This is a genomic window from Streptomyces scopuliridis (assembly GCF_042790125.1).
Taxonomy (GTDB): domain Bacteria; phylum Actinomycetota; class Actinomycetes; order Streptomycetales; family Streptomycetaceae; genus Streptomyces; species Streptomyces scopuliridis_A.
Window position 1 is genome coordinate 55,999 of record NZ_JBHTZS010000025.1, and the last position, 57,448, is coordinate 113,446.

The 57,448-nt window shown below is 70.4% G+C and carries 45 protein-coding genes, 1 tRNA gene, 1 pseudogene and 1 riboswitch (2 of these 48 running past the window's edge); of the genes and pseudogenes, 17 read left to right on the top strand and 30 right to left on the bottom strand.

Features of this window, described 5'->3' with window-relative positions; all coding sequences use genetic code 11:
- From ACFRKB_RS29455 to ACFRKB_RS29470, 4 genes are all read right to left on the bottom strand, one after another.
- Positions 1-28, bottom strand: partial view of a class I SAM-dependent methyltransferase gene (locus ACFRKB_RS29455; protein WP_383109593.1) — the 5' end (the start) only. Its footprint begins 1,307 nt before the window's first position; only the first 28 of its 1,335 coding nucleotides appear in the window; its start codon is at positions 26-28; its stop codon lies off the left edge, out of view.
- Between the two features lie 279 nt (positions 29-307).
- Positions 308-1,693 (bottom strand): NAD(P)/FAD-dependent oxidoreductase, encoded by a 1,386-nt coding sequence (locus ACFRKB_RS29460; RefSeq protein WP_383109594.1) that lies wholly within the window; start codon positions 1,691-1,693, stop codon positions 308-310.
- Positions 1,694-2,113: 420 nt separating this feature from the next.
- The gene (locus ACFRKB_RS29465; RefSeq protein WP_383109595.1) at positions 2,114-2,341 is read right to left on the bottom strand and encodes a hypothetical protein; all 228 of its coding nucleotides are present in this window, start codon (positions 2,339-2,341) and stop codon (positions 2,114-2,116) included.
- 38 nt (positions 2,342-2,379) lie between these two features.
- A complete protein-coding gene (locus ACFRKB_RS29470; RefSeq protein ID WP_383109652.1) occupies positions 2,380-3,621 on the bottom strand; it encodes an RNA-guided endonuclease InsQ/TnpB family protein in 1,242 nt (413 codons plus the stop codon).
- Positions 3,622-3,779: 158 nt separating this feature from the next.
- Between ACFRKB_RS29470 and tnpA the strand changes: the two genes are divergently transcribed.
- Both tnpA and ACFRKB_RS29480 read left to right on the top strand, forming a co-directional pair.
- On the top strand, positions 3,780-4,091 hold the full coding sequence (tnpA, locus tag ACFRKB_RS29475) for an IS200/IS605 family transposase (protein WP_383109596.1): 312 nt from the start codon (positions 3,780-3,782) through the stop codon (positions 4,089-4,091).
- Positions 4,092-4,252: 161 nt separating this feature from the next.
- The gene (locus ACFRKB_RS29480; protein WP_383109598.1) at positions 4,253-4,663 is read left to right on the top strand and encodes an SRPBCC family protein; all 411 of its coding nucleotides are present in this window, start codon (positions 4,253-4,255) and stop codon (positions 4,661-4,663) included.
- 160 nt (positions 4,664-4,823) lie between these two features.
- Here ACFRKB_RS29480 and ACFRKB_RS29485 read toward each other — a convergent pair whose 3' ends face one another.
- Genes ACFRKB_RS29485 through ACFRKB_RS29495 form a run of 3 tightly spaced genes read right to left on the bottom strand, consistent with a single transcriptional unit; the run spans position 4,824 to position 5,351 of the window.
- Complete coding sequence (locus ACFRKB_RS29485) at positions 4,824-5,015, bottom strand: hypothetical protein (protein WP_383109599.1); 192 nt, start codon at positions 5,013-5,015, stop codon at positions 4,824-4,826.
- On the bottom strand, positions 5,012-5,212 hold the full coding sequence (locus tag ACFRKB_RS29490) for a hypothetical protein (protein ID WP_383109600.1): 201 nt from the start codon (positions 5,210-5,212) through the stop codon (positions 5,012-5,014). The genes ACFRKB_RS29485 and ACFRKB_RS29490 overlap by 4 nt, the downstream gene beginning before the upstream one ends.
- Positions 5,202-5,351, bottom strand: a complete 150-nt coding sequence (locus ACFRKB_RS29495) for a hypothetical protein (RefSeq protein ID WP_383109601.1) — start codon at positions 5,349-5,351, stop codon at positions 5,202-5,204. The genes ACFRKB_RS29490 and ACFRKB_RS29495 overlap by 11 nt, the downstream gene beginning before the upstream one ends.
- Positions 5,352-5,532: 181 nt before the next feature.
- Between ACFRKB_RS29495 and ACFRKB_RS29500 the strand changes: the two genes are divergently transcribed.
- Both ACFRKB_RS29500 and ACFRKB_RS29505 read left to right on the top strand, forming a co-directional pair.
- A complete protein-coding gene (locus ACFRKB_RS29500) occupies positions 5,533-6,366 on the top strand; it encodes a helix-turn-helix domain-containing protein (RefSeq protein ID WP_383109602.1) in 834 nt (277 codons plus the stop codon).
- Positions 6,363-6,593 carry a DUF397 domain-containing protein gene (locus ACFRKB_RS29505; protein ID WP_383109603.1) on the top strand — a complete coding sequence of 77 codons (231 nt, stop codon included), beginning with the start codon at positions 6,363-6,365 and terminating at the stop codon, positions 6,591-6,593. The genes ACFRKB_RS29500 and ACFRKB_RS29505 overlap by 4 nt, the downstream gene beginning before the upstream one ends.
- Here the strand turns inward: ACFRKB_RS29505 and ACFRKB_RS29510 are convergent.
- From ACFRKB_RS29510 to ACFRKB_RS29570, 13 genes are all read right to left on the bottom strand, one after another.
- Positions 6,572-6,958 carry a cupin domain-containing protein gene (locus tag ACFRKB_RS29510; protein ID WP_383109605.1) on the bottom strand — a complete coding sequence of 129 codons (387 nt, stop codon included), beginning with the start codon at positions 6,956-6,958 and terminating at the stop codon, positions 6,572-6,574. The genes ACFRKB_RS29505 and ACFRKB_RS29510 overlap by 22 nt on opposite strands.
- A 220-nt stretch (positions 6,959-7,178) precedes the next feature.
- Complete coding sequence (locus tag ACFRKB_RS29515) at positions 7,179-7,706, bottom strand: DUF6879 family protein (protein ID WP_383109606.1); 528 nt, start codon at positions 7,704-7,706, stop codon at positions 7,179-7,181.
- Between the two features lie 208 nt (positions 7,707-7,914).
- Entirely contained in the window at positions 7,915-8,880 is a 966-nt protein-coding gene (locus ACFRKB_RS29520; protein WP_383109607.1) for a Ppx/GppA phosphatase family protein, read from the bottom strand.
- Positions 8,877-9,467: a DUF501 domain-containing protein gene (locus tag ACFRKB_RS29525; RefSeq protein ID WP_383109608.1), complete on the bottom strand. Its 591-nt coding sequence runs from the start codon at positions 9,465-9,467 to the stop codon at positions 8,877-8,879. The genes ACFRKB_RS29520 and ACFRKB_RS29525 overlap by 4 nt, the downstream gene beginning before the upstream one ends.
- 136 nt (positions 9,468-9,603) lie before the next feature.
- Positions 9,604-10,077, bottom strand: a complete 474-nt coding sequence (locus ACFRKB_RS29530) for an FtsB family cell division protein (RefSeq protein ID WP_383109610.1) — start codon at positions 10,075-10,077, stop codon at positions 9,604-9,606.
- A gap of 146 nt (positions 10,078-10,223) precedes the next feature.
- Positions 10,224-11,513 (bottom strand): phosphopyruvate hydratase, encoded by a 1,290-nt coding sequence (gene eno / locus ACFRKB_RS29535; RefSeq protein WP_365973840.1) that lies wholly within the window; start codon positions 11,511-11,513, stop codon positions 10,224-10,226.
- 290 nt (positions 11,514-11,803) lie between these two features.
- A complete protein-coding gene (locus ACFRKB_RS29540; RefSeq protein ID WP_383109611.1) occupies positions 11,804-12,520 on the bottom strand; it encodes a transglycosylase family protein in 717 nt (238 codons plus the stop codon).
- 3 nt (positions 12,521-12,523) lie between these two features.
- A riboswitch (cyclic di-AMP (ydaO/yuaA leader) is annotated at positions 12,524-12,700 on the bottom strand.
- Between the two features lie 264 nt (positions 12,701-12,964).
- A complete protein-coding gene (locus ACFRKB_RS29545; protein ID WP_383109612.1) occupies positions 12,965-13,879 on the bottom strand; it encodes a transglycosylase family protein in 915 nt (304 codons plus the stop codon).
- A 147-nt stretch (positions 13,880-14,026) separates the two neighbouring features.
- Positions 14,027-15,307, bottom strand: a complete 1,281-nt coding sequence (locus tag ACFRKB_RS29550) for a cytochrome P450 family protein (protein ID WP_383109614.1) — start codon at positions 15,305-15,307, stop codon at positions 14,027-14,029.
- 115 nt (positions 15,308-15,422) lie between these two features.
- The gene (locus ACFRKB_RS29555) at positions 15,423-16,427 is read right to left on the bottom strand and encodes a nucleoside triphosphate pyrophosphohydrolase (RefSeq protein ID WP_383109615.1); all 1,005 of its coding nucleotides are present in this window, start codon (positions 16,425-16,427) and stop codon (positions 15,423-15,425) included.
- A gap of 98 nt (positions 16,428-16,525) precedes the next feature.
- A complete protein-coding gene (locus tag ACFRKB_RS29560) occupies positions 16,526-17,185 on the bottom strand; it encodes a SurA N-terminal domain-containing protein (RefSeq protein ID WP_383109616.1) in 660 nt (219 codons plus the stop codon).
- Between the two features lie 178 nt (positions 17,186-17,363).
- Positions 17,364-17,870, bottom strand: a complete 507-nt coding sequence (locus ACFRKB_RS29565) for a hypothetical protein (RefSeq protein WP_383109617.1) — start codon at positions 17,868-17,870, stop codon at positions 17,364-17,366.
- Positions 17,867-27,661: a LamG-like jellyroll fold domain-containing protein gene (locus ACFRKB_RS29570; RefSeq protein ID WP_383109618.1), complete on the bottom strand. Its 9,795-nt coding sequence runs from the start codon at positions 27,659-27,661 to the stop codon at positions 17,867-17,869. Before ACFRKB_RS29570 ends, ACFRKB_RS29565 begins: the two co-directional genes overlap by 4 nt.
- Positions 27,662-27,863: 202 nt before the next feature.
- Between ACFRKB_RS29570 and ACFRKB_RS29575 the strand changes: the two genes are divergently transcribed.
- The gene (locus tag ACFRKB_RS29575) at positions 27,864-29,867 is read left to right on the top strand and encodes a tachylectin-related carbohydrate-binding protein (RefSeq protein WP_383109619.1); all 2,004 of its coding nucleotides are present in this window, start codon (positions 27,864-27,866) and stop codon (positions 29,865-29,867) included.
- Here ACFRKB_RS29575 and ACFRKB_RS29580 read toward each other — a convergent pair.
- Complete coding sequence (locus ACFRKB_RS29580; RefSeq protein ID WP_383109620.1) at positions 29,830-30,318, bottom strand: GtrA family protein; 489 nt, start codon at positions 30,316-30,318, stop codon at positions 29,830-29,832. The two genes, ACFRKB_RS29575 and ACFRKB_RS29580, sit on opposite strands and share 38 nt — an antisense overlap.
- Positions 30,319-30,492: 174 nt before the next feature.
- Here ACFRKB_RS29580 and ACFRKB_RS29585 point away from each other — a divergent pair, with 174 nt between their 5' ends.
- Both ACFRKB_RS29585 and ACFRKB_RS29590 read left to right on the top strand, forming a co-directional pair.
- Entirely contained in the window at positions 30,493-33,009 is a 2,517-nt protein-coding gene (locus ACFRKB_RS29585; protein WP_383109621.1) for a YfhO family protein, read from the top strand.
- Positions 33,010-33,058: 49 nt separating this feature from the next.
- Positions 33,059-33,973, top strand: coding sequence for a class I SAM-dependent methyltransferase (locus tag ACFRKB_RS29590; protein WP_383109623.1), 915 nt, complete (start codon positions 33,059-33,061; stop codon positions 33,971-33,973).
- Positions 33,974-34,119: 146 nt separating this feature from the next.
- On the opposite strand, the gene ACFRKB_RS29595 is transcribed toward ACFRKB_RS29590, so the two are convergent.
- Both ACFRKB_RS29595 and mfd read right to left on the bottom strand, forming a co-directional pair.
- Positions 34,120-34,854, bottom strand: a complete 735-nt coding sequence (locus ACFRKB_RS29595) for an HNH endonuclease family protein (protein ID WP_383109624.1) — start codon at positions 34,852-34,854, stop codon at positions 34,120-34,122.
- Between the two features lie 123 nt (positions 34,855-34,977).
- Positions 34,978-38,538 (bottom strand): transcription-repair coupling factor, encoded by a 3,561-nt coding sequence (gene mfd, locus ACFRKB_RS29600; protein WP_383109625.1) that lies wholly within the window; start codon positions 38,536-38,538, stop codon positions 34,978-34,980.
- Positions 38,539-38,790: 252 nt separating this feature from the next.
- On the opposite strand from mfd, the gene ACFRKB_RS29605 reads away from it, so the two are divergent.
- Positions 38,791-39,237 (top strand): nitroreductase family deazaflavin-dependent oxidoreductase, encoded by a 447-nt coding sequence (locus ACFRKB_RS29605; RefSeq protein WP_383109626.1) that lies wholly within the window; start codon positions 38,791-38,793, stop codon positions 39,235-39,237.
- Between the two features lie 141 nt (positions 39,238-39,378).
- Here ACFRKB_RS29605 and ACFRKB_RS29610 read toward each other — a convergent pair whose 3' ends face one another.
- The 3 genes from ACFRKB_RS29610 to ACFRKB_RS29620 all read right to left on the bottom strand — a co-directional run bounded on the left by ACFRKB_RS29610 (position 39,379) and on the right by ACFRKB_RS29620 (position 43,323).
- A complete protein-coding gene (locus ACFRKB_RS29610) occupies positions 39,379-39,720 on the bottom strand; it encodes a hypothetical protein (protein WP_383109628.1) in 342 nt (113 codons plus the stop codon).
- A gap of 241 nt (positions 39,721-39,961) precedes the next feature.
- The gene (locus ACFRKB_RS29615; protein WP_383109629.1) at positions 39,962-42,538 is read right to left on the bottom strand and encodes an ABC transporter permease; all 2,577 of its coding nucleotides are present in this window, start codon (positions 42,536-42,538) and stop codon (positions 39,962-39,964) included.
- The gene (locus ACFRKB_RS29620; protein ID WP_365973822.1) at positions 42,535-43,323 is read right to left on the bottom strand and encodes an ABC transporter ATP-binding protein; all 789 of its coding nucleotides are present in this window, start codon (positions 43,321-43,323) and stop codon (positions 42,535-42,537) included. The genes ACFRKB_RS29615 and ACFRKB_RS29620 overlap by 4 nt, the downstream gene beginning before the upstream one ends.
- Positions 43,324-43,822: 499 nt before the next feature.
- Here ACFRKB_RS29620 and ACFRKB_RS29625 point away from each other — a divergent pair, with 499 nt between their 5' ends.
- Positions 43,823-45,367 (top strand): MFS transporter, encoded by a 1,545-nt coding sequence (locus ACFRKB_RS29625; protein ID WP_383109631.1) that lies wholly within the window; start codon positions 43,823-43,825, stop codon positions 45,365-45,367.
- A gap of 119 nt (positions 45,368-45,486) precedes the next feature.
- Here the strand turns inward: ACFRKB_RS29625 and ACFRKB_RS29630 are convergent, their stop codons facing one another.
- From ACFRKB_RS29630 to ACFRKB_RS29640, 3 genes are all read right to left on the bottom strand, one after another.
- Positions 45,487-46,377 (bottom strand): coiled-coil domain-containing protein, encoded by an 891-nt coding sequence (locus ACFRKB_RS29630; RefSeq protein WP_383109632.1) that lies wholly within the window; start codon positions 46,375-46,377, stop codon positions 45,487-45,489.
- 229 nt (positions 46,378-46,606) lie between these two features.
- Entirely contained in the window at positions 46,607-49,174 is a 2,568-nt protein-coding gene (locus tag ACFRKB_RS29635; protein WP_383109653.1) for an SUKH-4 family immunity protein, read from the bottom strand.
- Between the two features lie 5 nt (positions 49,175-49,179).
- A complete protein-coding gene (locus ACFRKB_RS29640) occupies positions 49,180-50,157 on the bottom strand; it encodes an SMI1/KNR4 family protein (protein WP_383109633.1) in 978 nt (325 codons plus the stop codon).
- A gap of 393 nt (positions 50,158-50,550) precedes the next feature.
- Here ACFRKB_RS29640 and ACFRKB_RS29645 point away from each other — a divergent pair, with 393 nt between their 5' ends.
- Both ACFRKB_RS29645 and ACFRKB_RS29650 read left to right on the top strand, forming a co-directional pair.
- The gene (locus tag ACFRKB_RS29645) at positions 50,551-51,051 is read left to right on the top strand and encodes a YwqJ-related putative deaminase (protein ID WP_365973817.1); all 501 of its coding nucleotides are present in this window, start codon (positions 50,551-50,553) and stop codon (positions 51,049-51,051) included.
- 2 nt (positions 51,052-51,053) lie between these two features.
- Positions 51,054-51,542: an SUKH-3 domain-containing protein gene (locus ACFRKB_RS29650; protein ID WP_383109634.1), complete on the top strand. Its 489-nt coding sequence runs from the start codon at positions 51,054-51,056 to the stop codon at positions 51,540-51,542.
- A 111-nt stretch (positions 51,543-51,653) separates the two neighbouring features.
- Here ACFRKB_RS29650 and ACFRKB_RS29655 read toward each other — a convergent pair whose 3' ends face one another.
- Positions 51,654-52,997, bottom strand: a complete 1,344-nt coding sequence (locus ACFRKB_RS29655) for a sensor histidine kinase (RefSeq protein ID WP_383109636.1) — start codon at positions 52,995-52,997, stop codon at positions 51,654-51,656.
- 155 nt (positions 52,998-53,152) lie between these two features.
- Between ACFRKB_RS29655 and ACFRKB_RS29660 the strand changes: the two are divergent.
- The 6 genes and pseudogenes from ACFRKB_RS29660 to pth all read left to right on the top strand — a co-directional run.
- Positions 53,153-53,661: pseudogene (locus ACFRKB_RS29660) on the top strand (hypothetical protein).
- An 11-nt stretch (positions 53,662-53,672) separates the two neighbouring features.
- Positions 53,673-53,743, top strand: a tRNA-Gln gene (locus ACFRKB_RS29665).
- A gap of 163 nt (positions 53,744-53,906) precedes the next feature.
- Positions 53,907-55,349 (top strand): bifunctional UDP-N-acetylglucosamine diphosphorylase/glucosamine-1-phosphate N-acetyltransferase GlmU, encoded by a 1,443-nt coding sequence (gene glmU, locus ACFRKB_RS29670; RefSeq protein ID WP_383109654.1) that lies wholly within the window; start codon positions 53,907-53,909, stop codon positions 55,347-55,349.
- Between the two features lie 109 nt (positions 55,350-55,458).
- A complete protein-coding gene (locus ACFRKB_RS29675) occupies positions 55,459-56,436 on the top strand; it encodes a ribose-phosphate diphosphokinase (protein ID WP_383109637.1) in 978 nt (325 codons plus the stop codon).
- Positions 56,437-56,646: 210 nt separating this feature from the next.
- Positions 56,647-57,237 carry a 50S ribosomal protein L25/general stress protein Ctc gene (locus ACFRKB_RS29680; RefSeq protein WP_383109638.1) on the top strand — a complete coding sequence of 197 codons (591 nt, stop codon included), beginning with the start codon at positions 56,647-56,649 and terminating at the stop codon, positions 57,235-57,237.
- A 139-nt stretch (positions 57,238-57,376) separates the two neighbouring features.
- A protein-coding gene (pth, locus tag ACFRKB_RS29685; RefSeq protein ID WP_383109640.1) for an aminoacyl-tRNA hydrolase crosses the window boundary here: on the top strand, positions 57,377-57,448 show its 5' portion. Its footprint extends 525 nt past the window's final position; only the first 72 of its 597 coding nucleotides appear in the window; the start codon lies at positions 57,377-57,379; the stop codon falls past the right edge of the window.

The following is a 57,448-nucleotide window of genomic DNA, read 5'->3' on the forward strand; positions in this document are numbered from 1 at the left end:
TGGTCAGCCGCAGCGCGGCGTCGGCCATGGCGTACACCTCCGTGATGAGGAATACCGGAAATGCTCAACACCACGTAAACACCGGTCGGGTGAGGATGCAGTCCCGGCGACGCGCAATGGGACGGCAAAATACCTGCATCTACCACGCACTTTAGGGTGGATGTGCGCGCTTTTCTCCCCGCGCCGGGACGCCGCCCGGCCCCGAGAGGGGACGCCGCCCGGCCCCGAGGGGGGAGCGGCGGGCAGACGAAAGGGCCGCCCGCACCACGGATGGCGGGCGGCCCTTTCGGGGTTCAGCGCGGCGGCGTCAGGAGGCCTTCGCCTTCTCCGGCGCGGACGACGCGGCGGCTGCCGCCGGGGCCGGCTTGGCGGCCTCGTAGAACTCCTCGCGCGGCGTCTCCATGGCGCCGAGCGAGACGACCTCGCGCTTGAGGAACATCGCGAGCGTCCAGTCGGCGAAGACGCGGATCTTGCGGTTCCAGGTCGGCATGGCCACGCCGTGGTAGCCACGGTGCATGTACCAGGCCAGCCGGCCCTTGAGCTTGATCTTCATCTTGCCCATGACGATCATCGCGACGCCCTTGTGCATGCCGAGACCGGCGACCGCACCCTTGTTGGCGTGGCTGTACTCCTTCTGCGGGAAGCCCCGCATACCGGAGATCACGTTGTCGCCGAGGACCTTCGCCTGCCGGAGCGCGTGCTGCGCGTTCGGCGGGCACCAGGCGTTCGGGTTGCCGGCCTTGCGGCCGACGACGTCCGGGACCTGGGCGTTGTCGCCGGCGGCCCAGATGTAGTCCGTGCCCTGCACCTGGAGCTTCTCGCTGGTGTCCACATGGCCGCGCGGGCCGAGCGGCAGACCGTAGCGGGCGAGCGCCGGGTTCGGCTTGACGCCGGCCGTCCACACGATGGTGTTGGAGTCGACCTCAAGGCCGTTGTTGAGCACGACGTGGCCGTCCACGCAGGAGTCCATGCCGGTCTTCAGATAGACCTCGACACCACGGCTCTCCAGGTGCTCCTTGCCCCAGGCACCCAGCTTCGGGCCGACCTCGGGAAGGATCTTGTCGGCGACGTCGACGAGGAGGAAGCGCATGTCCTCGCGCTTCACGTTCGTGTAGTACTTCGCCGCGTCGCGCGCCAGGTCCTCGACCTCACCGATGGTCTCCGCACCGGCGAAGCCGCCGCCCACGAAGACGAAGGTCAGCGCCTTGCGGCGGACCTCCTCGTCGGTGGTGGAGTCGGCCTTGTCGAGCTGCTCCAGTACGTGGTTGCGCAGCCCTATGGCCTCCTCGATGCCCTTCATACCGATGCCCTGCTCGGCGAGGCCGGGGATCGGGAAGGTACGGGAGACGGCGCCGAGGGCGACGACGAGGTAGTCGAAGGGCAGCTCATAGGCCTCGCCGACGAGCGGCGCGACCGTGGCGACCTTGCGGTCCTGGTCGATGGTCGTGACCCGGCCGGTGAGCACCTCAGCCTTGGGCAGCACGCGTCGCAGCGGGACGACGACATGCCGAGGCGAAATGCTGCCGGCGGCGGCTTCGGGGAGGAAGGGCTGGTACGTCATGTACGAGCGAGGGTCAACGACCGTGACGGTCGCCTCCCCGTAGCGCATCTTCTTCAGAATGCGACGAGCTGCGTACAGGCCTACGTACCCACCGCCTACAACGAGGATCCTGGGACGCTCCGTGGTGCTCATGCCATCGAGTATCCACCCCTCTCAGGGGGGTGGCTCGTGAGCCCCTTCACAAGGTATGGGCCCCCTAGTGCTACACTGCGCGGCCCGCGTGATCGACGTCATGGTCCACAGGGGGAACCAGGCGACGGGTTTAGTCGTTGCGCACCCCTCGTGAGCTGGCCCTCAGCACCTGACCGGGGGTGAACCACCCCGCCCCATTCATACGCGCGTAACGTGCCCGGAACCGCCCGGTATAAGGGCGCAGGGGCCCCTTGGGCCTAACAGAACGCCCTCCGGATCAACCCCACCACTCCCCAGGGCCGATTTCCTTGTGAAGAAGTTCACGAACTTTCTCGCGGGGCCGTCGCGACCGCTCGCCGACGGGGCTCCGGGGGCCCTGCCGGCCGGGGCTGCTCGCAGGGCCTGCCGGCCGGGCCCTGCCTACGGAAAGTCGGTGCGGGCCTGGTTGATGAGGCGGTTCATGGGCGGACCACCGGCCGCCCAGTTGTCGTCGTCGAAGTTGAGCGTGCCCTCGGCGCTGACCACCGAGACCACGCGGGGGAAGTCCTCGTTGGCCCAGAACGCGAAGAACGCACTGCCGGAGGCACGGTGATCGAGGGCTGCCCGCCCCCCTGCCCTGCCTGCCCCGAACCCCGACTCGGTGTCCATTTGAAGTGTTCTCCTGGCTGAAGCCGGGAGATTCCTGCCTACCTTGCGGTGGCAGGCTTGACGCGACGAGCGCGCCTGACGACTGCCCTCCCGGCAGCCGGGATGAGCGCGAGTCCCATCCGGTACAGGTGCAAGACGTTCCGGGACGCGTTGTGGTCGGCGTTGCCTGACCATCCGCAGTCTTCGTTCTTGCATACGAACACGGCCTGGGACTCCCGACTGCCCGGTGTGATGAAGCCGCACATCGAGCAGCGCTGGGAGGTGCCGGGGGCGGGGACCTTATGCAGGGTGCCGCCCAGGCGGGCGGACTTGTACGTCAGCATCGTCACGGTACGGCCCCATGCCTCCTGGCTGATGGAGCGGTTCAGGCCGGACTTCTGAGCGACGTTCTTCCCGGGTTCCTCAACGGTGCCCCTGGCGCTCTTGGTCATGTTCGTGATGTCCAGTTGTTCCACCACGATCACGCCGTACGTCCGGGCGAGTTCGGTGGTGGTCCGGTGCTGCCAGTCGGTTGCCCTGCGCTTGGCTCTCGCACGAAGGCCTGCGATCTGGTCATAGGTGGCCCGCAACCGGTTCGAGGTCTTCTGTCCCGGCTTGCGGAAGCTCTTGCGGTGCGCGGCCCGCTGCTCCAGGCGGAGCAGCTTCGCCTTGTCGTCGGTGGTCAGCCACTTGTCCCGGTCGGCCTTGCCGTCCTCGGTCCTGGCCGGGCGCCGGTGGTCCTGGTGGTTTTTGTCGGAGAGGGCAAGAGGCACAGTGACGCCGACGTCGATACCGACCTCCGGCCCCTGGTGGGGCTCGGGCTTCGGCTCGAATGTCTGGACACGGAAGGTGACGTGCCAGCCGAGGGCGTCCTTGACCATCCGGGCCCCGGTGACGCGGTTCTCGGCGCTGGCATGCTTGCCGACCGGGAGATCTTTTGTCCAGCGGAAGCGGACGCGGCCGATCTTGGGGATGTTGACCATGCCCCAGCGGCGGTGGACGCGGGTGATGTTCAGGTCCCGGCCCTGCGGGATGTCCACCGACATCACCGATCGGAAGCGGGCCTTGAAGTTCGGCGCGTCGGCACGGCCGTCCCAGCAGTTCTTCCACGCCTGGAAGTACGCTTTCAACACGGCCTGTGACGCCTGAGCCGGGAGCACGCCGAGCCAGTCGATCTCTTTGCGGGCCTCACGTATCGCGGCATCGGCCGCGGCGAGCGAACGCTTCTCCTTGGGGAGCATCGTCCACCAGTCGTGCAGGCAGTTCCACATCGTGCGCGCCGCGTGTGCCTGATCGTCCATGAGCCGGACCTGCGCAGGCGTCAGCGCCAGCCGGGCGCGATGCCCGAACTGCCGCTTCTCATACGAAAGTTCACCGCTCACGCCACCACTGTACCATTTAGTTTATATCGCCACGATAGAACCGAAATCTTGACGTACGCACCGGCCGACACATCGAGATGCTGACACGCCGCGAAGAGATCACGCGAGAGGTCTGCCAGGACTTCCAGGCCGAGCTGAAGCAGTTCAACGGCGAAGAGGATCACGTCCACCTGTTGGTGCACTACCCGCCCAAGGTCCAGCCCTCCAAGCTGGTCAACTTCCTCGAAGGCGTCTCCGCCCGCCTGCTACGCAAGGAGTACGACGCGCATATCCGCCGGCACTTGCGGGGCGGACACTTCCGGTCCGGCTCACACGTCGCCGGAAGCTGCGGCGCGGCACCGCCGACCGTCGCACGCCAGTACATCGAGAATCAACAGCGCCCCGTGTGACCCGGCTGAGGCCAACAGTGCAGATCCACACCCAAAGCCGAGGCCAGAGCCAATTTTGAGATGCGCTTCACGACCACCCTGAAGGGCGGCGCACTGCGCAAGATCGCGGGTGACCGATTCGTTCAAGACCGCGTCGGCGGCGGCTTCGTACGATCGTGGCCATGGAGAGCACCGCTTCGGCCTCACGGCACATCAGCACACATATCGACCGCCCTGTTAGGGAGGTCTACGACTACGCGTCGAACCCGTCCAACCTGCCCGAGTGGGCTCATGGGCTGGGGGGCTCCATCAACAAGATCGACGGGCAGTGGATCGCCAAGTCGTCGCCCATGGGGCGGGTCGTGGTCGCCTTCGTGCCAGAGAACGAGCTTGGTGTACTCGATCACGACGTCACCTTGCCCTCGGGGGAGATCGTCTACAACCCGGTGCGAGTGATCGCCGACGGCGCCGGCTGCGAGGTGGTGTTCACCCTCCGCCGACGACCGGGGATGAGCGACGAGGACTTCCAACGAGACGCGGACGCGGTACGCGCCGACCTCACCATGCTCAGGCGGGTGATGGAGGGCGGGTAATGGTGGGTGGGGGCGCGGGAGTTGAGTGGGGCGGCCCGGCCCCGGCTCGGCCACCCCACTCCACTACCGCGCACCCACGCTCACAGCCGACCCAGCATGGCCGCCACGGCGATTACCCACAGGCTCGCGCCGACCGTTACCGCAATGGCGGTGATGCGCGTCATTCGCGGTCCCTCGTGCCCGGGGGCGGATAGCCGAAGATCCGCTCGTACAGAGCCGCTTCGTCCGGCTCCTGGAGGGCGAACAGCGCTTCCCAGCGCTTGCGTTCCCGGTGGGCACGTCGCCGACGTGGGCTGACCAACCGTACGGGGACGGAGAGTGCGCCTGTCCACCAGCGCCGCGTCCGCTTCATACGCCACCCCTGCTGCTCCGCTTGTTGCGCTCCGCCACCCGCGCACTGAGGTCTTCGGGCGACCCACCGGGGGGCTCGTCGCCGGGCCGACCTTGCCCCGCACCATCGATCGGGTCCTTCCACACAAGGAGCGCGCCGTTCGCGCCGAACGTGGCGATCAGCAGGGACAGCAGCCGTCGTGCGTCGCTAGTCGTCATCGGACAACCGCCGCCGCATCAGTCCGGCCTCAACTTCCCGCATCAGCTCCGGGGTTGCCGTCGCGTATCCGTCGCGCGGCACCCACTCCGGGACGAGTCGCCAGAAGTCCTCGGTCGCGTCTTCGGTCGGATCCACCATGCCTCACCCTTCTTACGATTAGTTACGAACCATGTTCAGAGTGCGACGTACCGCGCTACGTTGGGAAGCGGTTCACCGTCCGACCTGCGCATTGGTCTCACTGGCGCGCCTCCACACGCCTGACCTGCATGGATACGACGAGTGACGTCGAGTCTCAGGTCAGTGGTCAAGGAGGTTTCGCATGACGGAGCGACGCGATGTTGACGAACCGGTGAGGAGTCCCCGGGAGGCGTTCGGCGAGGCGTTGCGCAACGCCCGTGAACTGCGAACGGCCGGCAGGCTGTCGCAGTCGGCCCTGGCGAGGAAGGCGCGTACGTCGAAATCCACCATCAGCCGAATCGAGCGCGGAGTCCCGCCGATCGCCAGCACCTTGCCCGCCGTGTTCGATCAGATCTTTGAGACCGACGGGCAGTTCAAGCGGCTGTACGAGGAGGTGGTATCCCGATCCTTCCCAGCCTTGTACCGGCGTCGCATGAGCCTGGAACGGGAAGCCGTCGCGATCTGGGAGTGGTCCCCCACGATCATCCCCGGACTCTTTCAGACCGCCGAGTACGCCCGCGCCCTGTTCCGGGCCAACAACCCACGGGCCACCGAGGATGAGATCGCAGGATTGATGCGCGCGCGACTCGCTCGGCAGGAGCTTCTACGGGGCGACGCCCCACCGAACGTTCGCGTAGTGCTGTGCGCGTCCGTGATCTCGCGTCGCATTGTGAGTCGCGACGCGATGCGCGAGCAACTGGCGGTGCTCCTGGGCCAGACAGAACGCCAGACCACACGTCTTCAGGTACTGCCACTCGACGCCGAACCGCATCTGCTCATCGATGGGCCGATCACATTCCTGACGGCGCCAAATCATGTGCCAGTAGTCTGTATTGACGCGTTCCGTACAGCGAACATCATCGATGATCCTGAACATGTCCGGACGGCCGTACGCGCCTACGATGATCTGACGGGCGAGGCGCTTTCCGTACGGGCAAGCGCAGCCTTGATTAGAAAGCAGGTGGAGTCACTGTGAAGTCCATCCCCGCCCCCACCGCGTGGGTCAGATCCACCTACAGCAACGGCGACGGCGGCAACTGCGTCGAGTGGTCCCCCACCCATGCCCACGCCCACAACCTCGTCCCCATCCGTGACAGCAAGGCCCCCCACCTCCCCCACCTCACCGTCACCCCCCACGCCTGGACCGACTTCGTGGCCTTCGCCACCACTCACGCCACCGCCTACGCAGACGCCGGCCAGTAGCGGATCTCCAGCATCGTGCAGCCCGTCTCCGTCCGGTACGGACCGTGCGGCATGCCCGGCGGGCGCGACGCGTAGTAACCCGCCGTGAACGTGGCGTCCAGCGTCAGGTCGTGCAGTTCGCCGTCGAGGAGGTAGACCTCTTCGTAGTACTCGTGCCGGATGACCCCCGCCTCGGAGGTGTCCAGGCCCGGGGCCCAGCGGGCGAGACGAGTCAGCTCCCCCGCGTCGCCCGGGGCCGAGCTGAGCACCCGTTCGGTCACGCCCGGGTGTCCGTCAACGTCCTGCCACGGCAGGTCCGCCGCGTTGAGGAACTCATGCATGTCCTTCATCCGGCGGCCTGTGCTCTGATTGTCGGCGTCCCGCATGGTCTTCGTCCTCCCGCACCGGTTCGACGCGCCCTCGGGCGCACGAGGGACAGCTCGTCACCCGCTGAACCACCTGGGCCCCGCTCCGGCGTGTGCCGGGGCGGGGCCATGGTACGTGCGGTGCGCCCAACGCAGCGCGTCGATCGAGACTCGCGTTGAGGGACTGCGCGACGATGCCCGACGCCTGATTCGCCGCGTCACACGCCTGGTTACCGTTGGACTAGTTGATCGTGTAGTTCTCATGGGGCACGGCGCGCTCCCACACCACTTCGAAGGCATCGGCACACAGCTTCGCCGCCGCCGGATCGTCGCTCATCTCCCCGCCCGCCGATGCCCCGTTTCCGGTGAAGTGGTTCCAGCGGATCAGCCGCGCGTCGATGAGCCAGAAGTCGTTGCCGGGCAACGCCACATCAGAGGCTCGACGGCGCGGCAGCCATCGGACCTGTTCGCCTGCCCCCAGGTTGACGGGCGTTCCCGCGTGCTCGTAGCGGATGTAGTCGCTGACCGGTTCGGAGACGATACGGACCCGGCGAACCACGACACCGCGCGTCACCGCGCGCCGGATCAACTCGGTCCACGGGCCCCAGTATGGAGAGCCGGGGTCGATGTCGCGTTGCCCCGTCGCTTTCCAGTGCGCGAAGTCGTCGGCCTCGCTGTCCACCCCGTACGCGTCGCGCATTTCCAGATGACAGGCCGTCTGCTGTGCTCCGTCAAGGAGTTCAGCGAAGCTCGGTACCTTCTGCGACATCACACGCCTTTCTCCAGAGCGATCACGGCACAGCACGTGCGCGAGACGGTCAATGGCTACCCCGCCGAGCACTCTGACGAAGAGGACAGCCTGTCCGCCCTGGTCCGGACGCTCGGCCAGGCCGGCGACACGATCGCCTCACGCGAGGAGTTCTGTGGCCACGTCACGGCCAGCGCCGCGCTGCCCGCCCGCCCCGCCCGCCCGCGCGTCAGTCGTTCTTTCCGGCTGCGTGAACCTCTTCCGCCACGGAGAATGCGATCCCGTCCAGGATGTCGTGTTCGCTGACCACGACCTCCTGGGCGCCGGTCCGTTCCATGATCGCGAGGAGTACGAGGGCGCCCGCGCCGATGACGTCCACGCGGCCCGGGTGCATGACGGGGATCGCGGCGCGTTCCGCGTGTGTGGCGTGGAGCAGGCGGGTGGAGATCTCCTGGACCCGGTCGTGGGGGATCAGGGAGTGGTGAATCGCGGCGGAGTCGTACTCGGACAGGCCGAGCGCGATCGCGGCGACCGTGGTCACGGAGCCGGCCAGTCCGACGAGGGTGCGGGCCTCGCGCAGGGGGACCGTCTGTTCCGCCAGGTCGAGGGCCGCCTCGATGTCGGCGCGGATCGCGGCGATCTCCGTATCGGTGGGCGGGTCGCTGATGACGCCGTCCCGTACGAGGTGGCGCTCGGTCAGCCGTACGCAGCCGATGTCCACGGAGCGCGCGGCGCGTACGTGGTCGTCGCCGACGACGAACTCGGTCGAGCCGCCGCCGATGTCCACGACCAGGTAGCTGTCCCCGTCGACCGGGCCCAGTTCCTTGGTCGCGCCGGTGAAGGAGTAGGCCGCCTCCTGGTCGCCGGTGATCACCTCGGGCTCCACGCCCAGGATGTCCAGGACGCCGCTGACGAACTCGTCGCGGTTCTCCGCGTCGCGCGAGGCGGAGGTGGCGACGAAGCGGACGCGCTCGGCGCCGTGTTCCTTGATGACGGCGGCGTACTCCCGGCAGGCGGCGAAGGTGCGTTCCAGCGCCTCCGGGGCGAGCCGGCCCGTCCTGTCCACGCCCTGGCCGAGGCGGACGATCTTCATCCGGCGGTCGAGGTCGACCAGTTCACCCGTGTCGGGGTGTGCGTCGGCGACGAGCAGGCGGATCGAGTTCGTACCGCAGTCGATGGCCGCGACCCTGGTCATTCCTTGTCCCCCTCAGCACCCGACGCGTCCTCATCGCCGGACGGATCGGATACATCGGATACATCGTCGGATACGCAGGGCGTCACACACGGGCCCTTCGCCCACCACTCCGGCAGCATCGCGATGGCCTCGTCGCCCAGCGGGTTCACCCCGGGCCCGGCCGCCAGGGAGTGGCCGACCAGGACGTGCAGGCACTTCACCCGGTCCGGCATGCCGCCGGCGCTCGGGAAGCCCTCCAGGACCTCGATGGCGTCGCGGCGCGCGATGTAGTCCTCGTGGGCCGCGCGGTACGCGGCGGCCAGCTCGGGGTCGGTCGCGAGGCGCTCGGTCATCTCCTTCATGACGCCGTTCGCCTCCAGCGTGCCGATGGCCGAGGCCGCGCGCGGGCAGGTGAGGTAGTACGTCGTCGGGAAGGGCGTGCCGTCGGGGAGCCGCGGGGCGGTCTCGACCACGTCCGGCTGGCCGCAGGGGCAGCGGTGCGCGATGGCGCGCAGGCCGCGCGGCGGGCGGCCGAGCTGTTCTTTGAATGCCGCGACGTCCGCGTCGGTGGGTTCCGTGCGCTCGGTCTGCGGAGGGGGCGTGTCCATGCCTGCCTAGGTATGTGCGGTTCTCGGGTGTTCTGTGGTGCTCGGTGTTCTGCGGTTCTCGGGTGTTCTGCGGTGCTCGGTGTTCCGTGGTTCTGGGTGCCCTGTGGTTCTCGGGCTGGGTCTCGCCTGTCCCGCCCTATCTGTCCGGGCGGTCCGCGTTGTCCACGCCGTCCAGCACGTTCGAGTACCAGGGGCGGTCCGCCGCCCCCCGCTCCTCGCGGCGCTGCTCGCTCACCTTCGGGTCGATCACGGTGTAGCCGGTCTCCCCCGGCATCACGTAATGCAGATGCTCACGGGCCAGCCGCTGGATATACGCGTCGTCCTGGAGCCGCGCCTTCTCGTCGCGCAGCTCCTCGACCCGCTGCTTCGCCTCGCGGGCCAGCCGCTCCTGGTCGGCGATCTCGTTCCGCTGCGACACGTACTGCCGCATCGGATACGCGAGCGCCACCACCAGTGTGCACACGACCAGAGCGAGGAAGGCGGCCCGGCCGGTGAGCCGGGAGCGGCGGTCCTGCCTGCGGGTCTGCGAGCGGTAGACCCGGGCGGCCGTCTGCTCGCCGAGCAGTCGCAGCCTGGTCGCGGTGGAGAACCGGTCCCGGTTCCCGGCCATGGCTCGCCTCCCCTGTTACGTCCCCTGTTGTACGTACGTCCCCGGACACGGTACGGGACCGCGACCGGGGACGTACGGACGACGGGCGGAGCCGCCCCTCGCCCTCATGTCCGGAGGATCAGGAGGATCAGGAGGAACGCATCCTCTTAACCGTTCGCGGAGCGAAAACGCGGGAACGCGCTGCGGCCCGCGTACACCGCCGCGTCGTCGAGGATCTCCTCGATGCGCAGCAGCTGGTTGTACTTGGCGACGCGCTCGGAGCGGGCCGGGGCGCCGGTCTTGATCTGGCCGCAGTTGGTGGCGACGGCGAGGTCGGCGATGGTGACGTCCTCGGTCTCACCGGAGCGGTGGGACATCATGCACTTGAAGCCGTTGCGCTGGGCCAGCTCGACGGCGTCCAGGGTCTCGGTCAGCGAACCGATCTGGTTGACCTTGACGAGCAGGGCGTTGGCCGAGCCCTCCTCGATACCGCGGGCCAGCCGCTCCGGGTTGGTCACGAACAGGTCGTCGCCGACGATCTGGACCTTGGAGCCGAGCTTGTCCGTGAGGACCTTCCAGCCGGCCCAGTCGTCCTCGAAGAGCGGGTCCTCGATGGAGACGAGCGGGTACGAGGCGACCAGCTCCTCGTAGTACTCGGTCATCTCGGCGGCCGAGCGGGACTTGCCCTCGAACTCGTACGAGCCGTCCTTGTAGAACTCGGACGCGGCGACGTCCAGCGCGAGCGCGATGTCGCGGCCGGGGACGTAACCGGCCTCCTTGATCGCTTCGAGGATGAGGTCGAGCGCGGCGCGGTTGGACTCCAGGTTCGGCGCGAAGCCGCCCTCGTCGCCGAGGCCGGTGGAGAGGCCCTTCTGCTTCAGGACCTTCTTGAGGGTGTGGTAGACCTCGGCGCCCCAGCGCAGGGCCTCGGAGAAGGACTCCGCGCCGATCGGGGCGATCATGAATTCCTGGATGTCCACGTTGGAGTCGGCGTGCGAGCCGCCGTTCAGGATGTTCATCATCGGAACGGGCAGCAGGTGCGCGTTCGGGCCGCCGAGGTAGCGGAAGAGCGGGAGGTCCGAGGCCTCGGAGGCGGCGTGCGCCACGGCGAGGGAGACGCCGAGGATGGCGTTGGCGCCGAGCGAGGACTTGTCCGGGGTGGCGTCCAGGTCGAACATCGCCTGGTCGATCAGGCGCTGCTCGGTGGCGTCGTACCCGACCAGCTCCGGGCCGATCTGCTCGATGACGGCGAGGACGGCCTTCTCGACACCCTTGCCCTGGTAGCGGTTCTGGTCACCGTCGCGGAGCTCAAGGGCCTCGAACGCACCGGTGGAGGCACCGGAGGGGACAGCAGCACGACCCGTGCTGCCGTCGTCGAGGCCGACCTCGACCTCGACCGTGGGGTTGCCTCGGGAGTCGAGGATTTCCCGGGCTACGACGACGTCGATGGACGGCACGAGCATCTCCTTCTGGGATGTGACGCTTGGAGTGCAGGGTCTCATTGGCCTTGCGACACGAGACTATCCGGCGCGGGGTCATCGGTCGGCCGGTGCCCGCCACCTAAGACGAAATGGGGCCCGATTCCCCTACCGGCGGAGCGCACCCGCCGGTGAACGGCCTGTGACCCGCCCGTGAACCGCCTGTGGGGGCCCACAGCCGAAACCCCGGCCCGGCGCGTACGGGGGATGACGCGCCCGGCCGGGGTGGTCTCGGGAAGGGCTCCGGTCCGGATGGAGCCCCGGGTGGGTCAGCTCAGGTGGAGCTGCTGGCCCGGGTAGATCACGTCGGCGTCGCTGACGATGTCCTTGTTCAGGTCGAACAGCTTCTGCCAGCCGCCCTTGACGTCCTCGGCCTCGGCGATCTTGGAGAGGGTGTCGCCGGACTCGACCTTGTACTCGCCGTCACCCTTCTTGATCGTGGCGGGACGGCTCTCACCGCGCGAGGCCGGCTGGGCCGCGTCGCGCGTGGTCTCCCGCTGCTTCGGCTGCGTCTGCTGCTGGGGGGCCTGCTGGGTCTGCCGCTTGGGGGCCTGCTGCTCGGGCTGCGCCTGCTGCTGGGTGTCCTGGGTGGCGGAGCCGCCGTCGTACGCGGCGCTGGACAGGCCCACGCCGCAGTTCGGCCACGCGCCCTTGCCCTGGCCGGCGAGGACCTTCTCGGCGACGGCTATCTGCTGGGACTTGCTGGCCTGGTCGGCGCGGGCGGCGTACTCGGTACCGCCGTAGGCGGCCCAGGTGGACGGCGTGAACTGGAGGCCGCCGTAGAAGCCGTTGCCGGTGTTGATGGACCAGTCGCCCCCGGACTCGCACTGCGCGACCTTGTCCCACTCGGCGGCGGTCGCGGCGGAGGCCGAGGTCGCACCGATCAGCGGGGCGGCGACGGCGGCACCGGTGACCCCGGCGAGCGTGGCGTAGCGGACGGCCTTCGACGGGCGGCGGTGCTTACCCTTGCTGGAACGCAGCAGCATGGAACATCTCCTCACCGACGCCTACGAGGTCAGCTGTCGGGTTCGGGCTGTGAGTTGCCCGGCCAGGTGCTCTGTCGCAGCTGGCTTCACCCCGAGCCGGTCCTCAGCCGTCTCTCGACGACCGGGGCCCGGCGGCGGAACCTTTGGGTCCCCCGCTCCTGCCTACGGCGCATGAAGCGTCGGTTACTCCCCCCGACCGACGGCAGGATTCGGCGTGACGGTCGACGGGGCCCGCGGTGCGAGCGGTTCAGACCGTAATCACAGGTCCGCCCGTTGTTCAAAGACGCACATCAAGGAAAAATCACCCTTACCTCCCCCTGGGACGACCTCATTTGCGCAGGTGAGAGAGGAAACGATCCAACCAGCTGAGCAAAAGACCCCAGTTGCGGCAAAGAGACCCTTGTCTCACTTTTACAGAAGCGGACATAGGGCCCCTAACTTCCCCTACTTCACGCCGAGATCCAGGGTCTGGCCAGGAAGGATCAGGTCGGGGTCGGCGCCGACGGTGTCCTTGTTCGCCTCGTAGAGCGCGGGCCACCCGCCGGGCACCTCGCGCTCGTCGGCGATGAGCCAGAGGCAGTCGCCCGCACGGACGGTGTACTCACCCTCCGCCCCGTCCGTCACGCCGTCCGCATCACGTGTCGATCCGTCACCTCGCGAGGCATGACGACCCGATTCACGCCCTTCGCCTGAATTGCCCGGTGCGGCATCATCCGCCGCGGCGTCGCCGCGGTGCTTGCCCTTGGCGGCTCCGGCGGCGGAGCCGGAGGACTCGCCGGGAGCGGGCGCCGCGTCGTCGGACGCGGTCGCGTCCGGCGCGGGCGAGGACGTGTCCGACGGGGCGGCACTCTCGCTCTTCCCGGTCTTTCCTGACGACTCGGCGGACTTGGACGACTCGGCGGGCGCGGGGGTCCCGGACGACTCGGGTGCCGTCTCCGGCGTCGCCTCGGGCGCCGTACCGGGGTCCACACCCGGCGCGGCGCTGCCCACCGTCAGTCCGGAGATCGCGGCGCAACTGGCCCACGCCCGCGGACCCTGCGCGTCGAGGATCTTCTCGGCTATCGCGATCTGCTGCGAGCGGCTCGCGAGGTCGGCGCTGGCCGCGTACTCCGCGCCACCGAAGTCGTCCCAGGTCTCCTGGGAGATCTGGAGTCCGCCGTAGTAGCCGTTGCGGAGGTTCGCGCTCCACATGCCGCCGCTCTCGCAGTCGGCGACGCGGTCCCACGTGGAGGCGTCCGCCGCGCTGGCACCGGCGGCACCGAGCAGCGGAATGGCGATCGCGGAGCCGGTCACCCCTGCCGCGACGATCAGAGCGGGGGCCTGGCGAGGTCGACGGTGTCGGCCGTTCCCGGAGCGCATGCGATTGCCTTCCGTGTGACTGATGTTTCGACTGCTGCGTGTGGCGGCTGAGTTTTCGAGAACGTAGCGGTACTCGAACTGCTGTCACAAGTCGATGCAGCGGAGATCACGCGAAAGTCACAGTCTTGACGGACCGTCAGCAAATCTTCAGCCGGACAATGGCGTGAACTGCACCGGAAGCGTGCGCAATCCACGCATGATGAGCCCTCCACGCCAGCGCAAATCGGCAGGATCTCCCGCAAGTCGCACATCGGGCAGCCGGGTCAGCAGGGTGGCGAGCGCGGTCTGTCCCTCCACCCGGGCGAGCGGTGCGCCGAGGCAGTAGTGGATGCCGTGTCCGTAGCCGAGGTGCTGATTGTCACGCCGGGAGAGATCGAGCGTGTCCGGATCCGGGAAGCGCTCCGGGTCACGGTCGGCGGCGGCGAGGACGACCAGGACCGCGTCGCCCGTCGCGATCCGCTGTCCGCCGAGCGTCAGCGGCTCGGTCGCGTAGCGCCAGGTGGCCAGCTCCACGGGACCGTCGTACCGCAGCAGTTCCTCGACCCCTGTCGCGAGCAGACCGGTCTCGCCCGCCGCGAGCGAGCGCTGGAGCAGCGCGCGCTGCTCGGGGTGGCGCAGCAGGGCGAACATGCCGTTGCCGATGAGGTTGACGGTGGTCTCGAAACCGGCGAACAGGATGATGAAGGCCATCGCCGCCGCCTCGTTCTCGGTGAGATGCTCCCCGTGGTCGCCGGCCCGGATGAGTCCGGAGATCAGATCGTCGCCGGGGTCGGCCCGCTTGCGGTGGATGAGATCGGCGAGATAGCCCCGTATCTTCTTGACGGCGCGCCCGACTCCGCCGCGTGGTCCACCGGCGTGGCCCGGCTTTGAATGTCGCAGCATCATCCCCGCCCAGTCGCGGAAGTCGTCCTGGTCCTCGCGCGGCACCCCGAGCAGATCGCAGATCGCGTAGATGGGGAGCGGGAACGCGAAGTCATGGATCAGGTCCGCCTCGCCCTTCGCAGCGAAGTCGTCGATGAGCCGGTCGGTCAATTCCTGTACGCGCGGGGCGAATTCGGCCACGCGGCGGGGCGTGAACGCCTTGGAGACCAGCCGACGCAGCCGGGTGTGATCGGGCGGATCGATATTGAGCAGATGGGTCATCAGCTCCGCCTTGCGCTCGCCGGGAATGCCCGTCTTCCCCTTGGCGTGCGCGGGCCCGGCGTGATGCGTGGGGTTCTTGGAGAGCCGCGCGTCGGCGAGGGCCTGCCTGGCGTCCACGTACCGCGTCACGAGCCATGCCTCGACGCCACTGGGCAGCGCGGTCCTGTGCACGGGCGAGTGCTCGCGCAGCCAGGCGTAGGCGGGGTACGGATCGGTGGCGAACTCCCAGGTGAACAGCTCGGGAGCGGGCGTGACCGGGGGTACGGGGGCGGGCTGGTGGCGCATGCCCCGACAGTAACCGGCGTCACCGGCGGGGTACGGGCCGCCGGGGTACGGGGACGACCCCGTACGGGCCGCCGGGGTACGGGACGACGCCGTACCTCCCCCGGCGGCCGTGCGGCTATACGGCGTGGCCCTCGGCCGTACGGATCGCGTCCCTGTATACGCGCGCCGCCGCGCGCAGTGCCGCCTCCGGGTCGACACCGGCCTCCTCCGCCCGTACCGCCAGGGCCAGCAGCTCGTAGCCGACGCCCTCGCCCCGCGGAAGCGGGACGTCGAGGCGCGCCGTGCGGGTGCGGCCCGCGAGTTTCGCGGCGAGGGCGAGGCCGGGCTGTCCGAGAGGGACCCCGTCGGTGACCGAGTCGCGCTGCTTCTCGACCGCTTTCATCCGGAGCCAGTGCGACTTGACGTCGTCGGGGGTCTCGGCGGTCTCGTCGCCGAAGACATGAGGGTGGCGGTGGATGAGCTTCTCCACGATCGTGCCGGCGACGTCGTCGATGGAGAACGGCCCGCCGTCCTCCTCCCCCTCCGCCGCGGCACGCTCCTCCGCGATACGGGCGTGGAAGACGACCTGGAGCAGTACGTCCCCCAGCTCCTCGCGCAGCTCGTCGGCGTCGCCGTCCTCGATCGCCTCGACCAGCTCGTACGCCTCCTCGATCGCGTACTTGGCGAGCCCCTGGTGCGTCCGCGTCGAGGACCACGGGCACTCGACGCGGATGCGGTCCATGACCTGGACGAGATCGAGCAGCCGGGCGCCCGGCAGGTCGTACGAGCCGGGGAGCAGCTCCAGGTCGGGCATCTTCACCTGGCCGGAGCCGGCCAGCCGCGCCAGGCCGTCGGTCAGCCGCGCGTCGGTCCCGTCGCCCTCACTGGAGGGGATGACCACGACCGTACGGCCGCCGGCGCAGGCGTCGACCAGCTCTCGCGCGGTGGGCGCGGCGTGCTCGACGGTGATGCCCGCCTCGCGCAGATAGGGCAGCTGCGGATGGCCGGCGTCGGCGCACAGCACCGCGTCGGCGGCGTGCAGCAGCTGCCAGGCGGGCCAGGACAGCAGCCCGGGGGCGACCCGGTGGCTGGCGGTCAGCAGGACGATACGGCCGGGGGTGGCGGAGGCTTCGTCTGTCACGTCTCGAACCTACCTCCGGCGCCCGGCCGCCCCGCCCGCGGGCCGTGACCGTCCCACGCCCCCGTCACGCCCCCGGATGCCCCCGCCGCGCCCTCGGATCAGGTACCCGTCGGCTGCAGCTGCTCCGGTGCCCCGCTGGTCAGCTGGGTGATCCAGGGCGTCTTGGCCTCGCCCAGCCTGACCTGCTTGTCGTCCCAGCTGCCATAGCGCGGATTGACATCGATACCGAGCCGCTCGGATGTCTTCGTCAGCTCGGCGAGGACCGTCTGCTGGCCCTGCGGCGTCGTGGTGTTCGCGCCGAGCGCCACGGCCAGCTTGGTCAGCAGCACCTCGCGGCGGATCGCCGTCTCGATCTGGTCCGCGGACAGCGCGCCCTGCTGGAGCAGCATCGCGGCGAACTGCTCCTCCCCGCCGGACTGGGCGGCGGCCTGCTGCCGGGTGGTCTGGATCTCCTTGCGGCTGACCGTGACCCCGGCGTTGTCGGCGGCCTCCTCCAGCACCCGGTCGAAGATCATGCTGTTCAGCTTGGCCTGGCCGAGCTGCCCGGTGTTCTTGATCAGCTCCTCGGACTCCGGCGCGTTCCGCTGCGCGTCGCGTACGTCCCGTACCTGGGCCTGGAGCGCGGACACCTCGATCCGGTGCCCGCCGACGACGGCCGCGGCTCCGGGGTGGGCTTCGTTGCCGCAGGCGGTGAGGAGTGGGGCCGCGGCGAGAAGCGCGACGGAGACGGCGAGCGCGGTGCGACGACGGCGGTGCAAAGGGGGCCTCCCGGCGTGATTGTGCGGCGATGCACAAGGCCTTGCAGTGATCGATGGTAGGCAGTGGACGTGGCCTGGGCCACTGGTTCGACCAACGATTCACCAGGAGATCGGGGCACGGATACCGATCGGGGCGCGGATGCCGGGCGCGCGGGTGCCCCGCCGCCCGGCACGCGGCTCATTCACCCGGCGGACGCTTCCCCGCCCGCGCGGCCGTCGCCGACCGGAACGCCTCGAACCGGTCCGTGTCGGGGTCCACGAACTCCAGAATGTCCAGGGCCGTCTCCGTGTCCCCCGAGACGGCCTCGCGGTAGAGCGACCAGATGCCCTCGCGCGCCGCCGCGCAGCACTCCTCCTCCAGCTCCGGCTCGCCCGCCTCGCTCTCGCTGCGATGCGACTCGCCGGTCACGAGCTGCCAGAGCGTGGTCAGCAGATGACCTCTGACATAGGACGGCAGGTCCTCGGTGAGCGCCGCCAGGATCACGGGTACGGCGTGCGGGGCCACCTGGAACAGCATCGACTGCTCTTCCAGGTGTCCCGCGAGCCCGTACCCGGCCGTCTCCTCGACGCTCCTGGCCTCAAGGAGCCGGGTGAACGTCTCCGGGAGATGCGCTCCCGACTCGCGGCATCCGCAGCGGAGGGCGGCCCAGTCGTGGCGGGCCAGCTCGATGAACGACGCTCTCATCGCGCCCCGCCGATCATCCAGGGTCCCTTGGGGTCGTAGAGCACCCCGGGGACGAAGTTGTCGGGTGAGTAGTTCCCCTGGCAGACGGTACAGATCTCCTTCTCCTGGAGCACCTTCCCCAGCCCGTCGCCGATGTCCTCGCGCCGGACCGCCCGGGTGAAGATCACGTCGTCGGCCCCCCAGCCTGTCGCGTCGAGAATGTTGGGTTCCGCGCAGCTTCCGTTGCCCGAGCAGCCTACTGCGATGTCGCCGGTGTCCCGGTGGACGGCGGCGGTGTACGTCCGTGACTTCGCCTTGCCCGTGGCGGCGCGCGCGGCCTCGTCCCGCAGTGCCGTCGCGTCGGAGATCCGCCCGTCCATGTCCCAGTTCCCCTGGGCCCGGTGGACGCTCACCGTGGGCTGGAACTTGCCCTGGGGACCTCTGGTGCCCTTACCGGCGGCGCAGTTGTGGACGAGGGCGGCCGAGGGGCCCGCGGCCACATAGAAGGTGTGCGCCCTGTCGACGCTCAGGTTGTGGACCGTCGCCTGCTGCGTCCACGCCTGGACCGTCTCGACCTGGACCCAGCTGCCGTTGCCCGTCCTGAGCCACTGGCCCGGCTTCAGTTCGCCGGCCTTCTGCCACTTCTTGAGGTCGGGGACCCAGAAGGAGTGGCCTTCCGTGGCCGTGATCGTGTCGGTGGCGTCGCCCTTGTCGCCGTCCGTGTCGACCGTGAGCTTGACGAGCCGCTTCAGGCCCTTGCCCTCGATCGTCTCGGTGACCTCCTGTGCGGAGGTCTTTCCGGTCGTCGGGTCCGTGGCCGTGACCTTGTCGCCCGCCTCGACGTCCTCGATCGGTTTGCGGGTGCCGTCGGCCATCACCACTTCCGTACCGGGTACGAAGCTGTTCCCGGTCAGGTCGGCGGCGAGCTGGAGACAGGACACGGCCGTTTCCACCGTCTCGGCCGCGTCGCCGATCCGGTCGGCCGCCTTGGCGATGTCGTCCGCGTACTTCATCGCCTTCATGCCCATCCGGCCGGCCTTCGCCGCCCGGACCGCGCCCGCGCCCACGCCGCCCAGGGCCAGGCCGCCCACCGTGGCGACGGCCCAGGCGCAGGCCTCCATGTCGCCCTTGGTGACACAGTTCTTGATGTCGTTGAAGCCGGTGACCTCCCCGACGACATTGCCGACCGCCTTCACCCCGTCCCAGACCGCCGGGGCGACATCGATGGCGTAGTCGACCGCCGTCGAGACGGACTCGACCACGATGCCGATCTGTTCCACCGCCGCGTCGCGGATGGCGTTGGTGACCTTGGCGACGTCCGCGATGACATCTCGGGTGGCCGAGACGATGATCGCCGGGAGGTTGGGGTTGGCCGTGACGATCGCGTGGGCCACCGCCATCAGCGGTTTCGCCGCCGCCACGATGTCCGGGATCGGGTTGTGCTTGGCGACATACGAGGCGACCGACTTGGCCTTGCGGGTGATGGCCTCCCGGGCCGCCTGGACCTGGGCTTGGGCCTCCGCCGCTTTCTGTCTGGCCCAGTCGGCCGTCGAGGAGGCCACCGCGTTGATCTTGCTGCCGACCCATTTCGTCGCGTTGACGACGGCGTTGACGGCCGTCTTCAGGCCCGACTTCTCGTACACCCACTTCGCGGCGTTGCCCAGGGCGTTCTTGGCGATCCTCAGCGCGGAGAGCGGATGGCGCACGGTGTAGACCGCCGCGTTCCACACCGTCTTCGCGGTCTTGGCGACGATCTTCCCGGCCTTGCTGTTCTTGACCTTGTTCCAGGTCTTCTTGCACCAGCCGCAGCTGGGCCAGTTGCCGTCCGGGTCGGTGAAGTTCGTCGGTGAACCGGCGCCGTACGTATAGCGGTTGGCGAGGATCGAGGCGCCCGAGGCGTAGGTGTACGCGTCGCGCGAGTCGAAGGTGCCCGTGCCCGGGTCGTACCAGCGCGCGCCCATGTTGACCTGGTCGGTCTCCGGGTCGGTCCAGTCCCCCTGGAAGCCCGCCCTGCCCGCCTGGTCGGACGCCCCCGCCGTGCCGATCGTCGCGCCGAAGGGGTCATACGCCGTCGAGGACGCCAGGGATGTCTGCGCGCCGTTCGTCGGGGACATGCCGCCGACCACATCGCCGTGCTTGTCGGTCACGGACAGCTGTGCCGCGCCGCCCTCGGCGACCGAGAGCAGCTCGTCCGCCGCCCCGCGGCCGTAGGTGGCCGAGTTGTCCTTGACCGGGTCGGGGGCGAATCCGGCGTAGGTGAAGTCCGTGCCGTTGCGGTCGGCCACCCGGTTCAGCGCGTCGTAGGTGTACTCCGTCCCGGACTCGCCCGCCTTCGTCATCCGGTCGAAGGCGTCGAAGGTGAACTCCTCCGCCAGTCCCGAGCTGGTACGGGAGGCGAGGGTGCCGCGCGCGGTGTAGTCGTACGTGTAGTCCCCGTCGGACAGCAGCCGGTTGCGTTCGTCGAACGTGGCGTTCTTGGCGCCGTTCTTGACGCGGTTGCCGCTGTCGTCCCAGCCGTACTCGGTCGTCGCGCCGTCCGCCGTCCAGGACGTGAGCCGGCCCGCCTGGTCGTAGCCGTAGGTGTTCTCGCCGGCCTTGGCCGTGCCGGTGGTCGTCTTGCCGGTCAGCTGGTCGTTCGTGTCGTAGTCGTAGTCCGTGGACGCGACGGCCGCGCCGCCGCTGCTCTTGACCGTGTCGGTGTCAAGACGGCCCAGGTCGTCATAGGTGTACGCGCGCGACTGCCCGGCGCCGTAGTCGACCCGCTCGACCGCGCCCGCGCCGTCGTAGTCGTAGCTCTGCTGGACGCCCGTCAACGGGTCCTTCGCGCTCGCCAGTTGCTGGCGCGCGTAGGTGAAGGTCGCGGTTCCGGCGGCGTCGGTGCGCTCGGTCAGCCGGCCGTCGCCGTCGTAGCTGTACGAGGCGTCGCCCGACGGGCCCTCGGCCTTCAGCAGCAGGCCCCGGTCGTTGTACTCGTATCCGTTGTCGCCCTTGGGGGACGACGCCTTGGTGAGCCGGCCGGCCGCGTCGTAGCCGTAGCGCTTCTCGGCCGTGGCGGCCTCGGCGCCCGCGCCGCTCTCCCGGATCAGGTTCCCGGCCTTGTCGTACTCCCGCTCGCGCGTGACCCCGCCCGGCGCGGTCACCTTCACAGCCTGGCCGGTCGCGTCGTAGGCCGTCGTCCAGGTGCGGTCGGCGGGCGACGGGTCGCGCGCGGTCGACGGCTCGATGACGGACTCGGGCAGGCCGAGCGTGTTGACGGTGTAGACGGTGCTGTTGCCGCGTCCGTCGGTGTAGCGGGTGCGGTTGCCGAGCGCGTCGTAGCCGAAGGACGTGGTGATCGTTTTGGTGTCCGAGACCGGTTCCGTCTGGCTGGTCAGCCGGTCCAGCGCGTCATAGGCGTAGGTCGTGCTGCGGCCCAGCGAGTCGGTCGCGCTGATCAGGTTGCCCGCCGGGTCATAGCCGTAACCGACCTTGCGCAGCTCGCTGTTGGTGGCGTCCAGGTCGGCGTCCCTGACCAGCTGGCCGAGCCCGTCGTACAGCCTCGACGAGGTCCGTCCCTTGCCGTCCGTACGCCGCACCTCGCGCCCGGCGATGTCGTATCCGAACTGGGTGACCACGCCCGCCGCGTCCGTCAGCCGGGTCAGCTGGCCGAGCGCGTCATAGACGAACTGGGTGGCGGCTCCGCCCGGTGCGGTCTGCTTGACCACATTGCCCGCGTCGTCGTAGTCGTTGCGGGTGGTGAAGGAGCCCGGCTGCGGGCTGCGTTCGATCCGGGTGGTGGTGACCGGCCGGTCCATGTCGTCGTACGTCGTCTCGGCCCGCGCCCCGTTCGGGTCGGTGACCGAGAGCACCTCGCCGGTGCGGGTGTACGTGTACGACCAGCGGGCGCGGTCGTCGCCGGTACCCGAACCGGTCGGCTCGTCCCGGACCATCAGCCGGTTCTGCCGGTCGTACTCGTAGCGCGTCACCCGGCCCAGCGGGTCGGTCGACTCCTTCACATTGCCCAGCGCGTCGTAGGAGCGGGTGACGGTCGGGGTGACGGGGGTGGTGGAGCCGGGCGCCGTGTAGCCGGGCGCGGTGGTGGAGACGAGCCGGCCGAGCCGGTCGTAGGCGGAGCGGTTGATCCGGCCGAGCGCGTCCACCGACTCGGTCGCCGCGCCGAAGGTGTCATAGCCGGTGTAGGTGGTGGGGCGGGTGGTGACGGGCGCGCCGCCGCCGGACTCCGTCCGTACCTCCGGCGCCTTCGTGGACAGCGGCCTGCCCAGCTCGTCATAGCCGAACTCGGTGGTACGGCCGCCCGGGTCGGTCCGGGAGATCGTCAGTCCGCGCTGGTCGTAGCCGTACTTCGTGGTGCGCGACTCGGTGCCGTTCTCGACGGTCTCCTGGACCGCGTTGCCCGCGTCGTCGTACTGGTAGCTGACGGTCTCGGGGTTGACGCTCACCGGCCACGGCACATTCGACGCGAGCCCCCCGGAGGCGGAGGTCTTCACATTGCCCGCGAGGTCATAGGTCAGCGTGGTGCGGCGGGCCGCCCCGCTCGGGTCGGTGACCGTCGACTTCGTACGGCCCACCGCGTCATAGGTGTACTGCGTGACGAGCTTGCCGTTGGCCGCCGTCTCGGTGAGGACATTGCCGGCGCCGTCGTAGGTGTTGGCCTCGATGACGAGGTCGCGCTTGGTGCCGTCGGGGTTGTGGAAGTCCTTGAGGGTGACGGACTTGACCAGGTCGTCGCCGAAGTACTCGTAGGCGACGGTGCGGCCCATCGAGTCGGTGTTCCTGGCGACCCGGCCGCCCATGTCGTACGCGAACGACTCCAGGACGGTGTAGCCGTCGTCCCCGCCGTCGTCCTCCCAGTCGCGCAGCCGCGTCTCGGCCATCATGTTGCGCGCGGTGTAGAGGTAGTCGAAGTGATTGCCGTTGGCGTCCACCATCGAGGTCTTGTTGCCGAAGACGTCGTAGGTGTACGTGGTCTCGCTGCCCTCGGCGTCGGTGACCGTCTCGGGACGGCCCCGGTCGTCGAGGGCGAAGGCCATCACGCGCGTCGCGTCGCCGCCGAGCAGATCGCTGACCTCGGTGCGCACCACATTGCCGTCGGCGTCATAGCTGGTGGCGGTCTTCTGCTGGTGCTTGCCGAGGGTGACGGCGTTGGTCGCGGCCGGATCGGTGACGGTGGCGACCCGGGAGAGCTTGTCGTAGGTGAAGGTCGTGGTGACCCCGGCCGGCTGGGCGTCCGAGACGGTCGTCTCGGTGAGCTTGCGGCCCAGCGCGTCGTAGGTGTACTTGGTGATCTGGCCGGACGGTTCGGTCAGCTGGGCCAGGTCACCGCTCTTGAAGTACCGGTAGCGGGTGACCTTCCCGAGCGGGTCGGTGGTGGTCAGCGGCAGTCCGGTGGCCGTGTTGCCGCCGTCGACCGCCGGTTCCGCGCCGGTGGTGTACGTATGGCGCACGGTCCCGCCGTCGGGCGCCGTCTGGCTGAGCAGCGCCCCCTTGTCGTTGTACTGGTACTGCGTGCGGTAGCGGTTGTCGGTGACGCCGGTGGAGCGGCCGTCGCGGGTCTCGGAGGGCTGGTCGGCCCGCAGGTCGAAGTCGCCCGTCGCCACCGGATAGGTGGTGTACGCGGTCTGGCAGTCGTCCTTGGCCCGGCAGGTCGTACGGCGGACCACATTGCCGCGGTCGTCGTAGCCCAGCGCGACGGTGTCACCGTTCTCGCTGGTGATGGCGGTCTGGAAGCCCTTGTCGTCATAGCCGAACGTACGGATGGCCACGCCGTCCGCGGGGTGCCGGATGAAGTCGGGCTCGCTGCCGCCGTCCCCCGGCGGATTGGTGCAGAAGGCCGGGTCGCCCGGGTCCGGCTTGGTGCAGATCTCGCCCGGCGGCTCCGGCGGCGCCGAGGGCGACGGGGTGGCGGGCTCGCGGGCGCCCAGCGCCATCGGTTCGCCGTAGCGCAGCATCCGCGAGGTCAGGCCGTCGTACTCGTAGAAGTAGGGGGCGTCCATCGGGTCATGGACCTCGACGGTGCGCCGCAGGTCCTTGTCGTTGCCGAAGACCGCGGGCGTGCCGATCTTCCAGGTGCCGCCGTTGCGGTCGGTGTACTCCTCGACGCGGTCGCGGGAGGTGTCGTACTGCACCTCGGCGGCGGTACGGCCCGACGGCAGCGTCGTGGACGTGAGCAGATCGGCCGCCCGGCCGCCCTCGCGGTAGTGGTTGGCGACGGCCGCCGCGCCCAGCGGACGGTGGTAGACCGCGACATCGTCGATGGTGCCCGCGAAGGACTTGGCGGCGGTGGTGCCCCAGCCGGGCCAGGACGCCGGGGTGACCGGACGGGCGGCGCCGATCTGGTTGTACGTCAGATCGTTCTGGGTGAGCTGGGCGCCGGTGAGGGTGCCGGAGAGCTTGCCGTCCAGATACAGGCTCTGGGTGGAGCCGGAGACGGAGAGCACGGCGTGGTGCCACTTGCCGTCGTTGACGTTCTTGGTGATGTCGGTGATGGGCGCGGCGGTGCCGGTCCAGAACTGCCCGCGCAGCTTGCCGTCGGTACCGACGTAGAGCAGCGGCGCCCCGCTGGTCGGGGCGGTGCCCCAGGCCTTGTTCTGGTAGCCGACGAGCGGACCGCCGAGGCCCGACGCGATGGTCTTGAACCAGACCTCGACCGCCGCGTCACGGCTCTTCTTGAGGGTGCCCGAGGGCAGGTCGACGCGGGAGGTGGTGCCGTTGAACGTGCCGGCCGTGCCGGGGTCGCCGGTGATCCCGCCGGCCGCGCCCAGCGTCACATCCGTGTAGGTGCCGCGGTCCTTGCCGAGGTTGACCTCGACGGCGCTGTTCGCGGCGGCGCCCTCCGCCTCGCCGAGCCGCCAGTAGGACTCGGGGCGGGAGTCGAGGACGGTGGAGCGGTAGTGGCTGCCCGCGCCGTAGCCGTAGCGGGTACAGCCGGCCGCCGGGTCGCACACCGAGTCCAGCCGGTCGCCGGTGTAGGTGTAACTCCAGCTCAGCGCGGCCCCGTCGACGGCGTTGGTGGCCACCTTGGTGACATGCGCGCCGGTCCAGGTGAAGGTGAGGGAGCGGCCGGTGCGGGCGTTGACCGCCGTCGAGATCTTCCCGCCGGAGTAGGTGTAGTTCACGGCCGTGGAGAACGGGTCGGTGACCTTCACCAGCAGACCGGACGAGCTGAAGTCGTAAACCGTGCCCGACTTGTCCTGAAGCTTGTACGTACCGGCCGCGGCGTCCGCCGTCAGCTTGGCGAACCGGCCCGGCGGCGGGGCGAACGTACCGTCCGCGTTCTTGCCGAAGCGGACGTCCTGGCCGTCCGGGTAGCGGATGACGACATTGCCCGTACCGTCGTCGTCGGGGGTCAGCCGCATGTCGTACCGCGTCGACCAGCCCGCGCCGAAGGCGGCGTCGCGCCTCGGGTCCAGGCTGTTGTACGTCCGTACGAGCGTGAGGTCCGGGCCGACCCCGGCCACGGACGCGTCGATGGCGGCCGTGGTGAAGTTGCCGACGTTCGGGTCGAACTCCTTGCCCTGGGCCTCGGCGAGCCGCGAGGTGATCTCGGGCTGCGGGACGGCCGCGACCAGCGCGACCTGCGCGGTCGGCACCTCGTTCGACGCGTCCTTGACGAAGCCGCGCCACAGATAGGTCGTGCCCCACTTCAGCCGCCCGGCGGGCACCGGATACGCGGAGCCCGACTGGTAGGCGGAGGTGGTGCAGGCGGTCGGCTTGCCGTCCTTGTCCGACTCGCAGATCTCGAACTTGTACTGGAGCGACGAGCCGGGCGGCGCGTCGACGTCGACACCGGCCGCCCACAGCTGCGGGGTGAGGGTCTGCGCCTGGTAACCGTTGGGCGGGAACTGCTCCTTGACCACCGGCGCGATGTCGAAGACCTGGAGGACGAGCCGGCCCGGCGGCACCTGCTCGTCGGTGAAGACCTTGCCGCCGGTGCGGACCATCGTGAAGTCGAGCATGTAGGTGCCCGGCGGCAGTGCCTTGATGGTCGCGTCGAAGGTGATGCGCCCGCCGTGGGCCACCTGTCCGGTGACATCGGCCGCGCGCTGCTGGGTGACGAGCTTGCCCTTGGAGTCGTACGCGCGGTAGGCGAGGTAGTAGCCGCCCGCGGTCCAGGTCTCCGCGCCCTTGTTGGTGACGGTGACCTTGACCTTGCCCGCCTGGTTCTGGAGGACCGGCGGGTCGGGCACCGGCTTGGGGAAGGAGTACGTCGCGTTGTACGGGGAGTGCGTGACGAACAGCTTCGGCGGGTTGGCGGTGGTGTCGCCGGTGAACTTCTTGAACCCGAGCGGGTCGCTGGCCGAAGCGCGCAGCGAGAGCCCGTAGTTGGGCTGGCTGCCGTCCACCCAGCGCTGCACCAGGTCACGGCCGCCCTTGCCGAGGTCGAACAGCTCACCGGCGGCGGGGCAGCCGGACTTGGACGAGCCGACGGCGATGTATCCGTACGCGAAGGACTTGGAGGCCAGCGAGCCGCCGACCGAAGGACCGGGGTACGAGCCGCCGGTCGCGGGCGTCCAGGACTGGGTGACCGGGTGGACGGAGACGGAACGGGGCTTGCAGGAGGCCGCGTCGTAGTTCACGACCTGGAGCTGCGCACCGAAGATCTTGTGGTTCCTCAGCTCCGTGTCGAGGCCGGGGAAGCCGAGATAGGAGGCGGTGGAGCCGGCCGTGCCCTTGCCGACGTGCAGTTCGTTCGACCCGGCGACCGCCCCGTTCTCCGTGACGTACATGGAGCGGGAGGAGGCGGTGGTGTCGACGGACGGGTCGACCCGGACGGGGAAGGCGCGGGCCGGATCGGTGAGCCAGTCGCGGTCGGCGCTGACCCGGAGGGCCTGGCCGCCGTCCCGCGCGATCAGTTCGTAGCGGACGGCGTGGGAGACCGCGCCGTTGGCGTCCTCCATGAAGCCGGCCGGGATGACGGCTTTCGTGCGGCCCTTGCTGTCGGCGAGTACGACGGAGCCCTCGCCGCCGTTCTCCGCCGTGCCGTTCTGTGCCGTGCCGGGCTTCGCGGTGAGGCCGGTGAGTGTGAGCGGGAAGTCGAAGCTGGTGGGGGCGTCGGTGGAGCGCAGGACGAGCGTCTCCTTGACCCCGCCCGCCCGCGAGTCCAGCCACAGATCCGTCTCCGGCAGGACCTCGCGGTAGGTGACACGGCTGTCCGCCGCGCCGTCCTCCGCACCGGTCTCCGGCGTGGCGGCTCCCTTCGCGGCGGCAGCACCGTCCAGCCCGTACGCGAAGGACTCGCCGGTGGGGAGGGTGACGGCCGCGAGCCGGTCCGCGTCCGCCCGGCCGGCGAGCCGTACGCCGACGGACCCGGCCGCGCCCGCCCAGCCGCCGTCCGTCGCGACCAGCGCGGGGTCGACCGGACGCCAGGCGCCCGCGCTGTCGCGGTAGTGGAGCGGGGTGGTGGAGAGTTCGGTCGTCTCGGTGCCGTCGGCGTTCGCGTACGTCCGGCTGTGCGCGGCGCGCTCGGAGACGATCTCCTTGCTGGTCGCGCGGTCGAAGCCGGTGACGGCGGGCGCGGGCGGCGTGGCGACGGTGGCGGTGTTGCGCTCCTCGTCCGGCTTCCGCACCGACGGCGCGCGCAGCGGGTACTTGGCGCGCAGCGACTGCCCGGTGGTGCGGTTGGTCCCGTCGGCGACCAGATGGTCCCGGCCCTCGGCGCTGCCCCAGCGCTGCCCCGGCCCCTTCGCGGCGGGCAGCGGCTCGGGGAACAGCGGGAACCCCACCCCGGCCACCGCCAGGGTGCCGACGGCGACGAAGCCGATCGCGGCGAGCGCGATCAACTTGACCCAGCCAGTACGGCACAGACGGGCCATCAGGAACTTCCGGACATGCCTCCGGTACACCGGCACGGTCCCCCCACCGATCCGAGACGAAACGATCAACCAGATGATGAGGACGATGTGATGGACATGTCGAGACCCGCACTCAGGGTTCACCTACTGGCCTTATTCGCGGGGACGTTGTTCACCCGGCCGCTACCGCACCGTTCACCCGAGGACGCTTAGCGTCCAGCGCATGACTCTCAATTCGCCCCGAAGAACCGGGCGTTGGACGGCACTCGCCACGGCGGCGGCGGCCGCCCTGCCCCTGCTGGTCGCCCTTCCCGGCGCCGCGCACGCGGCCGTGCCGCTCACCTGCAACACCAGCGGCCCGACCTACGCGGTCGACTCGGCCGGCAAGCTGCTGCGCCAGGACATGCCGTCGCCGGGCGTCGGCAACGCCCTGCCCGCGCCCACCACCATCGACACGGGGTGGTCCGTGTACGGCAGGATGCTGGCCGGTCCCGCGGGCGCCTTCTACGGGATCAAGTCGGACGGCATCTACTACAGCCACCGCATCAGCGCGACGTCCACCTGGGACGTGCACCACAAGAAGATCAGCACCGGTTTCAGCGAGTTCCGCACGGGGACCCGGACCGACGACATCACGATGGACCGCGGCGGGAACCTCTGGACGTTCTCCCCCGACAGCGGCGGGCTGCGCTGGTGGCGCTATGACGCCGCGGCCGATGACTTCGTGAACGACGGCGGCAAGATCGTCGACATGGGGTGGGACCGCTACGACGCGATCTACGCCGGTGACAAGGGCGTGGTGTTCGGCCGCGCGGCCGCCGACGGCAAGCTCTACCGGTCCCGTTACGACTACACCAGCCAGCGCTGGCTGGAGCGCCATGTCCTGGTGTCCGCCGCGGACTGGAGCGACACCAAGTACATGAGCTCGTACGGCGGGGACACGCTGTTCCGGGTCAAGGGCAACGGCGAGGTCCGCTACTACCGCTACGACGAGACGCTGGGGAACTTCCCCGTCTACAACAAGCTGGTGGAGAGCAGCGGCTGGGCGGCGTACACCTCGGTGTCCACGACCCCCGACTCCTGCCGGCTCGACTCCAACCACACACCGGTGTCACCGGCCGTGCCGCTGGAGTCGTACAGCCGCGGCTCCGCGATGCGCTCCTCCTCGGGCGCGCTGGAGTACGCGTACACCGACAACATCGGCCGCCTGGTGTACGGCAGGCAGACCGACCCGTCGGACTTCAACGGCGTCAAGTGGACGACGATCTCCGGCAACGAGGCCTTCACCGGGCAGCCGGCGCTCGCCGAACACGCGGACGGCCGGGTCGTGGTGAGCGCGCACAACACCTCGGGCAGCGTCTGGCAGCGCAACCAGGCCGCCGTGTCGTCCGCGGACTGGGGCGACTGGATCAACCTCGGCGGGGCGATGGCACAGCACGCCGTCACCGGGAAGACCCCGACGGGGCTGCTCGTCCAGTTCGCCTCGGACGCGAGCGGCAAGCCCTGGTACCGCATCCAGCAGCGCGCCAATGTGGACTTCATGGGCTGGATGCCGCTCGGCGGCAGCGGCTTCGAAGGACCGTTCACCGCGGTCACCGTCCGCGACGGGATCCAGCTCTTCGGGCGGAACGCCTCCGGCGTGCTGAGCACGGCCCTGTTCAAGGAGGCCGGCACGCTGTCCGCGTGGACCGCGCTCGGCGCGCAGGGCGTGACCGGCACCCCGGCGGTCGTCGTCTACCCGGGCTACCGTCTGCGGGTCTTCGCCACCGACGGCAACGGCACGGTCGTCACGACCGTCCAGTCCGCCGAGGGCGGCGCCTACGGGGCGTGGTCCACGATCGACGGGGTCACCGCGAAGGGCTCGCCCACCGCCGTGATCAGCCCGGTCAACGGGATCACCGAGGTGCTGGTGCTCGGTACGGACGGCACGATCCACAACACCGGTGAGGCGCAGCAGGGCACCGGGACCTGGCGGCCCTGGCAGCAGCCGACCACCGAGCAGGCGGCCACCGAGCCGACCGCGTTCGAGTACACGGACGCGGCGGGGCCGACCTGGGCCTATATGTTCCGTACGGCGGACAACCAGACCCGGGTGTACCACCTGGACCTGGGCTTCGCGCGGATGGCGCGGAGCGCTCAGGGCGCGGCCGGCTCCCCGGCCGACGGCTCCCCGGCCGACGCGCCGGTCTTCACCGGCCGGACGCTGCCGGCCCCGCCGGCGAAGTGACGGCGGGGGCGCCGGCCGCGGTCACGTGGCCGGCGCCCTCCCGGGGGCTCTCCGCCGAGGGGGCGCCCTGCCGCGGGCCGGGGTCCGGGCGGAGCATGATCGCGCGGGAGACCACGAAGGTGATGGGGATGGCCCCGGCCGCCGCGATCAGCGGCGCGTACCGGCTGCCGAAGTGCAGGACGTCCACCAGCACATAGACGCCGACCGTGGTGATGACGAAGTTCGCCGCGTTGGTCAGCGGGAACAGCAGGAACTTCCGCCAGGTGGGGCGCGTCCGGTAGGTGAACCAGCTGTTCAGGAAGAACGAGCCGATCATGCTCAGCACCGACGCGACGACATGCGCGGCGACATACGGCAGCCGGGTCAGCAGCAGCAGGTAGAGGGCGTAGTACGTACCCGTGTTCGCCGCTCCCACCAGCGCGAATCTGACCATCTGGATCCGGACCGTCATGTGCGTGCGCGCTCCCCCTCGTTACGGCTCCGGCGGAGGCCGCTTCACCCCAGGAGAACAGAAACGGGCGAGAATGTCGCGGAAGGACATTCCGTACGACCAACAGGCAACCGCGCGATGAACGAGGCGAATTGACGCCTGTTTTCCCGCTTTGTACTGGCATATTCGAGCTTCATGCCGACCACGAAGCACTTACGCGGCCTGACCACCGCGTCCGCCCCGCCGGCCAGGTCCGCCCGGCCAGCCCTCGCCGCCGCGCTGATCACCCTGGTCTCCGTCTGCGCCGGTGACGCCGTGGCCAGCGTCTTCCCGTTCGGGCCGCGGAACCGCAGCGTCAGCGACCTCGGAAATCAGTTCGTACCGTTCCACGCCCAGCTGTGGGACCTGCTGCACGGGCGGGCCGAGGGCGGCCTTCTGCTCAACTGGCGGTCGGGGTACGGCACCGCCTTCCTGCCCGATCTCGGTACGTATCTGACCAGCCCGTTCGCCCTGCTGGTCGGGCTCTTCCCCCGGGACCGGATCGATCTCGCGGTCTATGTGATCACCCTGCTCAAGATGGCCGCCGCCGGGGCGGCCATGACGGTGCTGCTGCTCCAGCTGGCCCGGGACGCCCGTCACGCTCCCCGGTGGGCGGCGGCCGTGCTCGGCGCCGGGTACGCGCTCTGCGGCTGGTCCGTCGCCGAGGCGGCGTACAACCCCATGTGGCTGGACGGCCTCATCGCCTTCCCGCTCCTGTGTCTGGTCGGCGAGTGGGCCCGGACGGCGCGGCGGCCGGTGCTCGGTCCGCTGGTCGTCGCGCTCGCCTGGACCGCCAACTTCTACACCGCCTACATGGCCACCCTCGGGGCCGCGCTGGTGCTCTGTCTGCGACTGCTGCTGGACGGGGAGCGGACCGTACGCGAACGCCTCCTCGGCCTGGCGCGGGCCACCGGCACGGTGCTGCTCGGCATCGGGCTGGCCGCTCCCGTCCTCGTCCCCGTCTTCCTCGGCACCCGGCACGCGTCGCCCGGCTGGACGAAGGAGTTCGTGCCCGTCCCCTGGACACAGCTGTTCGCGCGGATGCTCCCGGCGACGTACACCTTCTTCACCCCCGCGCTGTTCCTGGGCGCGTGCGTGCTGCTGCCCGCCGCCGCCCTGCTCGCGCACCGCCCGGTGCCGTGGCGCGTACGGGCCGGCTGGGCGGCGCTGGTGGTGGCGGTGGCGCTGTCGTTGCAGTGGGGGCCGACGAGTCTGGCGTGGCACGCGTTCGCGATCCCCAACGGCAGCACATACCGCCAGACGTTCATACTCTCCGGGATCCTCGTCCTCGCCGCCTGGACCGCTCTCAGCCACGGCTGGCCGGGCCGTCGCGCCCTGCTCGCCGGTACGGGCGTGCTCGCGGCGGTCGCGCTCGCCGCGTCGGCCGGCGCCGTCCCCGACCCGCGGGCGCTGGCGCTCTTCGGCGGCGGGGTGGCCGCGGCGGCGGCCGGTCTGGCGCTGGCGCGCCACCGCGGGTACGCCGTGCTGGCCGCGCTGCTGCTGGTGGGCAGCCTGACCGGGCAGGCGGCGGCCACCACCGCCTACGCGGACCGCAAGCGGCTGCACGCGCTGGACGACTACCCGGTCTGGGGCGCGGACCAGAGCGCCAGGGCGGCGGCGATCGCGCGGGCGGACGACTGGCCGCGCTACCGCACGGATCCCGGGCGTGAGCGGATCACCGGCAACGATCCGCTGCTGCTCGGCGGCGAGGGCGGCGCGTACTACAGCAGCCATACGCCCGCCGTACTGACCAGCACGCTGGCCGCGCTCGGGGGCGGCTGGACATCCGGCGGCCGGGTGGTGGAGAGCCTGGACAATCCGGTCACGGACGCGATCTTCGCGGTGGGCGCGCGGCTGCGTACCGAGCCGGGGCACGCGCCGGTGCTCGTGCGGGCGCCGGCGCCGCCGCTGGTGACCGTACGGCCGGAGGCGCGGGCCGTACCGGGGGCACGGGCCGTTGCGGAGGCGCGGGCCGTACCGGGGACGCCGGCCGTACCGGGGGGCGTCCGGTACGGGCGTTCGCCCTTCCGTAACCAGGAACTCCTGCTCGGCGCCCGGGTCTACAGCCGCGTCCTCACCTCCCCCCGGACCGCCGCCGTATGCCCGGCCGGCACCGAGGTCTTCCTCTTCGCGCCCGGCTACTACGGCACGGCCCGGCTGGGCGACGGCCCGCCCGTCGCGCTGACCGGCAGGCTGCCCAAGCGCAGGGCGGCGATGGTCTCGCTCGGCACGGCGGAGAGCGCGGGTATCCCGGTGACCTTCGACGGCGCACGCCCGCGCGAGTGGAGCGTGGGCTGTCTGGACCACACGCGGCTGTCGGCGGCGGTGGACCGGCTCACCGACACGGGCGCCGTCTCGGTGACGGTGACGGACAGCGGTGTACGGGCCGAGGTCCCCGCAGGCAGCGGGGGTGTGGCGGTGCTCGCGGCGCCCCGTATCGCGGGCTGGAGCTGTGACGGCAGGCCCGCCGCCTCCTACCTCGGGCTGGTCGCGGCGCCGCTGAACGGCTCGCACACCACGGTGAACTGCTCGTTCCGGCCGCCGGGGCTGCGCTCGGGCGTGGCGATGGCGGCGGCGGCCGTGTTCGTGCTGGTCACCGTGGCTTTCCGCACCGCCGTGCGTCGTCGCGCCATGTCCGCGTCGCCCCCGCGACATCAACCCTTCACCTATTGAGCATGGAGGTGTGGCCCGCCGGGGCCGTGCCGGAGCGTAGTTTCCGCGCATGTCTTCTCTTTTGAGCAACCGGCTGGCGAAGAGGATCCTGCGACCTGCCGCCGGACTGGTAGACCGGCGCATCAAGCACTCGCCCCTGCACAAAGATCTCGACGCCCTGAAGCGTGAGGTCGCGGACCTGCGCGCTCAGCAGTACGCGTTCGGCCTGCTGTTCGACCGGACGGGGCGCAGCGGCCACCGGGTGCCCACACCCGCTCAGATCGACACGCTCGTCAGGCAGATAGCCGAGGTCACCGGGGAGGACGGCGGGTACGCCCGGCGCAACGTCACCGTCGCGTACCGCAATGTGATCGCGCTGGAGGCGCTGGCCGTGGGCCGGCTGGCCGGCTCCACCTCGAACGTGTGCGGCAAGCTCGCCACCGTCCCGCTGCTCTCCCCGCCGAACGGCGACGTCCTGGAGATCGGCACGCTCTACGGCCTGTTCTCGGCCACGATGATGCGCATGCTGCACCGGGCCGGTACGGAGGCGCGGCTCACGATCGTCGACCCGCTGGTGGGCAGCCAGCTCCAGCCCGGCGCCAAGCAGTCCGCCGAGCCGACGGGCACACCGGTGCGGATGGACGTCGTACGCGCCAACCTCGCGCTGGGCGGCCGGTCCGGCGAGGAGGCCCGCATCCAGCAGGGCTTCTCCGGGGACCCCGAGGTGCGGGCCGCGGTCTCCGACCGTGAGTACGGCGTGATCGTGGTGGACGGTGACCACTCCGCGGAGGGCGTGCGCGCCGACCTGGAGTGGGTCGAGGAGATCGTGGCGCCCGGCGGGATCGTCGTCCTCGACGACTACGGCGACGGCCACTGGCCGGGCGTCCAGGAGGCCACGGACAAGCACCTGGCGAGCGGCACGTCGCGGCTGGAGATGCTGGGCCGTGTCTCGACGTCGGCGTTCCTGCGGGCGCGGCCGGCGTAGTCCTGGCCGCAGGCCCGCCTGCCCGGGAACGGCCGGGCAGGCGGCCGACGGTCCTCGACGGACCGTTGCGCCGCTGCCCGGTGGCGCTTCATCGGCCGATGACGGGCGACACCCCCGCTGTCGCCGCCGTCGGCGCCGTCAGCGCCTCAGCCGCCGCACTGCTGAAGCATCGCCCGCTTGTCCGCCGTGGTCACCGGCATCTCGTACTTGAGCGCGACCTGACCGAAGCGGACCGCGTACGAGCAGCGGATCGCCTTGTCCGGCGGGAGCCAGGTCGCCGGACCCGAGTCGCGCTTGGCCGAGTTGGCGCGGCCCTCCACCGGCAGCAGGTTCAGCACGTCGTTCGCCAGCTGCCGGCGCTTCTTCTCGGACCAGCGGGCGGAGCCGAGCTGCCAGCTGTACGACAGCGGCACGACATGGTCTATCTGCACCTCGCCCGCGCGCTGCTTGCTCCACTCGATGGTCGTGCCGGTGTAGGGGTCGTGCAGCGTCATCGAGATGACCACGCAGTCGGATCCGGAGCGGAAACGCAGCTCCTGGCCGTCGCGCTGGAGGAGATCGTTCCGGGTGTCGCACCCGTTCCGCGCCAGCGGCACCCCGTCCGCCGTGTCCATCCAGGCGTAGCCGAACTCATCCCGGTCATAACCGGTCTTGGGCCCCCGCCCGGCGGTGCGTACGCGCTCGATGAGCTGTCGCGCGCTCTCCCGGTCGGCCTCGGAAGTGATCGCCGCGAGCCCCGGCTTCGTCCCGTCAGGATTCCCGAGCGGCCCGGCCCCGTGCCCGCCACCGCCGCCCCCACTCGACGCCGAAGCCGAAGCCGACGCCTCGGCATCCGCCCCCGGCTCCCCCGTACACCCCGTCAGCACCACCACGGACACCACGGGAAGGACAAGAGCCCTTCCCCCACGACACGTTCGCGCTATTCGTTCCCCAAGACTGCTCACCGCCGCACTCTACCGACCACACGCCGCGCCGAAACGCGGCGTACGCCGTGCCGCCGCCGGTTACGAGCCCAGGATCGTCGCCAGGAACTCGCCCGTCCACGCCAGCAGTTCGCGTCCCACCACCGGCTTGCCGCCGATCTTTCCGCTCGTCGGGCGCGGGACCAGGATCTGGTGCGCCGGGGCCTTGATGACCGTACGGGGATAGAGCCGCTTCAGGCGCAGCTCCTGCGACTCCCGCAGCTCCACCGGCGCGAACCGGATGTTCGCGCCCTGGAGCACGATCTCGCCCACCCCGCACGCCCGCGCCAGCATCCGCAGCCCCGCCACCAGCAGCAGGTTCTCCACCGGCTCCGGGAGCTTGCCGTAGCGGTCGGTCAGCTCCTCGCGGACCGCCGCGATGTCCTCCTCCGTATTGGCGGAGGCGATCGACCGGTACGCCTGGAGCCGCAGCCGCTCGCCCGGCGCGTACTCGTGCGGGACATGCGCGTCGACCGGCAGCTCGATCTTGACCTCGAGCGGCGGCGCCTCCTCCACCCCGCCCTCGATGGAGGCCCGGTAGTCGGCGACCGCCTCGCCCACCATCCGTACGTACAGATCGAAGCCGACGCCCGCGATATGCCCCGACTGCTCGCCGCCGAGCAGATTGCCCGCGCCGCGGATCTCCAGGTCCTTCATCGCGACATACATGCCCGCGCCCATCTCCGTGTGCTGCGCGATGGTCGCCAGGCGCTCGTGGGCGGTCTCGGTCAGCGGCTTCTCCGGCGGGTAGAGGAAGTACGCGTAGCCGCGGTCCCGGCCACGCCCCACCCGGCCCCGCAACTGGTGCAGTTGCGAGAGGCCGAAGTTGTCGCCGCGCTCCACGATCAGGGTGTTGGCGTTGGAGATGTCGATCCCGGACTCGACGATCGTCGTGGAGACCAGGACGTCGAACCTCTTCTCCCAGAAGTCGACCACGACCTGCTCCAGCGCGCTCTCGCCCATCTGGCCGTGCGCCGTCGCGATCCGCGCCTCGGGGACGATCTCGCGCAGCCGCGCCGCCGCCCGGTCGATCGACTCCACGCGGTTGTGGATGTAGAAGACCTGGCCCTCGCGCAGCAGTTCACGCCGGATGGCCGCGCCGATCTGCTTCTGCTCGTACGGGCCGACGAAGGTCAGCACCGGATGGCGCTCCTCCGGCGGCGTGGTGATCGTCGACATCTCGCGGATGCCGGTGACGGCCATTTCGAGCGTACGGGGGATGGGCGTCGCGGACATCGTGAGGACATCGACATTGGCGCGCAGCTTCTTCAGCTGCTCCTTGTGCTCCACACCGAACCGCTGCTCCTCGTCCACGATGACCAGCCCCAGGTCCTTGAACCTGGTCTCGGACGAGAACAGCCGGTGCGTACCGATGACGATGTCGACCGCGCCCTCCCGCAGGCCCTGGAGCGTCGCCTTCGCCTCCGTGTCCGACTGGAAGCGGGACAGCGCCTTCACGGCGACCGGGAACTGCCCGTACCGCTCGGAGAACGTGCCGAAGTGCTGCTGCACCAGCAGCGTCGTCGGCACGAGGACCGCGACCTGCTTGCCGTCCTGGACCGCCTTGAAGGCCGCCCGTACGGCGATCTCCGTCTTGCCGTAGCCGACGTCGCCGCAGATCAGCCGGTCCATCGGGACCGTCTTCTCCATGTCCTCCTTGACCTCGGCGATGGTGGAGAGCTGGTCGGGCGTCTCCACGTACGGGAAGGCGTCCTCCAGCTCGCGCTGCCAGGGGGTGTCGGGGCCGAAGGCATGGCCGGGGGCCGCCATCCGCGCCGAGTAGAGCTTGATCAGGTCGGCGGCGATCTCCTTGACCGCCTTCTTGGCGCGCGCCTTGGTCTTCGTCCAGTCCGCGCCGCCGAGGCGGTGCAGCGTCGGGGCCTCGCCGCCCACGTACTTGGTGACCTGTTCCAGCTGGTCGGTGGGGATGTAGAGGCGGTCACCGGGCTGGCCGCGCTTGGCCGGGGCGTACTCGACGAGCAGATACTCCCGCGTCGCGCCCTGCACCGTGCGCTGCACCATCTCGACATAGCGGCCGACGCCGTGCTGTTCGTGGACGATGTAGTCGCCCGTCTCCAGCGTCAGCGGGTCGATCGTCTTGCGGCGCTTGGCCGGCATCCGGGCGCCGTCCTTGCCCGCCGCCTTCTGGCCGGAGAGATCGGTCTCGGTGAGCACGGCGAGCTTGAGGTCCGGGTCGACGAAGCCGTAGTCGATCGAGCCGCAGGCGACATGGACGAGGGACGGGGCGATCTCCGCCAGACCGCCGGCGGTACGGGCCCCGGGGGTGTCGAGCCGGGCCGCGATGCCCTCGCCGCCGAGGACCTCGACCGTACGGGACGCCGTGCCGTGCCCCTCCGTGACGAAGACCGTACGCCAGCCGTCCGCCAGCCAGCCCTTGGTGTCGGCGAGCGCGCGTGCGGTGTCGCCGCGGTACGACTCGGGGGCGCGCATGCCCAGCGTGATGGCCTCGCCCGAGGCGTCCTCCAGCTCCTCGTCCACGGCGAACGGGGAGACCGACCACCACATCATGCCCAGCTCACGGGCGTGCTCCCGGACGTCCGCGATGCCCCGCAGCGAGGCCGCGCCGACATCGATCGGGGCCTGGCCGCCGTCGGCGCTCGCCGCCCAGGACGCCTGAAGGAACTCCTGGCTCGTCGCCACCAGGTCCGCCGCCCGGGTCCGTACCCGCTCCGGGTCGCAGACCAGCGCCATCGAACCGGCCGGCAGGACGTCCAGCAGCAGCTCCATGTCGTCGACGAGGACCGGGGCCAGGGACTCCATGCCCTCGACCGCGATCCCCTCCGCGATCTTGCCCAGCAGCTCGCCCAGCTCCGGATGGAGCTCGGCGAGCGCGGCGGCCCGCTCCCGGACCTGCGCGGTGAGCAGCAGCTCCCGGCAGGGCGGCGCCCACAGTCCGTGTTCGGCCACCTCCAGGGAGCGCTGGTCGGCCACCTTGAAGTAACGGATCTCCTCGACGTCGTCGCCCCAGAACTCCACCCGCAGGGGGTGCTCCTCGGTGGGCGGGAAGACATCCAGGATGCCGCCGCGCACGGCGAACTCGCCGCGCTTCTCGACCAGCTCGACCCGGGCGTACGCGGCGGCGGCCAGCGCTTCCGTGATCTCGTTCAGATCGGCGCTCTGGCCGCTGCGCAGCGCCACCGGCTCCAGCTCGCCGAGCCCCTTGACCTGCGGCTGGAGCACGGAGCGTACGGGCGCGACCACCACGCTGACCGGACCGGCCGTGGGGTCGTCCTTCGCCGGGTGCGCGAGCCGGCGCAGGACGGCGAGCCTGCGGCCCACGGTGTCGGAGCGGGGCGAGAGCCGCTCGTGCGGCAGGGTCTCCCACGACGGGTACTCGACGACGGTGTCCGGGTCCAGCAGCGAGCGCAGGGCCGCCGCCAGATCCTCGGCCTCCCGCCCGGTGGCGGTCACGGCCAGCACCGGCCGCCCGGCTTCCCGCGCCAGCGCGGCCACCGCGAAGGGCCGCGCCGCGGGCGGTCCGACGAGGTCGATGTGCGGGCGGTGACCATCGGTGGCGGCCTTCACCGCTTCGGCGAGCGCCGGGTCACGTACGACGGCGTCCAGCAGACCGTGCAGGCTCATGAAGGGGGGTTCCATCCAGGTCGGGCGGGCTGTGAGTGCGGGCAACGCAAGGGACCCGACACGTCTCACGGGCCGGGGGTTCTCCAGCGTACGACGCCGGTGTGACAGCCGGGACCGGAAGCCGGCCGGAGCCGGGGCCGGTGACGCGAACCAGGAATGATCGAACCCGGACGTTCATTGAAGGAAGCACGGGACGCGGGCCGTGACCGGCGCGACGTCCGACGCCGGATTCCGACGATGGGATGGACAGCCATGCCTCTTGAGGGTGAGTACGAGCCCAGCTCGCTGCCGATGGCACGCGAGCAGGTCGAGGTCTACGAGAGCTCTGGTGGTACGAAGGGGACGACGCTGCAGGGCATGCCCGTCATCGTCCTGACCACCCGGGGCGCGAAGAGCGGCAAGATCCGCAAGAGCCCGCTGATGCGCGTGGAGCACGAGGGCGTCTACGCGGCGGTCGCCTCACTGGGTGGCGCCCCCAGGAACCCGGTCTGGTACCACAACATCACGGCCGACCCCCGGGTGGAGCTCCAGGACGGCCCCGTACGCCGGGACATGATCGCCCGCGAGGTCACCGGAGAGGAGAAGGCCGTGTGGTGGACCCGCGCGGTCGAGGCGTTCCCCCCGTACGCCGAGTACCAGACGAAGACGGACCGCGAGATCCCGCTCTTCGTCCTGGAGCCGTCGCCTGCTCCCCACTGACCCGGCGCCCCCTCCTGTGCCGGGCTGTAGGTGGATGGGGTCCGTGAACCAGTCCGGCGCTCGCGGGAACAGCTCGGCCGGCCGGAGCGGGGCTCCGGCCGGCACGGGCGTTCAGTTGTGGGGCCCTCAGTTGTGGGGCCTTCAGTTGAGGACGACGACGTCCGTGCGGATACGGAGCGGGCTGTTCCAGGCGATATTGATTTTGACCGTCACGATTCCGGAGCCGGGGGCGATCCCCGTCACCGTGACGGGCGCGGCGCCGATGAACCGGACGCCGTTGGCGTCGACTTCGGACGCCGTGACGACGACCGTCGAGTTCGGGTTGATGACGTTCCAGGTGATGGGGAAGTTGACCCAGCCGTTGTACGCGCCCCAGACGACCCAGCCTCGCCACAGGTCGGCGACATTGCCGCCGGTCACCGCGAGCCCGTCGGCCCGGGTCGCCACCTCTACGTTGGTCTCTGGTGCGTTGGTTGTGGACACAGCGGTCCCCTCTCTCATCGTGAGTGGGTCCGGGACGTCGATCGGGGCGTCCGACCGACCGAGGAGTCCCGTTGCTCTCAGTGTCCGAATGACTACAGGTTGCTACAACCCCTCGTAAGAGTGAACTCCCCCGACTCGCGCCTGTTCTGACGGGCGGCCACATCGGGCGGTGATAAAGACCTCCGGCCCCGGTGGACGTTGGAGGAACGCCCACCGAGGCCGGAGCCTCCACCGTACCGTTCTACTCGGTCGCGATCGCGTTGAGTACGTTCATCCGACCGGCCCGGAAGGCCGGGACCAGCGCGGCGAAGAGTCCGACGAAAGCCGAGGCCACGAAGACCGTCAGGATCGTCGGCCACGGTATCTCCAGGACGCCGAGACCCTCCAGGGCCAGCAGCTTCTGGGCCGAGGTGCCCCAGCCCATGCCGAGCCCGAGTCCGAGCAGGGCGCCGAAGAGGGCGATGACCACCGACTCCAGCCGGATCATGCGGCGCAGCTGGCGGCGGGAGAGACCGATCGCCCGCAGCAGACCGATCTCGCGGGTCCGCTCCACCACCGACAGCGCGAGGGTGTTCACCACTCCCAGCACCGCGACGACGATCGCGAGCGCCAGCAGACCGTAGACGATATTGAGGAGTTGGCCTATCTGGTCCTTCAAGTCCTGCTTGAAGTCGGTCTGGTTCTGCACCGTGTACTGCGGGTAGGCCGCGAGCGAGTCCTTGAGGGCGGCGTACGCCTCCTTCTCCTTGCCGTCCTCGGCCGCCGCGAACATGATCATGTTCTTGGGCATCCTGTCGGCCGGCACATACCGCTGGGCGGTCGTGATGTTGGTGTACATCGCGCCCTTGTCGACATTCGTGTCGTCCGAGGTGATCGCCGCGACCGTCAGCCCGGCGCTCCTGCCGCCCGGGAAGACGACCGACATCCGGTCACCTACCTTGACGCCGTGCTCCTTGGCGTAGGCGTCGCCCACCGACATCGCGTCCTTGCCGTACGCGGCGGACAGTTCACCCGCGACGGTCTCGCGGCGCAGGTCCTGGGCGTAGGTCGGGTCGGCGGCGACGATACCGTCGGACTCCGTCTTCCCGTCCGGGCCGGTCAGCTTGACGTCGATCCACTTGTACTCGGTGACATGCGCGATGTCCGGCGCCTTCTCCAGCGCCGCCTGGGCCTGCGGCATGATCGGCTGGCCGTTGTCGGACTGGACGATGAAGTCCGCGCCGACCGACTTGTCGAGCTCGTCCGTCGCGGAGGCGACCATCGAGGAGCCGACCACCGACAGACAGGCCACCAGCGCGAGCCCGATCATCAGCGCGGCGCCCGTCGCACCCGTACGCCGCGGATTGCGCAGCGCGTTGCGCTCGGCCATCCGGCCGACCGGGCCGAACATCCGCAGCACGACCGCGCTGAGCACCCGGACCAGACCGCCGGCGAGCAGCGGACCGATCACGACGAAGCCGACCAGCGTGCAGACCACGCCCACCGCGAGGAAGACCGAACCCTCACCGGCCTCGTCGGCGCGCGCCGCCATGAGGAGCGCGGCGCCGCCGGCCCCGGTGAGCACCAGACCGATGACCGCCCGGACCCAGCCGGCCCGGCCGTCGGCGGGGGTGCCCGCGTCACGCAGGGCCGCCATCGGGGAGATCTTCCCGGCCCGGCGGGCGGGAACGTACGCGGAGACGACGGTGACCACGACACCGAGCACCAGCCCGATCGCCGGAGTCGTCCACTTCACCGTCAGATCCTGGGTGGACAGCTCCATGCCCATGGCGGACATGAGCTTCATCAGACCGACGGCCAGCCCCACCCCGGCGGCGACACCGGCGACCGAGCCGAAGACCCCGAGCAGTACCGCCTCCAGCAGCACCGAGCGGTTGACCTGCTTACGGCTGGAGCCGAGGGCCCGCATCAGACCGATCTCGCGGGTCCGCTGCGCGACCAGCATCGAGAACGTGTTGACGATCAGGAAGATGCCGACGAGGAAGGCGATCCCGGCGAAGCCGAGCATCGCGTACTTCATCACGTCGAGGAAGGAGCCGACATCCGCGCGGTTCGCGTCCGCGGCCTCCTGCTGCGTCTGGAGCTTGTACGGACCGCCGCCGAGGGTGGCCGCCACCTCCCGCTTCAGCCGGCTGTCGCTGACGCCCTCGGCCGCGGTGACATTGACATGGGTGAACCGGCCGGTGTCCCCGAGCAGTTCACGCTGGGAGGTCGCCGTGTCGAAGAAGACGACCGTCGCACCGGGGTTGGTGACGGTGAACGTGGCGATACCGGAGATCTTCGCCCGGAAGTCACCCGTGACCGCGATGGTGCGCAGCTCGTCGCCGATCGCGAGATGGTGCTTCTCGGCGGTGTCGGCGTCGACCATCACCTCGGTGGGCCCGCGCGGCGCGTGCCCCGAGGTGATCTCCATCGAACGAAGGTCGTTACGGGTCCAGTTGCCGGCGATCGTCGGCGCGCCGCTGGTCGCGCCCACGTTCTTGTTGTCGGCGTTCACGACGGTCACGCTCATGCTGCTGACCGCGCCCTCGGCGGACTTCACCCCGTCCGCCGCCCGCACCGTCTCCACGACCGAGGCGGGCAGCGACTCGGGCTTGCCGGTCTGGGGCGTCTCTTCCCCGGCCTTGGCCGCCTTGGGGCTGACCGTGACATCCGAGGACGTCGCGGCGAAGAGCTTGTCGAACGTCGTGTTCATCGTGTCCGTGAACACCAGGGTGCCGCTGACGAACGCCACCGACAGCAGGACGGCGACGGCGGAGAGCGCCATCCGCCCCTTGTGCGCGAAGAAGTTGCGCATCGAGGTCCTGAAGACGGTCATGACGTACGCCCCCGGGCGTCGAAGTCCTTCATGCGGTCGAGTACGGCGTCGGCCGTCGGACGGAACATCTCGTCCACGATCCGGCCGTCCGCGAGGTACAGCACCCGGTCCGCGTACGACGCGGCGACCGGATCGTGCGTGACCATCACGATCGTCTGGCCCAGCTCGTCGACCGACCGGCGCAGGAAGCCCAGCACCTCGGCGCCCGCGCGCGAGTCCAGATTCCCGGTCGGCTCGTCACCGAAGATGATCTCGGGGCGGGCGGCGAGCGCCCTGGCCACCGCGACCCGCTGCTGCTGACCGCCCGACAGCTGGGTCGGCCGGTGCGAGAGCCTGTCGGCGAGACCCACCGTCTCCACGACCCGCCGCAGCCACTCACCGTCCGGCTTGCGGCCCGCGATGTCCATGGGCAGCGTGATGTTCTCCAGCGCGTTGAGCGTCGGCAGCAGGTTGAACGCCTGGAAGATGAAGCCGATCCGGTCCCGGCGCAGCTGGGTGAGGCGCTTGTCCTTCAGCTTCGTGATCTCGGTCTCGTCCAGATGGATCTCGCCCGAGGTCACCGTGTCCAGACCCGCGAGGCAGTGCATCAGCGTCGACTTGCCCGAGCCGGACGGGCCCATGATCGCGGTGAACTGCCCGCGGTCGATGTCCACATCGACATGATCGAGCGCCACGACCCGGGTCTCCCCCGCGCCGTACGCCTTGACGACCTGCCGCGCTCGCGCCGCGACGGCCGTACGCCCTCCAGTACCCCCGTGCCTGGGAATGGTCACAGCCGTTGTCACGGTACGTCTCCTATATCGCTCGATACACCGAGTGTTCGTCGGGTGGTGTGCTGAGTCTGCTGGTTCCGGGGGCCCCGGCGCGCTGGTGCGCAGCGCAGTCTTCACCTGGGGTTTTCCCCACCCCCCTGCTGCGGCGGGCCCCCTTCGCGGGCCCTCGCGGCGGTAGGACCAACGTAAAGAACCGGCCACCGTCTCCTCGTCCTCCGGCGGGACGAACGACCCCTGGCCAGAAGTAAGGAGGAGCCCCTAGGGGACTCCGCCCCCAGGTGGAGCGGAGGGCGGATGAACGGGTGTCGTGCGCGCCCTCCCCCGGGAGAGGCCCGGGTGAGAGGGTGTCCCCCGGGAGATACATGCATAGGGAAGGGATCTTGTGAGCGGCGCCGGCGGAAGTACCGAGGACTCCGGACGTACCGAAGCGATACCCGAGGCCCGGGCCGCGGCCCCGCCGTCCGGGCCGGGATCCGCGCCCCCGCCGTCACCGCCGACGGCCGCACCGCCCATGACCCCCGCACCGCCCGGCAAGAGCGGCCGGGCACGCGGTCGCGGCCCGGTCGTCGCCGCCCTGATGCTCGGCATGGCGCTCGCCGCGCTCGACGGCACCATCGTCTCCACGGCCGTCCCGCAGATCGTCGGCGACCTCGGCGGATTCGCCGTCTTCTCCTGGCTGTTCTCCGGCTATCTGCTCGCCGTGACGGTCACCCTGCCCGTGTACGGAAAGCTCTCCGACACCTTCGGCCGCAAGCCCGTCCTGATCGCGGGCATCATCCTCTTCCTCATCGGCTCACTGCTCTGCGCCACCGCCTGGAACATGGCCTCCCTGATCGCCTTCCGCGTCGTCCAGGGCCTGGGCGGCGGCGCGCTCCAGGGCACGGTCCAGGTCATCGCCGCCGACCTCTACCCCCTCAAGGAACGCCCGAAGATACAGGCCAAGCTGTCCACGGTCTGGGCCACTTCGTCCGTCGCCGGGCCCGCGCTCGGCGGGCTGCTCGCGGGGTACGCGGACTGGCGCTGGATCTTCCTGATCAATCTGCCGGTGGGCGCGGTCGCGCTCTGGCTGGTGGTCAGGTACCTGCACGAACCGAACCGGGCCGCCTCCACCGGGGGCACGGCCCCGGACCGGGCGCCGCGCCGCCGCGTCGACTGGGCGGGCGCGCTGGCCGTCTTCGCCACCGGAGCCCTGCTGCTCACCGCCCTCGTCCAGGGCGGTGTCGCCTGGCCCTGGATCTCCGTACCCTCGTTCGCCTTCCTCGGCGGCAGCGCGGTCCTCGCCGCCGTCACCGTCGTCATCGAACGCCGGGCCACGGACCCGATCATCCCGGGCTGGGTCTGGCGCCGACGCACCATCGCGGCCGTCAATCTCGCCCTCGGCGCGCTCGGCCTGCTGATGGTCGCGCCGACCGTCTTCCTGCCGACCTACGCCCAGTCCGTGCTGGGCCTCGGCCCGATAGCCGCCGGCTTCGTCCTCTCGGCCATGTCCCTGAGCTGGCCCATCAGCGCGGCGTTGTCCAGCCGCGTCTACAACCGCATCGGCTTCCGGCTGACCGCCATCACCGGGATCTCCCTCGCGATGCTGGTCCTGCTCGCCTTCCCCCTCCTGCCCTATCCCGGCCAGGCGTGGCAGCCCGCGCTGATCATGCTGCTGCTCGGCGCCGCCCTCGGGATCTTCCAACTGCCCCTGATCATCGGGGTCCAGTCGACCGTGGGCTGGTCGGAACGGGGTACGGCCACCGCGTCCATACTCTTCTGCCGCCAGGTCGGCCAGAGCGTGGGCGCGGCCCTCTTCGGGGCGGTGGCCAACGGCGTCCTGGCCGCCCGCCTCGCCAGCGCCCCCACCCCCGGACTCCCCGACGACCTCGACTCCGTCTCCCAAGCCCTGGAGAACCCGGCCACGCTCACCGCCGAGGCCGCGGACTATCTGCGCCGGGCGGTGGACAGCGCGGTGGAGTACGTGTACCTGGGCGCGGCGGGAGCGGCGGCCGTCTCCCTGCTGGTGCTCATCTTCGTGGCCCCGCGGCGGTTCCCCGTACTCAAGGATCCCGAGTAGCCGCTCACGGAACGCACGGAACTCACTGCACACTCACGGCACTCGTGGCGCTCACGGCACTCGTGGCGCTCATGGCACTCGTGGCGCTCATGGCACTCACGGATCGGAACCGGCCCCCGTCACCCCTCCGCCGGCAAGCGCCCCGTGAGCGCCGCCAGGGCGTTCCGTACGTGCGCCATGTGCGCCTGCGTTTCCTCGCACACCTCCGTGTGCTCCCGCAGCAGCCGCTCCGTCTCGCGAGCGATGCCCTCCGCGTCCGCGCGCGCCCGCGCCAGCAGCTCCTCGGCCCGCGCCGCCGCGTCCTCCTGGCCGTGGCGGGCCTGTTCGCCCGCCTCGGAGAAGGCGCGCTGCGCCGCCACCAGCTGGAGCTGGGCGTACGCCGCGAGTTCGTCCTGCTCGACCCGCGACGCGGCTTCCCGGTCGGCGAATTCGCGCTCCGCCGCCGCCAGTTCCTCGCCCTGCTTCTGCTCCTGCTCGTCGACCACCCGCCGCGTGCGCCGGCGCACCTCCTTGAGCGCGGCGAGCGACTCCGCCCGCAGCGCCGTGACCTCACGCCGCGCCTCGGCCCTCGTCGCCTCGGCCGCGCCCGTGGCGGCGCGCAGGACCTGCTCGGCGTACGCCTCCGCCTCCGCCCGTACGGCGTCGGCCCGCTGACGCGCCGACTCGCGCACCTCGGCGGCCGCTGTACGCGCCGCGTCGATGACCGCCTGGGCCTCCTCGCGCGCCTCCGTCCGTACCGTCTCGTCCTCCTGGTTCGCCAGGGCCAGGATCTGCTGGGCGCGACGGCCTAGCCTCTCGTACGTCTGCGGCGGCAGCGCGGCCACCCGCTCCCGGAGCAGCTGCGCCTCGCCCTCCATCTCCTTGGCGAGGACGGTGAGCCGCGCCACGCGTTCCCAGGCGTCGTCACGGTCCCGGAACAGCGCCGTGACCTCCCGCTCGACCTGCTCGGGGCGGTAGCCACGGCCACGTACGGGCACGAAGCCATGAGCCGACAACGGTGCGGCAACCATCCTTGAAGCCCCTCTCCGACACACGACACAGAACGCCATCCGGCACAATCCTGCTGGAGCGAGCCGAAGTGCCCATACCACGACACTCCGCCCAGTCATCCGGTCAAGGATGCGGTATCGACCCCGAAAGGCGGAAACGTGGAAAATCGCGGAAAATCGAACGGCCGGGGCGCCCCCGCAGATCGCGGTGGGCGCCCCGGCCGTCCGTCAGGGCAGTGCGTTCAGGGCGTCAGAGCAGTCCGTCCCACATCTGCTCCAGCAGCACCGACCACCAGTTCTCCGGCGACGACAGCGCCGCCGGGTCCAGCGCCGAGAGCTGCGCCTGGAAATCGACGGTCCAGCGGCCCGCCTGCTCCGGGGTGAGCCCGAACCGCAGCCGCCACATCCGGCCGAGCAGCGCCAGCGAGCGCGTGAACTCCGGCAGTCCGGTGTTCACGAACTGCGGAGGCACCGACTGTCCGCCCGGACCCGCCTCGACCGGTACGGCCATGATGTGCGCCGTACCGTACTGAACACACAGCGCCCGGCCGAAGTCCGTGCCCATCACCAGATACGAGCCGGCGTCCGCGGCCGCCTGCACCTGGCGCTGCGCGGCCAGTTCGGCCAGCGTCGGCACCACCGGCTGGGCGGGCTGCGCCCAGAAGAACGGCCCGAAGTCGGCCGGCAGCCCCGCCCACACCAGCGTGCGCGCCACGAGCTCCGGCACGCCCTGACGGGACACCGCCCGCTGGTCGAACCGGCAGATGCCCTGCGGACCGAACGCGCCCATCAGCTCCTGCGCGATCCCCTCGGGCGGGATCGGCGGCGCGGGCGGCAGCTGCGGCAGCGGAGCGCGCACCGGCGCGGGCCGGGCGGGACCGTCCGCGACCTGGTGCAGCTCACCCTGATGGGTCAGCAGATGCTGCATGCCCTGCTGCCTGCTGGCGTGGTCCTGGCCGTACGGGGCAACGCTGGTGATCCGTACCTGCGGCCAGGTCTCCCGGATCATCCGCGCGCAGTAACCGCCGGGCAGCTCACAGGACTCCAGCTCCGTGTGCAGTTCGAGCACCTGCTGCGGCGGCACGTTCATGGCGCGCAGCTCGTGCAGGATCTGCCACTCCGGATGCGGGGTACCGGGCGCGGAGCGGCGGATGAGCTGCGCCTCCGAACCGTCGGGCGCGCGGTACCGCAGCACGGCCTGGTAGCCGGGACCGACGGTCGGCAGACCGGACGGCTGCTGCGGATAGCCGTACGCCGGGGGCTGAGGGTGCTGGGGCGACGGCGGTACGGGACCACCGGGGCCGGGGCCCGCGGGTACGGGACCCCCCGGCGGCATGCCGGGAGGCGCCACCGGCGGACCGGGAGGGCTTGGCGGACCCGGCGGCGTTCCCGGAGCACCCGGCGGACCAGGCGGCTGCGGCGGCTGACCGCCCTGGCCCGCGTCCGCGAACATCGTCGCGGCATGATGCACCCCACCCGGAGGCGTACCGGGAACACCCGGCGCACCAGGAACCCCCGGCGGACCGGGCGGACCAGGCGGACCGGGAGGCTGCGGCGGCTGACCGCCCTGGCCCGCGTCCGCGAACATCGTGGCCGCGTGATGCACCCCACCCGGGGGCGTACCGGGAACCCCCGGCGGACCGGGCGCACCAGGAGGACCGGGAGGCTGCGGAGCACCGGGCGCACCCGGAGGACCGGGAGGCCGCGGCCCGTTGGAGCCGGAGCCGGAGCCGCCGAGGCTCGGAGCCAGCTGCGTCGGCAGATAGCCACCCGCCGGAACACCGGGCGTACCGGGCCCCGACGGCGGCGGAGTCGCACCCGGCGGACGCGCGCCGGGAACACCGGGCGCGCTCGGCGGCGGCGGAGTCGTCGCGCCACCACCACGCGCACCACGCGGCGGTACGGTCGCCTTGCTGGTCGCGGCATCGGCGATATCGGCGGCCCCCGTCCCCGCCGCGCCCTCGGACCCGGGCACCGCTCCCGGCGCCTGCCTCGGAGCCTGTCCCTCCAGTCCGGCGGTGACCGACGTACGCGGCAACTGGCTGCCGCCCGACATCAGCGCGGTCGGCGCCTCGGTGGCGACCACCGGCGGCGGCGTGTCCTCGTCGTCCGCCCCCGAGAGCGGCGGCGCGAAGACCGTCGCGGGCAGCGGTACGGAACCGTCCTCGGACGAGACGGACGCGCCGTTGGTGTCGGTCCCGGCCCAGGGCGTGGCCCCGGTCGGCGCGCCCGGCGTCGCGGCGGGCACGCCGTCGTTGGCGGTGGGCTCGTACGCACCGGACCAGGCGGAGCTGCCCTGCGAGGCGTTGCCACCCCCGAGCGACCCGCCCGTACCCGAACCGCCCGAACCGCCCGAACCGCCCGAGGCAGCAGGAGCGGCAGGAACGGGCGAAGACGCGGAAGCGGACGAAGACGCGGACGAATCCTCCGGCGTCCGCCGGTCCGGAATCCCCAGCTTGTCCGCCGCGTCCTGAAGCCACTCCGGCGGGGTCAACAGGAACGACGTCTGGTTCAGATCGATACGCTGCGGCGCCTCCGAAGCGGCCGGCGCCACCTTCGGCGCCCCGTACTCCTCCTCGTACCGGCGGATCACCTCACCCACCGGCAGCCCCGGCCACAGCGTCGCCTCACCGCTGTCGCGGGCGATCACCAGCCGCTGCCGGCCCCCGTCCGACGTCGGACCGCCCTCGCGGTCCTCCGCCCACACCACGAAGCCCAGCTCGAACTCCCGCACCCGCACCTCACGGTGCTGACAGCCGGGCAGATCCGCGTTGATCCACTCGTCCGCGCGCTCCTGCGCCTGCGCGAAGGTCACCATCGCGCTCACCCCTCCACCGGGACGGCGCGCGCGAAGCCGCCGTCCACCATCAGGTTCGCCACGGTCTCCAGCTCCGGCGGATTGCCCGCCAGCCGCAGCAGGAAGGCGTCGAAGTCATCACCGCAGGGCAGCAACAGCCGCTCCACCCGCTCCCCCACGCTCCAGCCGTCCTGGTCCCTGGCGTCGTCGTACGCGCAGAACCAGACGGAACCGACCCGGTCGCCCTTGACCTTGACCGCCAGAATGCCGCCCTGGACGAAGCCGACGGCCAGATAATCCTTGGTCAGATGGTCCCGCAGACACTTGTTCACGTACACCAGATCGTTGACCGCGGCCACGTCCCGCACGGTGAAGAACGGCTGGTCCACCAGCAGCCCCAGCTCCGCGTCGAGCGCCGCGCCCACCGGCGCGCAGCCGCCCGCCGCCTTCAGGAACGCGCGGTACGCACCCGGCAGCCGGTAACCGAGATCCTCCTCCACCCCCAGCAACTGCTGCTCGCTGACCGGCAACGAGCCCTTCGGCAGCCCGAAATGGGCCGGCCGGGTCTCCTGGAGAGGACGCGTCCCCCGCTTGCCGTGATCCACCCGCGTCGTCGCCAGACCACCGTGATGACGCAGCAGCGCCTTCACCTCGACCGGCACCAGCACCATCCGGCGCGAGGCCGGCAGATGGTGCCACGTCCAGCCGTGCGGTGTGGCCACCGACGGGATCGTGTCCCACAGTTCATGCCCCGCGGCGGCCAGCGCGGCATTGGCCGACACATAGTCCGTGAGCCGCAGCTCGTCCACGCCGAACCCCGCGGGGGGCTCGGCTATCTCCGCGGCGGCACGCGCGTACGGCGAGAAGTCCGGATAGCCGTGGTCATCCACCCGTACACCCCTGGGGTGACGGGAGGCCCGGACCGGATCCGGGAAATGCACGACCTGCCCGGCGTAGGCCGCGTTCGGTGGCGCGGCTTGCTGCCCGAGCCGACCTGTCGTCATGGCGGTTGCCCCCTGCTGCGCTTCCGGCTGGTTCCACAGCCCTGGTTGCAGGACAGCCTATGTGGTGGGGCAAGAGGGGATCCGACGCTCCTCCCCCGCCGTATCCCCGGCCGTTTCCCCCGCCGCGCCACCCCGTCCCCAAGCCCCTTCCCGCCCCCGTCCCTTACGCCGATCGGGCGTAGATCGGACGCGCTCCGACGGCACCGGCCGGCCCCGTAACGGGCGGTCACGCAGGCGTGACCCAGCGCCGACGCCACGCCACGATCCACGCCCCAGCTTCCCGGCAGCCCGCCGCATTTGGCAGGCTGTGCAGGCAAACAGGGGCGTGACAGCAGGAATACGGGGGCGTGAACGAGCGGCTGCCCGGCCGCCGGCACCGGGAGGGGACAGCACATGCACACCGCACCAACCGACGCGTCCGGGGACCCACGCCTCAGCTGGAGCAGCACCGAACCACACCGCCCACCGGTGCTCCACCGGCGCAGGGACGGCATCCTGCCCGCCGTCGCCGCCGCGCTCTCCGTACGCGGCCAGACCCTCACCTGCACCGCCGGCAAGGCCGACCAGCCACCCGTACTCCACCCCCTCGTACAGGACTTCCTCGACACCCTCACCAGCGGCCAGCGCGAACGGTTCACCGGCCGCTGCCCGGAGGCGATCCTGCTCTCCCGGCATCTGACCGCCGCCGAGGCGGGACGCTCCAAACGCGCCAGACGAAAACCCCTGTCCCACAGCGAGGCACGCCGCTCCCTCAAACACGCCAAGCTGACCGCCCGCCGCATCCGCGAGGACGGCGACCCGCTCCACGGCAGCTACGCCCCGCCCTGCCGCTCCTGTGCGCCGCTCCTCGCCCACTTCGGCGTACGGCCCGTCGACCCCACCGAGAACGGCTGAGCATGCGCGACCCGCACATCCCCCGCTTCCCCGTCCCCGTCGACGCCGCGCTGCGCGAAGCCGGCTGGCAGCCAGGACGCTGGGACATACGGCAGGCCGAGGAGTGGGCCGACGCCCTGCGCGCGCACACCACACCCGCCGGCCACCGGCACGCCGTCTTCCCCGCCGCCGTCGAGGCCTGGGCGGAATTCGGCGGACTGCGCGTCATCGCGCCCGGCCCCGGCCGGCAGATCGCCCCCGCCGTCGTACGGATCGACCCCATAGCGGGCATCCACCTCGCCCGTACGCTCGCCGACCTCGGCCGCTCCCTGGACACGGAGATCAGCCCGCTCGGCGAAGAGGGCGACGGACAGGCCCTCCTCGCGATCGACACCACCGGCCGCGTCTTCAGCATCGACCACACCGGCGACTGGTACCTGGGACCGAACCTCGACCAGGCACTCGGCACCCTGCTCACGGGCCTGGAACCGGCGCGCCTCACCTCGGGCTGAGACACGCCTCGCGGTCAGGAAGGGAACGACGCCGGGAACGGACGGCGTCAGGAACGGACGGCGTCAGGGACAGCGGACACCAGAGACAGCGGACGCCAGAGACAGAGGTCGTCAGGCCGCCCGGCGATGCGGCAGCACCGCCGACACGCGGAAACCCCCCGCGTCCGTCTCCCCCGACACGAACACCCCGCCCAGCGCCATCACCCGCTCCCGCATCCCCAGCAGGCCATTACCGCCGCTCGGCAGCCCCACATCCTGCGCGCCACCGTCCGAAGGCCCGTTCTCCACCTGCATCGCGACCTCCTCCTCGCGGTGCGCCAGCCGGACCATCACCTTCGCGCCCGCCGCGTGCTTCAGCACGTTCGTCAGCGCCTCCTGCACCACGCGGTACGCCGTCTGCTCCACCTCCGGCGCGTACGAACGGGACTCGCCCTGCACCGTCAGCTCCACGACCATCCCCGTGTCCCGGGACTCCCCGACCAGCGCCTCGATATCCCCCATACCCGGACCGTCCTCGGCGGCGGCAGCCGCGGCAGCCGCCGCCGCGGCGCCCACAGCCGCCAGCGGCACCGCCGCCGGCGCGCCCGCCGGCACCGCGTCCGACGCCTGGCGCGCCGCCACCTGCTCCCCGGCCCGCAGCACCCCGAGCATCTCCCGCAGCTCCGTGAGCGCCTGCCGCCCCATGTCACCCACCAGCGCGGCGTTCTTCACCGCCTTCTGCGGATCCTTCAACGCCACCGCCTGAAGCGCCGCCGCGTGCACCACCATCAGACTCACCCGGTGCGCCACGACGTCATGCATCTCCCGCGCGATCCGCGTCCGCTCCTCCGTACGCGCCCACTCCGCACGCTGCTCGGCCCGGTCCGCCAGCAACGACAGCTCCTGCTCCAGACTGTCCGCCCGCTCCCGCAGGCTCTCCATCAGCCGCCGCCGCGCCCCGACATAGAGCCCGAACAGCACCGGCGGCGCCGTCAGCCCCAGCGACATCAGCACCGCGACCAGGGGCACGTACCACCGGGCCGCGTCGAACCCCGTGTCGGCCACGACGTTCTGCTTCATCCGTACGTACGTGACGATCAGCGTGCCGACGAGCGACATCCCGGTCAGCGCGCCGATGATCCGGCGCGGCGTCTCCGAGGCGGCGAGCGTGTACAGCCCGACCAGCCCCATCAGATAGCCCATCTCCGCCGGCGTGATCGCGATCGAGACCAGCACCACGACGAAAGGCCACCGCCGCCGCACCAGCAGCACCACACCGGCCAGCAGCCCGAAGACCACCCCCACCGGCACGGGCAGCACGGCCATGTCCGCGAACCTGATCCCCTCAAGCCCGCACTCCAGAGCCGACACCAGCGCCAGCCCCACATCCAGTACGGCACTGCGCCGTCGTCCCCACCACCACCAGCCGCGAGCGTTCACGCCCGCAGCGTCCTGGTGTGCCCCCGTTGTGGTCATGTCTCCCAGCCTAAGGGCGCCCGCACCCCAATTTCCGGCGACCACCACAGCACGGACAGGGACGTGACACGCGGGGAAGACGCATCGATCCCTCGAACTGATGAATCGCCCGCCCATTCGAGCCGGACGTCCGCATTCCGGACGACGATCTCCGCATGACAGCGATCCACGGCAGATACGCCGACTTCGAGGAATTACGACAGCGGGCCGTCGCACTGCGCCGCCAGGGCCTCAGCCGCCGCCAGATACGCGACCGTCTCCACGTACACAACAACGACATCCTCAACCGCCTCCTGGAAGGCGAGCCACCCCCGGACTGGACGAAACGCCCGAACGCATGATCGGGGTTTTCCTGGCCCGGCTCGACCTCCTGGGCATCGACCGGGAGCGACTGCGGTACCAGTTGCAGATCCACGAGTCCGCCGATGTACCGGCCGCCGAGCGCTTCTGGGCGGACATCGCGGGCATCGACGTCGCGGCCCTCGGCAAGACGACGCTCAAGAGGCACAACCCGAAGACCGTCCGCAGGAATGTTGGCGACGACTACCGCGGATGCTTCGTCGTTCGCGTGTTGCAAAGCGCCGATATGTACCGTCGCATCGAGGGCTGGTGGTACGGCATAGTAGGGGCTGCGCTCGCGTCCGACCCACCAAATCGGACATAGACGGCAAACCATCCCGGGTCGTCTAAAGGCAGGACAAATGGTTTTGGTCCATTGAATGAGGGTTCGATTCCTTCCCCGGGAGCTGCGCAGTTCGGGTCCTGACCTCGCCGGTCAGGACCCGTCCTCGTTTCCGTCCCGATACCCCCCGGTATCCTGCGGTTGTCCATCACCCGAAGCCGAAGGGCATTCCCGTGAGCGCCAACCTTCCCCAAGTTCTCGGCTCCGCTCGAACGGGGGAGACCCCACTGGCCGCCGTCGTCGTTCTCGCAGCGGGTGAAGGAACCCGCATGAAGTCGAAGACCCCCAAGGTTCTGCACGAGGTCTGCGGGCGCTCGCTCGTCGGGCATGTCGTGTCCGCGGCCCGTGAGCTCGGACCCGAGCAGCTCGTCGTGGTCGTCGGGCACGCCCGCGAGCAGGTCGAGGGTCATCTTTTCGCCGCGTACACCGGCGTCCGTACCGCCTATCAGGCCGAGCAGCACGGGACCGGGCATGCCGTGCGGATCGCCCTCCAGGAGCTGGGGGACACGCCGCACGGGACCGTGATCGTCGCCTGTGGCGACACGCCGCTGCTCTCCGGCGAGACCCTCAACGCGCTGGCCGCGACGCATGCCGCCGACGGCAACGCGGTGACGGTGCTGACGGCCGAGGTCCCGGATTCGACCGGGTACGGGCGGATCGTCCGGGACGGGGCGAGTGGCGCGGTCACGGCGATCGTGGAGCACAAGGACGCCACCGACGCGCAGCGCGCGATCCGGGAGATCAACTCGGGTGTCTTCGCGTTCGACGGGCCGCTGCTGGCGGACGCGCTGGGGAAGGTGCGTACGGACAACAGCCAGGGCGAGGAGTACCTCACCGATGTGCTCGGCATCCTGCGGGAGGCGGGGCATCGTGTCGGCGCCTCGGTCGCCGTCGATCACCGCGAGATCCTGGGCATCAACAACCGCGTGCAGCTGGCGGAGGCGCGCCGGCTGCTGAACGCGCGGCTGCTGGAGCGGGCGATGCTGGCGGGGGTCACGGTGGTGGATCCGGCGTCGGTGTTCGTGGATGTGTCGGTCACGTTCGAGCAGGACGCGGTCGTGCATCCCGGTACGCAGCTGCTGGGCGCGACGCATCTGGGCGAGGGTGCCGAGGTGGGGCCGAATTCGCGGCTGAAGGACACGGTGGTGGGCGCGGGCGCGCGGGTGGACAACACGGTGGCGGACGGCGCGGAGGTCGGCGAGGCCGCCTCGGTGGGGCCGTACGCGTATCTGCGGCCGGGTACGCGGCTGGGTGTGCGGGCGAAGGCCGGTACGTACGTGGAGATGAAGAACGCGACGATCGGTGAGGGCACGAAGGTGCCGCATCTGTCGTATGTCGGGGATGCGACGATCGGCGAGTTCACGAACATCGGCGCCGCGAGCGTGTTCGTGAACTATGACGGCGAGGCGAAGCACCATACGACGGTCGGCTCACACTGCAAGACGGGTTCGGACAACATGTTTGTGGCGCCTGTCACGGTGGGGGACGGCGCGTATACGGCGGCGGGGTCGGTCATCACGAAGGACGTACCGCCCGGTTCGCTGGCCGTGGCCCGTGGCCAGCAAAGGAATATCGAGGGTTGGGTGGCCAGGAAGCGGCCGGGGAGCGCCTCCGCGCATGCGGCTCAGGCGGCCTTGACCACCTCGGCCGGCGACGAGAACGAAAGCTGACCGGAAAGAGATGCGCCATTCTCGGCGTAACGTGATATCTGCACGATTCGGCTGGCTCGCAGGGACGCGCGGGTGCAGCGGCCATCAACACGTCTGAGGAGACAGTGCTGTGACCGGGATCAAGACGACCGGCGAGAAGAAGTTGATGCTCTTCTCCGGCCGCGCCCACCCCGAGCTGGCCGAGGAGGTCGCGCACCAGCTGGGTGTCGGGATTGTGCCGACCAAGGCATTCGATTTCGCCAATGGTGAGATCTATGTGCGCTACCAGGAGTCGGCGCGCGGCGCGGACTGCTTCCTGATCCAGAGCCATACCGCTCCGATCAATAAGTGGATCATGGAACAGCTGATCATGATCGATGCGCTGAAGCGGGCCTCAGCCCGGAGCATCACCGTGATCGTGCCGTTCTACGGCTATGCCCGCCAGGACAAGAAGCACCGTGGCCGGGAGCCGATTTCGGCCCGGCTGGTCGCGGATCTGATGAAGACTGCGGGGGCTGACCGGATTCTGACGGTCGATCTGCACACGGACCAGATCCAGGGCTTCTTCGACGGTCCGGTGGATCATCTCTTCGCGCTGCCGGTGCTGGCGGACTATGTGGCCGGGAAGGTGGACCGGTCGAAGCTGACGGTGGTCTCGCCGGACGCGGGCCGGGTACGGGTCGCGGACCGCTGGTGTGACCGGCTGGGGGCGCCGCTGGCGATCGTGCACAAGCGCCGTGACAAGGACGTCGCGAATCAGGTGACGGTCCACGAGGTCGTCGGAAATGTGTCCGGCCGGGTGTGTGTCCTGGTGGACGACATGATCGACACCGGTGGCACGATCTGCGCGGCGGCGGACGCGCTGTTCGCGCATGGCGCGGAGGACGTCATAGTGACGGCCACGCATGGCGTGCTGTCGGGTCCGGCGGCCGACCGGCTGAAGAACTCGAAGGTCAGTGAGTTCGTCTTCACGAATTCGCTGCCCGACCCGAGCCATCTCGACCTGGACAAGATCACGGTCCTGTCGATCGCGCCGACGATCGCCCGCGCGGTGCGTGAGGTGTTCGAGGACGGTTCGGTGACCAGCCTCTTCGAGGAGCAGGCTTAGGACCGAGCAGGTCTGAGATCGAGCGGGCCTGAGATCGAGCGGGCCTGAGATCGATTTCTGAGGCGGCCTCCCCGCCGGGTAGACTCACTGAGTTGCTCGGCGAGGGAGGCCGCACTCATGTGCGGCGGTCCGTTATCGACGCGCTCTTCGTAGCAGGCCTGTCGTGGCCGGGTGACGGCCGTTTTCCTGACATCTACGAGGAGTGCCGTCATGGCTGAAGTGAAGATCAGCGCCGAGGTCCGTTCCGAGTTCGGCAAGGGCGCCGCCCGCCGTACCCGTCGTGCCGACAAGGTCCCCGCCGTCATCTACGGTCACGGTGCCGACACCGTCCACGTGACCCTGCCGGGCCACGACCTGATGATGGCGCTGAAGACGGCGAACGCGCTGATCTCCCTGGACATCGAGGGCCGCAAGGAACTGGTCATCCCGAAGGCCGTGCAGCGCAACGCGCTCAAGGGCCACATCGAGCACGTCGATCTGCTCGCGGTGAAGCGCGGCGAGAAGGTCACCGTCGAGGTCGCGGTGCACACCGAGGGCGAGCTGGCCCCGGGCGCCAACCTGCTGGAGAACGTGCTCAACACGCTGACCGTCGAGGCCGAGGCCACCCACATCCCGGAGTCCGTCACGGTCTCCATCGCGGGTCTGGACGCCGGTGACTCGATCGTCGCCAAGAACGTCCCGCTGCCGTCCGGCACCACGCTGGTCACGGACGAGGACGCGGTCGTCATCCAGATCCTGGCCGCGCAGGCCGAGGAGCCGGCGGCGGAGGAGGCCGAGGCGGCCGAGGGCGCCGAGGCCTGATCCGTACGCTGTGCCCCACGGGGTGGCGGGCCTCGGCCCGCCACCCCGTTCGCCTGTCCGTACGCCACCCCGATCCACCTGAACCGTCCGATCCATCTGATCCACCCGATCCAGCTGATCCAGAGGAGACGCAGCGCGGATGACCACGGATGCCAACGCCCCCTGGCTGATCGTGGGCCTGGGGAATCCCGGGCCCGGTTACGCGGCCAAC

What these genes read in the sequence shown, in the direction of transcription:
- ACFRKB_RS29525 (WP_383109608.1), bottom strand. Translation starts at nt 9,467, where the DNA reads ATGGACACGCCCCCTCCGCAGACCGAGCGCACGGAACCCACCGACGCG.
- ACFRKB_RS29490 (WP_383109600.1), bottom strand. Translation starts at nt 5,212, where the DNA reads ATGACGACTAGCGACGCACGACGGCTGCTGTCCCTGCTGATCGCCACG.
- ACFRKB_RS29625 (WP_383109631.1), top strand. Translation starts at nt 43,823, where the DNA reads ATGACCCCCGCACCGCCCGGCAAGAGCGGCCGGGCACGCGGTCGCGGC.
- ACFRKB_RS29495 (WP_383109601.1), bottom strand. Translation starts at nt 5,351, where the DNA reads ATGGTGGATCCGACCGAAGACGCGACCGAGGACTTCTGGCGACTCGTC.
- ACFRKB_RS29640 (WP_383109633.1), bottom strand. Translation starts at nt 50,157, where the DNA reads ATGACGACAGGTCGGCTCGGGCAGCAAGCCGCGCCACCGAACGCGGCC.
- mfd (WP_383109625.1), bottom strand. Translation starts at nt 38,538, where the DNA reads ATGAGCCTGCACGGTCTGCTGGACGCCGTCGTACGTGACCCGGCGCTC.
- ACFRKB_RS29500 (WP_383109602.1), top strand. Translation starts at nt 5,533, where the DNA reads ATGACGGAGCGACGCGATGTTGACGAACCGGTGAGGAGTCCCCGGGAG.
- ACFRKB_RS29510 (WP_383109605.1), bottom strand. Translation starts at nt 6,958, where the DNA reads ATGCGGGACGCCGACAATCAGAGCACAGGCCGCCGGATGAAGGACATG.
- ACFRKB_RS29465 (WP_383109595.1), bottom strand. Translation starts at nt 2,341, where the DNA reads ATGGACACCGAGTCGGGGTTCGGGGCAGGCAGGGCAGGGGGGCGGGCA.
- ACFRKB_RS29630 (WP_383109632.1), bottom strand. Translation starts at nt 46,377, where the DNA reads ATGGTTGCCGCACCGTTGTCGGCTCATGGCTTCGTGCCCGTACGTGGC.
- ACFRKB_RS29605 (WP_383109626.1), top strand. Translation starts at nt 38,791, where the DNA reads ATGCCTCTTGAGGGTGAGTACGAGCCCAGCTCGCTGCCGATGGCACGC.
- ACFRKB_RS29470 (WP_383109652.1), bottom strand. Translation starts at nt 3,621, where the DNA reads ATGGACGATCAGGCACACGCGGCGCGCACGATGTGGAACTGCCTGCAC.
- ACFRKB_RS29460 (WP_383109594.1), bottom strand. Translation starts at nt 1,693, where the DNA reads ATGAGCACCACGGAGCGTCCCAGGATCCTCGTTGTAGGCGGTGGGTAC.
- ACFRKB_RS29590 (WP_383109623.1), top strand. Translation starts at nt 33,059, where the DNA reads ATGTCTTCTCTTTTGAGCAACCGGCTGGCGAAGAGGATCCTGCGACCT.
- ACFRKB_RS29550 (WP_383109614.1), bottom strand. Translation starts at nt 15,307, where the DNA reads ATGCGCCACCAGCCCGCCCCCGTACCCCCGGTCACGCCCGCTCCCGAG.
- ACFRKB_RS29540 (WP_383109611.1), bottom strand. Translation starts at nt 12,520, where the DNA reads ATGCTGCTGCGTTCCAGCAAGGGTAAGCACCGCCGCCCGTCGAAGGCC.
- ACFRKB_RS29545 (WP_383109612.1), bottom strand. Translation starts at nt 13,879, where the DNA reads ATGCGCTCCGGGAACGGCCGACACCGTCGACCTCGCCAGGCCCCCGCT.
- ACFRKB_RS29635 (WP_383109653.1), bottom strand. Translation starts at nt 49,174, where the DNA reads ATGGTGACCTTCGCGCAGGCGCAGGAGCGCGCGGACGAGTGGATCAAC.
- ACFRKB_RS29650 (WP_383109634.1), top strand. Translation starts at nt 51,054, where the DNA reads ATGCGCGACCCGCACATCCCCCGCTTCCCCGTCCCCGTCGACGCCGCG.
- ACFRKB_RS29480 (WP_383109598.1), top strand. Translation starts at nt 4,253, where the DNA reads ATGGAGAGCACCGCTTCGGCCTCACGGCACATCAGCACACATATCGAC.
- ACFRKB_RS29570 (WP_383109618.1), bottom strand. Translation starts at nt 27,661, where the DNA reads ATGGCCCGTCTGTGCCGTACTGGCTGGGTCAAGTTGATCGCGCTCGCC.
- ACFRKB_RS29615 (WP_383109629.1), bottom strand. Translation starts at nt 42,538, where the DNA reads ATGACCGTCTTCAGGACCTCGATGCGCAACTTCTTCGCGCACAAGGGG.
- tnpA (WP_383109596.1), top strand. Translation starts at nt 3,780, where the DNA reads ATGCTGACACGCCGCGAAGAGATCACGCGAGAGGTCTGCCAGGACTTC.
- ACFRKB_RS29530 (WP_383109610.1), bottom strand. Translation starts at nt 10,077, where the DNA reads ATGGCCGGGAACCGGGACCGGTTCTCCACCGCGACCAGGCTGCGACTG.
- ACFRKB_RS29680 (WP_383109638.1), top strand. Translation starts at nt 56,647, where the DNA reads ATGGCTGAAGTGAAGATCAGCGCCGAGGTCCGTTCCGAGTTCGGCAAG.
- ACFRKB_RS29655 (WP_383109636.1), bottom strand. Translation starts at nt 52,997, where the DNA reads ATGACCACAACGGGGGCACACCAGGACGCTGCGGGCGTGAACGCTCGC.
- ACFRKB_RS29580 (WP_383109620.1), bottom strand. Translation starts at nt 30,318, where the DNA reads ATGACGGTCCGGATCCAGATGGTCAGATTCGCGCTGGTGGGAGCGGCG.
- ACFRKB_RS29645 (WP_365973817.1), top strand. Translation starts at nt 50,551, where the DNA reads ATGCACACCGCACCAACCGACGCGTCCGGGGACCCACGCCTCAGCTGG.
- ACFRKB_RS29485 (WP_383109599.1), bottom strand. Translation starts at nt 5,015, where the DNA reads ATGAAGCGGACGCGGCGCTGGTGGACAGGCGCACTCTCCGTCCCCGTA.
- ACFRKB_RS29565 (WP_383109617.1), bottom strand. Translation starts at nt 17,870, where the DNA reads ATGAGAGCGTCGTTCATCGAGCTGGCCCGCCACGACTGGGCCGCCCTC.
- ACFRKB_RS29585 (WP_383109621.1), top strand. Translation starts at nt 30,493, where the DNA reads ATGCCGACCACGAAGCACTTACGCGGCCTGACCACCGCGTCCGCCCCG.
- ACFRKB_RS29520 (WP_383109607.1), bottom strand. Translation starts at nt 8,880, where the DNA reads ATGACCAGGGTCGCGGCCATCGACTGCGGTACGAACTCGATCCGCCTG.
- ACFRKB_RS29575 (WP_383109619.1), top strand. Translation starts at nt 27,864, where the DNA reads ATGACTCTCAATTCGCCCCGAAGAACCGGGCGTTGGACGGCACTCGCC.
- ACFRKB_RS29515 (WP_383109606.1), bottom strand. Translation starts at nt 7,706, where the DNA reads ATGTCGCAGAAGGTACCGAGCTTCGCTGAACTCCTTGACGGAGCACAG.